The following is a 56,220-nucleotide window of genomic DNA, read 5'->3' on the forward strand; positions in this document are numbered from 1 at the left end:
ATTCAAAAGAGGGAGTTAATAGGCTTTTATAAAAAACTCCCACAAATACTTGACTCAATCGTCCATAGACTATGATTGGATTAAGCGCGTGATTTCTGTTAAAATATATCTCACGGAGCAAGAGGAGGACGCACGTATGCCAAAAGGTCAAGGCAAAACAATTGCCCAAAATAAAAAAGCAAATCATGATTATTTAATAGAAGAAACTTTTGAAGCGGGTCTCGTTTTACAAGGCACAGAAATCAAATCGATTCGTGCCGGAAGAGTAAACTTAAAAGATAGCTTTGCGCGAATTGATGGACGGGGAGAGGTCTGGTTATCAAATTTGCATATTTCACCATACGAGCAGGGTAACCGATTTAACCATGATCCAACCCGCTCAAGAAAGTTACTGCTTCACCGAAAACAAATCGATAAATTATTCGGTGAAACACAACAACAAGGTTATTCATTAGTACCATTAAAGATTTATATTAAAAATGGTGTAGCGAAAGTCTTAATTGGACTCGGTAAAGGGAAAAAGAAATACGATAAACGAGAAGATTTGAAACAAAAGCAAGCGAAGCGTGATATGGATCGTGCGATAAAAGATCGGATGAATAGCTAGAAAGTATTGAGTAGTCCTAGTTCAGCGCTAAATCGAAGCGAGCACTTGTGCTTTTCGTATCATTATGCTATAATGAAATTCGTCGCTCATCGCGACAACACAATTAAATAATAATGTGCTTGATATATACTCCCGTATTACCCAATGAATTTTTTATATCATGGGGACGTTACGGATTCGACAGGGGTAGGTCGAGCTCAGGTTGCGTGCCGAGGTTACGACTCGTTAAACGTTAACGCCAATATAACTGGCAAAACAAACAATTACTCTTTAGCAGCTGCGTAAGTAGCACTAAAGGATCCTTCCTACCATCACCCATGTGGTAGATAGAAGGGTCTCAACTTATAGTGGGTTACGCTGACGTTCTCCGCCTGGGGATGTTCAGAAGAGACTAATCAGGCTAGCTGTTAGGAAGCCTGTTGGTAGGCCGAATAATATGCGAATGATAATATACCGACTACGCATGTAGAAGCCTGAGTGCCGATATCCTTGGACGTGGGTTCGATTAGTAATTAGTCGCCTTGCTTGGTAACAAGTAAGTGATAATTCGGCTTTATCGGTGAAACCTAAGTCACTTCTAGTGATATGGCAATACCGAGCGGTGTGTGGAGAGATCCAACAGCCGTGTATCGACTTATAGGCTGCCCTTTGGGTAGTACTAGGATGCGAAATCTTACCTTAACGGTAAAAATCACATTTCGCATAAGACGCCGAAGAACCTAACGATTACTACAGGTTCAAGATATAGTCAGTGCCATGACGAAAGCATGGAACAGCACGTCCCACCGTCTCCACCAATACATAGTTGGTGGTTTTTTTGTGTTTAAAATCTGTGTCCTAAAAGATAAGCGCTTAGTTTGGCTCTGCTCTTTCGCTCCCTTGCCAGAGCAAGTACAAGCGAACGGTACACATGTTTCACTCTATCTTCTTACTATTCTCTTTAATAATAGCAACCAACTCTTTAAACGAATACCTATTATTTACAACATTAACAGTAAAGTCAGCTTGTTTTTTCTGGCTATTCATTTCAAAGTCGTACCCATTATAATACAAAAATTGTGTTAGAGATAAGAAAGCTGTACGTTTGTTTGCATTATGAAATGCGTGGTTTTGTGCAATAGACTCTAATAGTGCCGCAGATTTTTCAAAAACCGTCGAATATGCGTCACTTGCAGCTGCTGACTGTTGTGGCCGGTTGATTGCTGAATCTAATAGATCAGGAGATTTAATACCATTCTGCTCGCCTGGGCTAAATCGCTCAATTATATACTGATTAATAGCCGCAACTTCCACATATGTTAAGTAACGCATCTATCTGTCCACTAAATCTTTTATTGTTTTTTCGTGCTTCTTTGTGTTGCGTTCTAACACTTCAAAAAAATCAGGACTTAACCCTTTTGGTAACTTAACATCTTTCTTCTTCTGTATAACAATTTCTCCATCCTTTAATTCCATTTGAACATTATCTCCATAAGAAATTCCAGCTTCCTGAAGAAATTCTTTAGGAAAAGTAATCCCATAGCTGTTCCCAATTTTAGTCACTTTTCTTTCATATTTATTATTCATGTTATTGTCTCCTTATAAAAGTGTTATAACTATTATAACATGACTGAAGCGTTATAACAGTAAAACGGACAGTGACAGGTACTCCCTACTACACATAGGTTCTTACTGGAAAAAATCGTGAAAGTGAACTAAATTTAGGAAAGAATCTGAGTGGTGCTAATGTTGGTTTAGTTGTTGACTCACATAAATGGCTTTATTCATTCTTTAACCGCAATCACATTGCTTTGTGAATGATACGATTCCTCATTATTCTTCTAAGATGTCAATCGTCTTAGCACCTTGCTGCGGAGGATTTGACATCAATTTGTCTTGTTTTTCATCGTATGCTACTTTTACTTTTTGGCCGATCTCATATTTATCCACTTCGCTTTCATCAATAAAAAACCATGAACTGTCGTGAAGTTGTGCTATCTCTCCGATCTCTTGTTGTGTTTTTACTATCACCGCTTCTTTTGTAATGTTTGTGATTACAAGTGTGAAACGAGGTTCCTGACCCTCCGTTCCCCATTGGAAAATGAGTCTATTGATGATCTTGAATTTACACCTTTACCAGCAGAGTAATTAGCGTATCACAATGATACTAAGCGAGAATGCCTCCTTTTCATTGACAGATGCAAAATCTGGATAGTATAAAGGGGGGATTTTTTATGTTCAAAATACATTTCCACCTATATTAGTCAATTTCATAATACTGATTTTTAGCTATCTGCACCCACAGATAGTTGGATTTAACCGTCTCCGAAGTATATATGGATGCAGATAGCTGTGAAAGGTAATTATGAAATTGACTCACATAAATAGATTTCTTCTATCTTTAACCGCAATCTCATAGTTTTGGGAATAACACGATTCCTCATTATTCTTTTAAGATGTCAACCTTCTTAGAACCTTGCTGCGGAGGGTCTGACATCAATTTGTCTTGTTTTTCATCGTATGCTACTTTTACTTTTTGGCCGATCTCATATTTATCCACTTCGCTTTCATCAATAAAAAACCATGAACTGTCGTGAAGTTGTGCTATCTCTCCGATCTCTTGTTGTGTTTTTCCTATCACCGCTTCTTTTGTAATGTTTGGGATTACAAGTATTTTGGGAGGGTATCCAGCTTCACTAATAATTCCCCCTATATATCCAGTCATCTGATCAAATATATCTGATGTATCCACAGCTATTCCTGATGTATCAACTTTTACCACCTTCGTCGTATTCACGTTATTGCCAAAAATCCCTGATGATCTGTGAATATATACGAGATACATGTCCTCTGTTGGGTCAAAATCTTCACTTTTATTAAAATACATCCTTAGCTTGTATGTTCCTGCTTCTTCTGGAGTGAAAAATCCAATAAAGCCAGAATAGGGGTATTTTTCAACGTTTTTATCAAGTATGTTTATACGCTTTAATGCTTTTACAACTATTTGTTCATCTATACCACCTGTTCCAATACTAGTTGGAATATAATAACCATCATCTTCTTGATCGGTGAAAGTCATCCCAAATAAGCCTTTCATAACAGGATAAGTGATGTTATTTCCTTGCCCTTTTTTAACTGTAACCTCCAACATATAGTCTTTATAATCCAAATCGTCATTTGTATTCACTGTCAGGGCAGCATCAATCGAAACATTAGGCAAATTATCTAAATTTCCTGTAGTGGGATCTTGATCGATAAAGAACATTACTGAAAATAGAAGCGCCGCAACTATTGCTCCACTAGCAACAACTAGACGGGTGAACCATCGCTTACCCGGTGTATTATTTTCTTCAGTAGCAATCCGTTGCATAACTACTTGTTTGCTCTTTCGTTTTTGTTCGTCATTGAGTGTAGGTTTTTTCGTTTCTGCAAGTAATTTATCCATGTAATCACGATTCATTCGACTCACCTCCCAGCGCAGTTTTAAGTGCTTTTTTGGCCCGATGATAGGTTAGGCGCACCTTACTTTCCTTCCATCCAAGAATATACGCAGTCTCACTAACAGATAATTCTTTTAGCCCCTTTAAAATAAGGACATCCCGGTATCGAGGATTTAACGTATGGATAGCATGATATAACGAGTGGTTTAATTCCTGACTGACGAGAATGTGCTCGGGTCCTTCCTGATGATCTAGTTCCTTTTCATATTTATACGATGGAAAGAAAAGCTGCTTCCTGTTCCTTTGTCGAATTGTATCAATCGCAATATTTCTTGCAATACTTAATAACCAGCTTTTCGGTTTTGCATTTTCTTGGTAGGAATGTAGAGCACGATAAGCACGGATAAAAACCTCTTGCACTAAGTCCTCTGCTTCCAAATAGCCAATGCGATACACGAGAAAATGATATATATCCTCACTGTAAGCATCAAACCAATCTGCAATTATTTGCTTCTGCTCCATGGGGTAACTCCTCAACTTGGAATTTAGTTCCTCTACTATATAAAACGAATCATATCACGATTTATTGCAGTTATTTTTATTTTTTTTTTAAAAGTGGAACAAGGAACCTGACCCTCTGTGCCACGAGGTGTTCCACCGCTGTCGGAAAATTGTAGTTGACAGTTTTTGTGTATTAACCATATAATACACTTATACAAAGTGTATGAACTACTTAATACACACACTTTTAAAAATGAGGGGTTTCCATGAATGTAAAGCTGAATAACCGTGATCCGGTTTATTTGCAAATTGTTCGGTATTTTAAGGAACAAATCGCTATTGGTGAGTTGCAGCCTGGTGAGGAAATACCATCGAGACGAGAGTTGGCAAATAGGATGAAGATAAATCCTAATACTGCGCAACGAGCATATAAGGAAATGGAGGAACAGGGATTGATCTATACGGAGAAAAATCATCCAAGTACAATTACTACTGACAAAATCACGTTGGGTAAGGTGAGAGATGAGCTATTAGTTGAAGCAGTAAATTTGTTTGTGACATCTGTTCGTTCCATCAATGTACCAGTTGATGAACTACTTGAACTGGTTAGAGAAAAGTACACAGATAACCGTGACGGGGAGGCGTAAAATATGATTGAAGTAAAAGAGATTGAAAAGAAATATGGACGGAAAAAAATATTAAAAGGTGTGTCCTTTACTGCTAACAAAGGTGAAATCACTTGTTTAATTGGGATAAACGGTGTGGGGAAGACGACGATTTTAAACGCGATTATGGCGCTTACGCCAATAAATAAAGGACAGATTTTAATAGATGGAGAAGTCCTCAAGGAAAAAACATTTGAGAAAATCACGTTTATTCCTGATGCGATTACGATGCTTCCGCAAATGACAATAGCAGAGGCGATGGAGTTCATGAACGACTTTTATACGTGTTGGAATCAGGAACGTGCAACAGAATTGCTAGGTTTCTTTAAATTAAAGCAAGAGGAGCGAATTTCTTCTTTATCAAAAGGAAATACAGCGAAGGTTAATCTGTTACTCGGATTAGCACTTGATGTTGACTATGTGTTAATGGATGAACCATTTTCAGGAATTGATATGTTCAGTCGCGAGGAAATCGCCAATGTGTTCACTAGTCACTTAATCGAGAATCGTGGCGTGATTATTACAACACATGAAATCGGTGATATAGAACATTTAATTGATAAGGTTGTCCTACTAGATGATGGCATGGTGACGAAGGAATTCAATGCGGAAGAAGCGCGCGAGAATGAAGGCAAATCTGTCATTGATGTGATGAGAGAGGTGTATAAGAAATGAAAAATTACCTAAAGCTTGTAAACTTTGAAGTGAATCGGGTAGTGAAGCTATTTGTAGTTTTATTAGGAATAACGTTTGTCGTACAAATTGCAGGCGTGATCCTTCAGGCAAGAAAGTATTTAAACGCGGCGAACCAACAAATCTATCAAGAAATGGTAACACAAGCCGAGTTTATCGAAATGACTGGGCAGTTGAGTTTTTTGCACGTAGGAAGAAGTTTATGGTTTCTAGGGCCAATCGCGATATGTGTTGCTGGCGTAGGGTTTTATATCTTTTTGATTTGGTATCGTGATTGGGTTGGTAAAAATACCTTTATCTACCGATTATTAATGCTACCAACTACAAGATTGAATGTCTTTTATGCAAAAATGACTACGATCCTTGTCATGACATTTGGTTTAGTTGCCTTCCAACTTATTTTCTTGCCAATCGAAATGATGATTTTAAAAGGCATGGTACCGAGTGAATTTTTAAAAGAAATGGGTTTCATAGAGGTTGTGAATAGCGTGCCTCGATTGAGCATGATAATTCCAAATAATCTTCTGCAACTCATTTTATCTTACGGCGCAGGTTTGTTAGTTGTTAGTATTCTATTTACTGGAATTCTGCTGGAAAGAAGTTTTAAATGGAAAGGAATCTTCGCAGCAATTTTGTTTGGTAGCGCCGCGGTATTTGTATTTATCTCACCATTCCTTTTACAGGATTTTGTTTTGGATGGCTTTTTCTATCCGATTGAATTGTTTGTTATTGAAATTGTCTTGGCTTTGGTTTTACTAGCTGCATCTGTGTGGCTAAGTGGATTTTTATTGAAGAAAAAAATTACCGTGTAAGGAGTGTGTGATATGAAAAAGTATTGGAAATCAATTTCCATAAGTGTAATTATTGTACTAAGTATCGGAGCTTTTTATGTGAATACTGCATTGTCAGCTGAACAATATCCAGCGTTTGTCATCGAAACACAAAGCGGTGATTCCACAGAGATAAAGCCATTGGTGTTAGAGGGTTTTTATATAGATAACTATTCTAGGACGAATGTAAAAATCACCTCGGAAGGATCTACATTTAATAGTAATACTTTTTTAAATCTGATAATTGGACAGCCTGACGAAAGGATAAAGAAATTACAAGAGGAATATCGAGGCTTCATGCGTGGTAAAATTGGATCAATTAACCGATATTTTGAAGACAAACAGCAACTTGTTTATGCAGAAGTAGATTACAAAAGGGACTCAGGACGCATGAGTGATTTTACATATGACATCTCTCTTTTAAATAAAGAGGGTGGGGATAGTAATGACTTCACGGTTAAGGTTCCAAACAATGGAGAACTGGACTATGTAAATGTCGACGATGTCCGGTTGATTGAAAACGAACTATACCTTCTTACCAGAAACTCGATACGAAAGAATGATAATTACTACTATGAAAACCATATGTACACGATTGATATAGCCAATCAAACGATAACAAATCATGAATTGCTTATAGAGTATTCTGATGGACAAGGTAATCAGGGGGATACGTATAACAATGTCGAAGTGGTTGGAACAAGCCGAACCACAGCGAATGAGCATGTTATTCTCCTAAAAACGGGAGCTGAAATAAAACAAGAGATTACCGTCTACAATCTAGCAACGAAAGAAAAAGAAAAGATTGATGTGGCGGAATTGAATTTGGAGAATAACCAACTTAGCTACACTAATGATTCGATGCTTTATTTTACGAAATTAGACGGTCAGGAGGTCGTGATAACTTCTTATAATCTAGTAGACGATCAAATAGGTAACGAACTTACTCTTCAACTATCAGATGAGAATGGTAATGTTCCAACGCCAATGATCACGGTTCATAACGGTAAACTCTACGCTGCGACCCCACATATAAATGGAAACCTAGATGGAAGTGTAGTCGTTGCAGACGTGAACTCAGGTGAAACTCTTTTTCATGGTCAATTAGCTTTAGAAAATTCATCGCAAGAAATGCGCAGCTATGATTTATTCATTGATGAAATTATTTTCAGATAAAAGCTGAGGATGAACAGGGTGATTTTTCCGGCAGTTAAGGTTCATGGAAATGAAAACTTGCTAGAAATGAGGAGGGTTTATATGCAAACAAAAGTTAATAAATCCATGTTTCTAGGAAGTGTTGATCAGCAGATGTCTGAGCAAAAAATAAATGAGCTTTATCTCAAATATAAGAACAAGGCTTACAGGCTCGCACTATCATATGTGAAAGACTGTTATCTTGCGGAAGACCTTGCCCATGAAATCCTTGTTAAATGCTATTTAGCCAGACAAAATTTCAAAGGAGATTGCTCCTTTTACTCGTGGATGCATCGAATTGCGAGTAATCATTGTATTGATTTCTTGCGGAAAAGTTACCGTCACCGCGACTTACTTTATGAAGATGTAGAGGTGTTTACTAGTGGGGAAGTAAGTACGCCAGAAACGGAAACTTTAAGTCAATGTGATCGTGAAGAACTAAGCTCCAAGCTGAAACAATTACCTTTGATGTACGAGCAAGTTGTCGTTCTCTATTACTTTAAGGACCAATCGATGAAAGAAATAGCGGATCAATTAAATATAAAACAATCAACAGTAAAAACACGCTTGTTTCGAGCAAAAAGAAAGTTGAAGGAAATATATTGATGGGATGGTCACTAGCCTTTGATATGGACACTTGTCCGTTTAAGGTCTGTGACCTTTTTTCCTAGATCGTGTATAAGGGAGAGTACTTCGTAAGTCGGTATCTTCCTTCACGTTTGCCAGCAGACCGAATAAAAAGCCTGCTTCATTAATACGAACAGCGAGATGAACTGTTCAAAACCCTTAGTCCCCATGAATAGAGAACAATTTAAGTTTCTAAATCTAAAATCTTATTGTAGGTAGTGACAGATCCGCTGATAATATCCCCAACTTGAGTAAAGAGAGAACATTAGTTCGATTTATCAATTAAAACTATGCTATAATATAAAAGATAATGTTCTTTAGGAGAGGTCGGCTAAACCCCGGTGAAAGGGGGTGATGCCTATGAGTATATATCAAAGCCTAATGGTTGTGTGTTCGTTCGGGACATTTTTGATTGCATTGCTCGCATTGATCATTACCTTGATCAATAGAAAATAGACCTCCCTAGTTGCCCTGATAAGTAATTAGGTGAGGTCTATTGCACGAAGATAGCCGATCCTCTGGGGAGAACCGCTTATCTAAAGGCCACAGTTCCAGCTGTGGTCTTTATTAAATTATTCATAAGTTACTTTTATTATACCATAGAAGATGTAAGTAAAAAAGCCTGAGTGTAGAGGGGAATACAAAGCTGGTATACGTAAAATTGCTAAAGTTTGATGATTGAGCGAACAAAGGTCTATTTTGTGAAACGAGAAACCTGACCCTCCGTCCGTCCGCTACTGCATTAGCAGTAAACTTAAAGAGTATAGCAAAGATACTATCCTCTCAAAACACTAACAATTATTCTTTCTCAACTATAATTTTTGAAAATACGGAGACGATTTTACAAATCAGTTGAATGTTGCATGAAAAAAGGTGACTTTTTCAGTGGTCCCACCCTGTTCCTACGTCCCCCGCGTTGTATTTTTACCCCACTGAAATGTTGTTTGAATTATGAAGGTGCGGTAAAATATAGATGTAAGAGTTTAGAAGTCTGAGTTAATTATTGCTGAATATGTCCTTAGCCCTACTTTCGGCAGGTGGGTCTAGAAATCCGATCATGACAAGATTCGTCCTTTGAATTTGGTCATTACAAAGAAAGTAGGAAAGCATGAGTATTATTACTTCAAATATATGAATGAAAAAAAACAGGTACAGAATATGGAGGTAGTTACACGTAAAAATTGAAGAAGTGGGGAACCAGTTAATAAAGAGGAAGCATTTCGAGAGGATGTTATCCGAGTTAAAAAATGAAATGAGTTAATCCAGAGAAGTGAAAGGGGAAACCAATGATTGTATATCATGGGAGTGATGTAGCTGTTGAAAAGCCTCTATTAATTAAACCCAAACGCACTTTAGATTTTGGATCCGGTTTTTATACTACGACCAACAAGAATCAAGCAGTCAGTTTTGCACATAAAGTTATGATGAGAAATGACAGTAAAACTAAAGCGGTTAGTATGTATGAAATTGATTTTGACATGATGAAAAATAAGCTAGAAGTATTGATGTTCCATGCTCCTAATTCGGAGTGGTTAGATTTTGTTTTTGCTAATAGGCAGGGGATATATAAAGGCAAACAATATGATGCGGTAATTGGAGCGGTGGCTGACGATACAATATATCGGGTATTCAGCTTGTATGAAGCAGGTTTGCTCACGCGAGAGGAAACCTTAAAAAGATTAAAAATTCGTAAATTATACGATCAGATGACTTTCTGTACCGAGGAGTCGTTGTTCTATTTGAAATATATTGGACAGTTAGAACTTGAAAACGAGGAGGGAAACTTATGAGTGAAAAGAAAGAATTTCAAGCCATTTTACAAGTGATCGTTTCCCGTTTAGCACAAATGATTGCTGAAGAGATGGATATTGCCGATAAAGAGGCGTTAAATCGTCTCTATTCATCGAAGCTCTATGAAAAGTTGGAGCAAGAGGAAACAAAAGTTTGGCATCTAAGTGTACCGACACTTTATAGTCTATTTGTTGAAGAACAGATAACAGGAAAAATAACTTTTCCACAGGAGGCTTAACCGTGAATGATAAGTTAGATTTTATGGTGTATTGTATCGAAACTTATAAAAATGTTAAAGGTCTAAAAGGGAAGGATACTGTAGAGCTATTCAACAGATATCGAGTTTTTGATTATATTAAGGCCACTTATGAAGCGCTTCATACTACAGGCAATGAATATATAGTAGAGGACCTAGATATTTATATTAATGAAAGAAGCCAGATGAATACGGAGAGTAAAAATTTCAACTAAAATTGTAAACTATAATAATGAGCGGGAGTTCAAGGGTTAGAACCGTGCCATGGACAAAAGCTTTGATTTTGTTTGGGGTAAGAACATTTTGGCTGTTCTCTACCGTTAAAGTAAATTTCTATTTAATAATGCATTTTTGTAGCCGTTGCCTGCACTGTATAGATTAATTAGTTATTTAGATTTAGAATAGTTAACTATTTTTATAATTAAACCAATAATAAAAAGGACAATCGCATTAACTAATAATACTATACCTATAGATGCAGCTGCATACCCAGCACCTTCATGTGTAGAGGTAGGGTTGAAAGTTCTACTATAATGTAAAAACATGAAACGCGGGGTCAGGTTTCTTGTCCCATTGAATTGACTCTGGTGTTACCTCTTTGATATAACAGTAACTATGATAAGTTGACACAGTGACATGCCATCTTTTCTCAAAAGGCAGTTATTACTTTTAACAAGTTTAAACAACTTGTGAAACGAGAAACTTGGCCCTCCGTCCCAGCAGATCCCTGTGGTATAATAAAGTAATAAGTCCAGAAATGGAGGAGTTTTTCATGAGTCTACCTGAGGAGAACAAAGTAAGCGTTGAAACCTTTTATAAAATGCGTGAAGAGACAAATCACTTATTAGAATATGCTGATGGAATTGTTTTTATGGTACCATCACCCTCGACGCGGCATCAACAGGTTTCCGCCAGACTGCAGGCGAAATTGTTTAACTTTCTTGACGGTGGAAAATGCCAAGTGTTTAGTGCTCCTTATGATATTCATCTGCATAGAGATGATCTGGATGAATCGAAAATATACATCCCAGATTTATCAGTTATTTGTGGTGATGAAGGATTGGAAGAAAATAGGTTTGTTGGGGTGCCAGAAATGATAGTAGAAATACTTAGTCCATCCAAACAAAGTCATGATCTTATAACAAAAATGGAAGCATATATGATATACGGTGTGAAAGAGTACTGGGTGGTTAATCCGATGTTGAATGCAATTCAGATATATGCTTTAACTGATGAACAAGTGTATCAGCAAGTATATATTTTGAAAGATGAAGGTATGATAAAATCCTCAGTACTAAAAGGGTTTCAGGTCGATTTAGAAGAAATATTTTAATGATTTTGAAGTGAAACGAGGTTCCTGACCCTCCGACCCCTGTCCCTACAAATAATTCCCAATGAAAAATACCACATACAAATTGCTTCTTCAAATGATAATAAACATGATACTGTAGGAGGTAGATGTTATGGGAAAATCATTTCAGCCGAAAGATACAGGGAAATTAACGAATATGCATTATGGATCAAAGAAAGACAAGCGTGAGGAAGAGGCGTTAACGGATCAAGGTGTGAAAAACATGGATCAAATAATGAAGAATAAAAAATAATCTAAATTGACCAGTCGACTATAGAGTTGGCTGGCTTCTTTTTTTTTCAAATCTCCGTTCGTCAACTTTGAATGATGAGTATCCTTCTCGTATAATCAAAGGGTGAGGGAGGAATACATATGAGCAAAATATATATAGAAAAGCATAACCTACAAAATACGGAAGTTATAAAAGAAAAGCTGGAGAGTCTCGTGCAAACAGAATTTGAATCGGTTACCGATGTTGAAAACTGGTTAAAAGAGGTGTCCGTTTTTTTCGACGAGGTACAAGAAACGCTTGATGGTCATTACATTGATTTTCAAGCATACAATCAGGACGAAGAAGCGAAAAAGGCGTATGAGCATGACCAGGAGAAAATCGCTCCATTGATCAAAACGTATTCGGCAAAACTTGATGAAAAATTAATGAACTCGCCGTTTAAAGACGAACTGGATCAAGAAAAATATGGACGCTTGCTTCGCAGTAAAGAAAATGCTATCGAGCTATTCAGGAAAGAAAATGTCGATTTAGAAGTGGAAGAAGACCGGTTAGCAACCAAGTATTTTGAACTAACTGGCGGGTTAAGTGCAGATTGGCATGGTGAAGAAAAGACAATTCCGGAATTATCCGCGCTTCTAGAGGACTCCGATCGTAAAGTGAGAAAGCAAGCTTTTGAAAAAATCTACAGCGCCTTGAGCACGGTTGATCATGAGCTGCAGGACATTATGGATGAATTAATGAAAATTCGAAACCAAAAAGCAAAGAACAGCGGTCTTGCTAATTATCGAGACTATATGTTCAAAGAATATGAACGTTTTGATTATACACCGGAAGACTGTAAACAATTGTATAATTCAATTCGAGAACATGTTCTACCTGTTGCTAGAGAAATTGAGGAACAGAAAAAAGCGGAATTGGGTGTAGATTCCTTACGTCCTTATGATCGCAGGGCAGTAGCGGCGGACCGTAAGCCATTGCAACCATATGCTAATCGGACAGAGTTGATCGAGCGAGTATCAAAATCACTAGGCAATATTGACCCTAGATTTTCGGAACTAATTGACACGATGGATGAGCGTAAGATGCTTGATTTAGAAACGCGTAAAAATAAATCACCGGGTGGTTTTTGCACGGCATTACCGGTATCTGAGCTTTCTTTTATTTTTATGAATGCATCCAAAACGCATGACGATATTATGACACTGTTCCACGAAATGGGGCATTGCATCCATAATGATTTTAAGCGTCATTTGCCTTTGGGATATGACCGGGAAACACCGATGGAATCATCAGAACTCGCAAGTATGACAATGGAGCTTTTCTCGATGGATCAATGGGATAATTTTTACTCTAAAGAAGAACAAAAACAGGCGAAACTCGACGTGCTGCGTGACATTATCTCTTTTCTGCCAAAAGGTATACGAATTGATCAGTTTCAGCACTGGATGTACGAAAATCCCGAACACACGAAAGAAGAACGCCTGAAAAAATTCTCGGCACTATCGAAAGAGTTGTCTGCTGGTGTTGTTGACTGGAGTGGATATGAAGACGTCCTAGAAAAAGAATGGCTGTTCACGCTTCATATTTTCGAAGTGCCATTTTATTATGTCGAGTATGTTATCGCGCAGTTAGGTGCCGTTCAAATGTATAAACAGTATAAAGAAGATCCACAAGGAACACTGAAACGCTATAAAGAAGCTCTGGCATTAGGCAATACAAAATCACTGTTTGACGTTTATAAAGCAGCAGGAATTCGATTTGATTTTTCTGCAGAAATGATTAAGGAATTAATGCTGTTTTTAACAAGTGAAATAGTAGCGGTGCAGAGTGCGTGAAATTGAGTTGTTTTCTGATACTGTGGAGGAAATGTTAAATAGCAGCACAAATAGCATAAAAAACGCTTGGAAACCCAAGCGTTTTTTATATCCTTTTGTCAGCAAAAGCAATCCTGTTTAAGTGTATTTATTCAAATTGTATTGTAACAAAAAGAAATTCTAATAAGAAAAAAGAACAGGTAATCATTTCTAAAGGTGTAGATAATTTATTTGGATCTATAATTGTAAAACGAGTCAAAAATAAAAAGGTTTCAAACTCAACAAACCTGCCCGTTACAATAGGAGTTGCCGCAGCGATGATAGAAGAAACACAATTAGTGCATAACAGATAAAATTGTTGTTTCTAAACTCTCTTTAAAAAACTTGGCATCTTCAGAATTAAAAAAACAATTGAATTGACAACTAAAACTGAAGCAAGAAAATAACCTATATGAATTGAAACTGGTGACTCCAATGGAGAAGTCAATGACATTTCATGTGGAAATGGAGGATTATAATAGGATAAATTTTGTTTCAAGAAAGGAAATGGGAAACCAAATCCTGCATTTTCTAAATCCTCGAAATTTTCAACTCTTGTATGAAAAAACAAAGGTGATATTAACCAGAGTAAATTTGATATGGCGAATATAATGACAATTCTTTTCTTCACTTAATACCTTCCCCTTTATCAATAACACATTAATTTACCATAATCCCAACACTCTAATTCAAGATTACTGCTTAGTTTTCATCAACTTGTGATTCTGATTTCTGATAGTTCTGTAACACTCATTCATCTTTTTGCTATCATTGCATCAACTTTAACTATTATTGCATTCTAGCTCCTCAAACAGTTAAATCATTTTCTGATTTTATTATAATAGCACTTTTTAACAACTCTTGGAGAACAGCAGTAAAGACAGAAACAACAAGCGTTGCGAAAATAATAACAATACCAATAATAGCTATTCCGGGGTGTAAAGCATTTAGGAAAGCTAACGAGAACATACCGATAACGTATAGAACGATTATTGAAATTGCATTATTTTTAATTTGTTTTAACGAATTCACAGCTAACTCCGAAAAAACATTTTTACTTTTAATATGATTTATTAGTTTTAAGGCTTGGAACAGAGCAAGGAAAAATGGTATTGCAGTAATGTATATACCAATTAACACAGGAAGTTCCAGAAATGCGTACTCTGGATTCATATTTGCTGAGTAGTCTGCAAGTGACGGAAGAGCAAAAATGCACAAACAAAGCGTTATAATACCAATGATAAAAACAACCACTTTTAAAAAGTTTATTGTTCCAACTTTCATAACTATACCCCCTCATTACATCCATAATATAACATAATTTATTGATAATCAATATATTTTTACTGATATTCATTAATTATTACGATAAAAAAGAGAATTAATTTTAATGGAAACGTATGTTCTGTTCTGGTTTTTGTGGTATAATTAAGATGAAAAGGAGGGGTGGAAATGAGTGAGGAGTTGTTGATGAAAATGTTCAACGAAATCATGGATATGAAAAATAACATGGCGACAAAAGACGATATTGCAAATATGGCAACAAAAGACGATATTGCAAATATGGCAACAAAAGACGATATTACAAATATGGCGACAAAAGATGATATTGCAAACATGGCAACAAAAGACGATATTGCAAATATGGCGACAAAAGATGATATTGCAAACATGGCAACTAAAGACGATATTACAAATATGGCGACAAAAGATGATATTGCAAACATGGCAACAAAAGACGATATTGCAAATATGGCAACAAAAGATGATGTAGCTGATATTCCTTACATTAAATTGGCTGTTAAGGAATTATCGGACAAGGTTAATATAATGGAAAAAGAAATGGTTAAAAAGGGAGATATCGAATATCTGCATATAAAAGTTGCTGAACATGATCGTGAAATTTTCAAGATTAAAAGTAATATCAAATAAAAATATCTTCTTTCCGCCAGCCATTATAAAAGGCTGGTTTTTTATATTCGAATGGATAAGGGGCAAGTTTATCTTAGACGCTGGATACTTGGAGTGAGTTTCATATGGTAACATTTTGTTCTCACTTTTTAACACTACAGCTTCTTTAATTCAAAAAAAGAAAAGCGAATACCTTTGTACAACATTCGCTCTTCATTACTGGGATAACAGGCTGATAATTTTTACTTATCGATCAATCAAAATATGCTGGTTCTTGTGGATTATATAAATGTTTAAAAGCAAATTTAATTTGTGATTCTGTATTTCTAGCTATCGATAATGGAGGTAGTTCATTTTCAGCAAAAAATTCAACTGCACTCGTTTCAGTTCCTTTTTGGGGTTGCCCTCCTATTATTTCACATTGGATAAACATTTTATAAACGTGATATGGAGAAGGAGGATGAGGATGGCATTTCTTATCAAGTACACCTAGCAATTTAATTGCTTTGACGTCAAATCCCGATTCTTCCTTAACCTCTTTGACAGCAACTTCGCTTGGAGTTAATCCAATATCTCCCCAACTGCCTGGCAACGACCAATTTCCATCTGTGTTCTCTTTAACCATTAGAATTTTATTTTCTTTAAAGACAACAGACCTAATATCTACTTTGGGAGTTGCATAACCAGATTCGTTAGTAAACAAATCTCTTATTACTGTCTCACTCACATCCGTATGTATGGATAATATCTCAACGCTAATATCTCTAATCATTTCGAACCTTTCCAAGTCGTACACATCTATCGAATAAGTTAATCCTGCCTGTGCAATGGATTGCAGTTGTTTCGCCCAATCAAGCCATTTCGGTTCCATGTAGAATCACCCTAACAGATTATATTTATTTATAATATTCTTTGCAGATACTTAAGAAGCATTTTGTTCAACTAACTGCTTCTCATAGTCCTGAAGCTACAATGAAAAAAGTTTCAACAACCATAACGTTATTCTTATTTTCCTCATTACCGGAATTTACATTGATGGTCTCTTGTGCTTATGTGATACCATCACTTCCATCTGTGTTGTAACCAATGAGTGATCGTTCATCCCAAGTGCCCGTCCCAGTTGGTGCTATTCGGAATAGGATTTTTTCCGCATTTTTGATTTCTGCGGAAATAGTTAAAGTATTAACATCTCTTGGTACAGTCCAACCAGATTCCTCTTTTAAGTCGGGACCCCATTTGTTTAATAAAACTTAGACATAATGAGAGAATATAAGAATAATAATAAACATAATTAAATAAGGAAAGCTGAATGCTGCAACAACTAATCCAACATTTTTATCTTCACGTTCATCACTTGGATTTGAATTAACATTAAACTCTTTTCCTCCAATAAAGGTTCTCAAAAATAAGGCTGAAATAATTACAGCTCCAGTCGTAATAACAGCTGTTGCTTTCAGAAATAATTCAATACTGAATATTGAAATTATTGCTAACAAACCAAGTGAAATTATCCCGTAAAAAAATGAATGTTTCAAAATCTCACCCTTTCGTTATATTTTCCTCTTAATACCTTTTACGAATCTTTATCAAAAAAGTTTCAATTGCATTCCTGAGCATCAGGCTACTACAAAAATGAGTGACCAGCCTGACAACTCTTTGTTCAAATATTGTTCTCGTTGCTTCAACCTTCGTACAGTTTTTGAATCATTTAACTTCGAAACGTGGGGTCAGGATTCTTGTCCCATTGAATTGATTCTGGTGTTACCTCTTTGATATATCGGTAACTATGATAAGTTGACACAGTGACATGCCATCTTTTCTCAAAAGGCTGTTATTACGTTTCACAAGTTTAAACAACTTGTGAAACGAGAAACCTGACCCTCCGTCCCCCTCTTTGTAACTCTTGCTACCGGTAAGTGAAAAGGCAATGTTATTCTTGTGAGGCTATCTTCTTGTCATTTAGTGCCACAAAATAACCAGCAAAAGCACCGATTATCAAAGTGAATAGGTTATCAGAGTCAAAGTTTCTAGTAACAAGTGCAACTAGTAGCCATGCTGATCCAATTCCTAAAATTAGGAATAATAATGATTTAGGTTTCATTTTAAATTTCCCTCATCCCTTTTCTTTTACGTTCCTGCTCCGTTCGTTTAAGAAAATCTCTTCACAAACTCCACAATAATTTTAACCTAAAATTCCAATCATCTGCGTGGTTTATTAAAATCAACATAGCATGAGCATTTCAATTAACTTATCAATTAGTACTTCGATAATCACTGTCAGTAGGTTATTTCGGTTGCGATTTCGTATGATAATTTAAGTGTTAATATCACACAAACATTGATATAGAAAGTAAAATCAAATTTTGTAAGTGACGGTCACTGGCAATATGAAAAGAACCTGTGACTGGACAGCTGTCCAAGTTGCAGGTCCTTTCCTTAATTAATCAAAATGAATATTGTTTACCGACGAATGAATAATCTCCGTAGGTTACGGTATTTTCTGGTCGGTTGAGATCAACCGGCAGCTTGTTAATTCTATCGAAAAGGATGAAATCTAATGAATCAGCTTGACCAACAGTAATACTAAATTCAAAGTGATCTTCCGTTCCTGTATAGAAATCTAAGTTGAACCAATTATCCGGGTTTGGATGGTTCGTATTCGGTGTAAAGGCTTTTCCATTAATCTTGGTTTCATAAATCGTTGCCTCTGATGTTAGCTGCAGTACGAGCGAGTTGGCATCCCGATTGGTTTTTACGTCAAAGGTAAGGGTCTGATAGGGACATTGTAGATTGATAGATTTCACACTTCATTAGAAGAGTATGAAAGAGTAAAAAAAGTTTGAAAAAAGTAAATATTTTAATAATATGCATATACAAGAATATTCCTTGTGGAGTATATTGTAAATATGAAGACAATAAGTGTTTTAGCCGAACCTAACCGGCTGCTCATTGTTGAACTCTTACGTGATGGTCCTCTCTCAGTGGGTGAAATTACTGAACGACTAGGGTTCAATCAACCTCAAGCTTCAAAACACCTCAAAGTTCTAAGCAAGGCTGGGATCGTAGAGTTGAAGGCAGTTAATAATCGCAGAATTTACAAACTTCGACCAGAGCCTTTTCAAGCACTTAACACCTGGATTGAGTCGTATCTCAACATCTGGGATGAGAGGTATGACAGACTCGAAAACCATCTCCAAAAACTGCAAGGAAAGGAAGGGGAGTCTGACAAAAAGGAATCCAAATAGTTCCTAAAATTATTTGGATTGAGTTATAAACGTAATTGAGGAGAGTCAGCTAAGTTAATCAACAATAGAAAATACAATGAGCCATTTTTTCATCTAGAGGAATCCGCAGAATCACCTGGAAAATTATATTATGGAGGTATTTATGACAAAAATGATTTCAAAAGTAGAGGGTAACGTACTTGTTCTTGAGCGTGAGTTTGATGCACCTAAGGACCTTGTGTTTAGTGCATTCTCCCAGTCAGAACATCTTGAACAATGGTGGGGACCTCGTGGCTGGAACCTTACTGTGTGTAACATTGACTTTAGAGTAGATGGAATCTGGCATTACTGCATGAAGTGTGTTGATGAAAAACAAGGAGATTTTTTCGGATTCGAATCTTGGGGAAAAGGCGTTTATAAAGAAATCATTCAAGATGAAAAGATAGCTTTAATTGACTATTTTTCCGATTCTGCTGGAAATGAAGCAAATGGAATGCCTTCAACTTTCGTCACCTTATCTTTCGAAGAAAATGACGGAAAGACAAAGCTTATCAATCGTGCAGAATACACTTCTCAAGAAGCGCTACAAACTGTCTTGGATATGGGTATGGAACAAGGAACTAATGAAACATGGGATCGCTTAGAGGAACATCTTGCCTCTATTAAATAATAAATGAAAAGCAATCCATCAATGTGGGTTGCTTTTTCTGATCTCTTTTTAACTATTGGGTAATTTAAATTGGATTTGGCTAAAAAACTATTGGATAAAAGCAACATTTAAAGTAACGGTAAGCTTTAGCTTAACAAGCCCTCTCAATTATATCCTTACGCTCAAGAAACCTGTCCGTTTAGCAAGAGAACATAATTTATTTACTAATAAATCCTTTCCCCAAAAATGCTTTTATATTTAAATCAACAAATACGACAAGTTATACAGAATCAGTCTCGGCCCCGGTATTATTACTGATTAATCTCCTTGCTATCTATTACTCTTTCTCTTTGCTATCCACTAATGGTGGTTTAACTATTTCATGAAGTATGATTCCTTTTTCTTTAAAATAGCTAATAAATTCATGTTGGTTAGCAAACTGTGGTAATCCGTATATTTCCTGCTTGTTCATATCTGATGTAAACACCATTATTTCACCATTTTTAAGTGGCAGCTTATATGTATTAGCCATATATCACACCCCCTTTGAACACAAATAAATTATATATATATAAAAGATTATTTAGCGGTATGTTTTTATTATAGCCATCTGTTAGTTCAATAACTCTAACTCATTCAGTTTTTATATTGTTCTCTTTCAAACCTTTCTTCCAGCTCCCCTGTTATTCCGTTGAACAATAAGTAAATCATGGATTTCTTTGTTTCATTCCACCCAATTACCATTACAAGTGGAATATTTTTATCGGGGTCTTTCTTGATACCAAAATTGTATCCTTTAGCAAAAATGTCCCCTGGGTATATCTTGGTGATTTTCTTTCCGTTTTTGAGTAATTCAGGTGTATCATACTTGAATTCCTCAATATTAAAGATAAAGTAGTTTTTAGGCATACTGTCTAATTCATTAGGGAAATGCTTTGTTTTCCACACCTCTCCATCACGCATAGATATAAAATACAAATCTTTTTTACCTGGTGTACCAAATTGGAAATTCCAATGTTTTCTTCTACCATCCATTCCTGTTTGCTTTGCATCTCTATCAACACTAATTCCGAAATATAACCTTGCTTCTTTATTCCACTTTAAAGCCTCTTTTTGTGCGATTTCAATTGCTTCTAATAATGTTAAACTCAATTCTGTATTAAAAGTTTCTCTTGTTTCATTTTGAATTATTTCTTTTCCATTGGCTTCAAAAGTTAAAGTAATTATTGATAAAGATATAACTGAGATTACAGTAAAAAGTTTCATTTTATTCTCCTTTGATTGTTTATCAAAGGTTATTTTTCCCTACTATTTATTGGATATGTTGTTTGTTCCATCTTCAACTCTTCTGCCACGTTAGCATTTGCGAGTAAATAGAATCTAACTGAGGGAGTTTAAGTAAGATCTTTTACAAACTCCACTTCCATTTTAACATAAAATTCCATAAACCATTTACCCATTTAGTGATATATATGGGAAATTAACAGGCCGTATCATATGCGATTTAGCAAGTTAATTAGTATGCTATTTCGTATGTTTCTCCACCTAAACTTGAACCAAAATGCGATCGATTTTGGCAAATCCTCAGAACAAATTACAGCAATCTACCGGACCAATTACGGACCAATCTCGGAACGATCACCGGAACATACTTAAACTAAAACAAAAACTAAAAGAAAAGGGGGGAAGAGCGCACCCTGGATCTCTGAATGCTACTACTAAGAAACAAACCCCTTGGATGAACTTTGGATGAAGGGTGGAGCATGACACCAGATGAGGTAATGACTGTGTTAGAAACGATTGCGGAGTTCAATTATAAATTTATAATTCTACCAGAAAAGAGGCAACGTTGGTTATTTGCTAGACATATTCAGATCATTCGACTACATCGTTCACCAAGCAGTGCATTGGAATCAATAAAGGCTATTAATGACCAACTTTTAACAATCATCATCAATCTTTAGATATTAATCCCCCACGCAACCCATCAAAAAAACATGTAAATCTCTTTACCCGTCATAGACACCCACCATCCTCCCTAAGACGATTATAGAGTTGAACAAAATGGAGGAGGAAAAAATATGGAACGTTGTACGATTACGGCTAAGGAAGTAGCAAAGTATTTAGGCGTGCATGCGGATACGATTTATGATTTGGTCCGCGCGGGCAATTTCCCGCACATCCGGTTCGGCCGGAAGATTTTGTTCTCGAAGCAGGCGGTTGATCAGTGGATTTACGCCCAGGTGCAGCACACGGCATCTAGCGTGGAAGCAGGTGATGATAGTGCCTTATCATAGAGAAGCAGGAGCATTCTTCAATTGGTTGCTCACACACGAAATGTCGAGGATTGGATACTTATTGTGTCACGTGTTGTTCGCCGAAAAAATCATCACGCGAATAATACCTCACGCTAGAAGCTGCAATTTAAGGCACCGATGGAGCATGAGGGGAAGCGGTTGATGTCGAAAATAATCGATAAGGGGAGCACGCTTACGGTTCTTGCGGAGCAGGAAATCCCTGGATTGGATACAGCGACTGTAACTGGTGTAATTGATGGGGACACCATTCAGGTGAATGTAAATGGCAGCGAGGTCGATGTGCGACTATTATTAATTGACTCCCCAGAAATTGCCCATTACGACAATCCGACAGAACCGCACGGCAGTGATGCCATCGCTTTCGCCAGCAGAGTGTTAGCCGGAAAAACGGTGCAGTTGGAGTATGACGGTCCAAAGTATGATACCTACGGCAGGCTGCTCGCTTATGTCTGGGTCAGTGGCAAGATGTTTAACCAGATGTTGTTGGAAGAAGGATTGGCGCATGTGGCTTATGTGATAGATCCGCCTTATAAGTATTATGATAAGTACTTGTTGGCACAGACGCGAGGGAAGAATGCTGTGAAGGGGATTTGGGGGTAAGGTGCCGCGGAAGCCCCTGACTGCTGGTATATTTAGATGGTTTGTTTTGAAAATGATAAAGCACTTGCAGATGTTGATATAGTGATGAAAGCAGGGTTTCATAAAGAGGGTATTGCAATAGAAAATGTTATAATTAATGGGAAAATCATCAAATTCTTGCGATTGTAAATAATGAAAAGTATAAGATCTTCAACTATCGGGCGCATTTGTTGAATAAGTAAGATGGAAGAATAACAGTTCTATTTACTGCACAGTACTTTAATAAAGGAGTTGTATAAAATGGATGAAAAACAACGCTCTTCAAAAGCAGAAAATATTCTAGCCCAGATCGATAGTAAAACTAAGCTAGGCGACTTACGAAAAATCGCGAAATACATTAAAAAAGATCACGAACTAGCTATGGAACTTTGGTCAACCGAAGCGTTTTTGCCTAGACTATTAGCCATCTTAATTATGGACAAGAAACTTCTTTCACAAGATGTGCTAAATAAGCTTGATAAGGATATGCAGACGCACACTTTTGATCAGCGAAACAACTTAATGGATTGGTTAATGGCTAATCAGCTCACCAAAGACAAGAAAAAAATTGCATTGATGGAGTCATGGGAAAACAGTCCTTCTGCTCTTCAAAGGCGAGCTTTCTGGTATTATCAAGGACGATTGAGATGGACTGGACAAATACCGCCTGATAACACCACAGACTTGCTATCTGCATTAGAAGCTAATATTACGCAGGAAGAACCGGAAGTTCAATGGGCTATGAATTTCACCGCAGGATGGATAGGCGTTTATGACGAAAAGAATCGTGCACGTTGTATTAAACTTGGTGAGAGAACGGGTCTTTACAAAGATGAAAAAGTAGCAAAAGGATGTACTCCCAGCTATTTGCCGGAGTTCATTTCGATTGAAGTTAACAAACGACGCAATAAATAGTTACCTCTGAAAAGTTTTTATGCAAAAAAATAAAGAAATTCAAACCTCAATTTGAAAATTGTAATAGGCTTAAACTGAAAAATAAAGAAAACAACCCGTTATGGCAACTAACACTAGGGGTCTGTGATATTACCCCCATAAAGTAGACACAATTTCTTTTTGGGTGTTAAAGTGTCCGTAAGGGGAGGACAAATATTTATGGGCAGAAGGAAATACTCTAAAGGTTTTTTCTAATTTGTAAATTACCCAGTTTCCAACGTAAACAATCTTAAAATAATGAAAAATTGTCTTCATAATGAATCTCTTCCCAACTTCCATGACCAAGTTTATCGATATAAACTTGGTCCCCATAACCTATTGATGTCTGTGTATTCTTTTCTAATGTAAATTCGAACTTATCAACGTTAAAACATTGTTTTTAATATCCATGCTAACATTCGGCTGTTGTACACTATCTGCATCTGTTACATCATTGTTAACTGATTTTGAGAAAATAACTTCACCTGTATTAGAAAGACCATGTATTTCATACGTTCCTTCTATGTTCTCATCCAAGAAAGTGAACCAGATTTGTTTTTCTTCTCCTGAAATTGTTTCCGCTAAATATTCTTCATTTGTTTCTTCATTAATAACTTTAATTTGTGTTATTTCAGCATTGTTTATTTCTCCATACATCATGGGAAAAGGTGATTGACTATTAGATTTAGCAAGATATTGGCTTGAAATGTCTTCTTTAACACTTGAAGTATATCCGCCTCTGTCATTTGTTGCTTGCCATCCGAGTATAGATTTTTTTATGAAAATCGCACTTAAATCGGAAGATGCTGCGTCTTGATCTGATTTTATATCCGGGTCATAGATGACAACCACGCCATTTTCTACGTCTTTTTGATAGATTATTTGATCATAGCCAAATTCATTTAAAATTTGTTTAATGCTTTCATTTTTATCCATGTTACCGGTCGTGTTTAGAAGGATATTACTTAATAGAGGAATAACCAAAACCATTACTAACAAGGCAGCTGTTGATAAAGCGAGATAGTATTTCCACTTTGAATTCTTTCTCTGAATTTGATTATTCTTATCCATTTCATTATTTATGTGATATAAAACTTCTGTTTGATCTTTTTCAGCAATGTTAACTTTCTTATTCATCGAGCGAAAAACATCATCATATTCACTTTTCTCATCAAACTGTTTCATGGCTATACCCCTCCTTTTCTAGTGCTTGTAAAACATCCTTTGAGGCATCATAGTCACCAATCAGAAAAAAGGCATATTTATAAATATCATTGCTATATGCATGGTACCAATCATTTACTTTTTGTTTGATCATGTCTGAATCCAAACCTGCATCCCCTTTCCGATTACTTCTTTTTCTCATTATAACAACGGATCAACCATAAAAAAGTTACACCTTTGATTGCGAAAATATAATTTTAGGAGTTGGAGGACATAGGTCAAAAGGGAAATTACTAGGGAGAAATTCTTTTTAGTGAAACACACAAAAAAAGCTAGGCATTAACCTAGCTCTAAGAATAGTCCGGTGACTTCTGCGTTTTGCCACTTTCTATTAAATAACGATGTAGTGGTATTTAGGTGATTGCTAGTAAAAATCCGGGAATCAATGCGCCTAAGAAAGTTACGTCTGCATTAAAAAAGAACATAGAAACGAAGTAAACGATTAGAGTAGCTGCTCCAAAGTCCATAAATGTGCTACTACAGAATGTATTCTTTTTTAACAATAATACTTCCATCATGTGTCAACACGTAAATAAGTGAAGCTACACCTTCATTAGTGGAAGAATTGTTGAAATGTGAAACCTATTTGCATTAAGACTATTCTGAGTAAAAATATGGAAAAGGATGATACACATGTAAAAGTATCATACTCTTTTTATACATATTAATTGATTTGCTTGGAAACTTAGAAAGAGGATGCATGAGGAGGAGAGAATAGTGAATGGTGAAGGTTTAGCTTTTGAGGATATGACCGTAATCGTTATTGCGATTATGGTTGGAACGATTGCAAGATTAATCAATTTAAAAGAAGATTATCGCCAGTATCCCAGTTATCCAAACGGCTATTTAATACATGCCATTACTGGATTTGTGGCGGCATCGCTTGGTGCAGTGGCTATACCAGCTTTACTAAGTAAGAATTTTGTAGCAGTAACTTTTTTAACTTTAGCTTTACAACAATTTAGAGATGTTCGAAAAATGGAAAAAGAAAGTCTTAGCGACTTAGAGAACACAGAATATACTTATCGTGGTAATGCTTATATTGATGGAATAGCAAAAACGTTTGAAGCTAGAAATTATATTGCTTTTATAACGGCACTAGCTACTTCCTTGACGATTACCATCTTACCATTTACTGAGATTATAAATAGTTTCTCAGGGATTATTATGGGTTTTATTGTCTTATATATGTTAAATCGTTTTTCTAAAGGAAAAACAATAGGAGATATAGCGTTGGTAAAGGAAGGCAAGGTAGAAGTGAAAGACTCCAATTTATTTGTTGATGGAATCTATGTGAGTAATATTCTTGGTACAGATAACGCCGAAAAGCTATTTCAACAAGAAGGAATTGCAGTTGTCATCCATCCGAAAGAAGAACATTTTCGAATTAATTTAGATAATTTCGGACAAAGACAAGCGGCATTGTTTGAAGCTACTAGGACTCTAGGGAACAAACGATACCATTTCACACGAAAAGATTATGAACAAGGGCGTATTGTTATTGCTCTCGTTCCCATAAAAGACGACATTGATGCGTTAATAGAAGTTGTTAATAAATGTCCACTGTTAGAGAGCGCTAAAAAATCTCACAGTGTAATGAAAACGAAAATGAAAGGAGATTAGTAACATGGGTAGAGAGTCGTCTATGAAGCCTGATTATCAAATATTAGCATACGTAACGATGGATAAAGAACGTGTACTATCAAGTTCCTGTTTATCTCTTCTAGCTAATAGTGAGGAGGATTTAAAGGAAATGACTGTTGATATTGCCAAGGGATTAAAAGCTGATGTCGTTCGATTAACAAATGGTGATCAAATGGTAATTAGAGTTTAACTCCGTGTTAATCTTCTAAAGACTTGAGCAAAAAGTTCAAGTCTTTAAAAAGTCAAATCAAATGAGTTGACATATGAATATGTAGTAGTTCAAAATTTTCTATAGATTAAAGGAAATGTATTATGTAGGACGTCAAGTTCTTTTTGAGGATTTGTATGGAAAGAAAGCTTTCTTTAGAAAGAAGTGGTTCACGAAGAAGGATTTTTTGGTATTCAAATTATTAGTCTCTATTTCTTTACTAGTTAGGTTGGTGTAGATGCTTCATATAAAAAGATGAACTTAGTATAACCTGAGTTCATCTATCTCGTGGATTAATTTGTTTAGGTTTGAGTTACTTGGTGAGTTCTTAGCAGCATGTAACTCTTTATGAACAATTGTATTTTTGTTATTTTAGCTCTCTCTAATTTTAGATACATTTCGATTCATAACCTTTCTACCAATATACTGATAAAACCATTTTTTAATTGGGGACAGTTCTTGACTATGCTTATTCAAGAATTTATCCGGTGAATCAAAAATACCAAAATCGTGATTAATTCCTTCTTTTTGTATATAGGTATCATTTTTATTCCAGTAAATTTGTGGTTCTTTAAAATCATTGGTAGCTACACCATAACCACAAAAGCCTTCATCACATTCCGAAAACTTTTCTTGAAGTTTATTTAAATAAGGGACATCAAGGATGAACCCTTCGATATTTAACCACATTCCTTCAAAAAATATTTCCACCCAACTATGCACAATGTTTTTAGGGGATAACCTATAAATCAGGCCTGTCATTGCTCCCTTTTGTAGTTCCTTGTCAATCGTAAATCCGTGAATTCGACAAGGGATTTCTACTGCTCTTAACAAAGCCATAAACAATGTCCCTTTTGTATTGCACTGCCCATATCCGTCATTTAGCACTCTACTTGCAGGTATTTTATCGTCAACATTATAACCAAATTTTATTTCATCCCTAACAAAATTATATATATCTAGTATCTTATGAAACTCATCTTTATCTTTCCATTTTCTATTCTTCACTAATTGCTGTATCAAAGTACATTCATAATCCAACATATCTGTAGCCAGCAAATATTCTTTCATACATATGACCTCCTTGTATCTTGATAGTCATATTGTACAAACGTATTTATAAACTTACTTTCAAAAATCTGCTATCCTTTATAATATCTCTTGCTGACATACCTGTCATTTTTTTATTGGTAAAAGCAAAATGAGCAGATGAGTCAAATCCTGACGCTATGGCTGCATCCGTAATACTTTCACCATTAAAAATCTTCTGGTACACCTTTTGAAGATTGTGAAGAACAATGTAACTTTTCAGCGGAATTCCAGTCTCTTCTTTGAAGAGATGAGAGATCCTGCTCTCAGACAAATACATTGCTTTTGCAAGATATTTCACACGAAGAGGTGTCTTTTCAGAATCACAGGAATCTATCATTTTTATTATAGTCTTGATTTTAGGATCAAATGCAGTAAGTGTATCATTATCGAAATAACTTACAACACTTTTAATTAAATCTGCATAGTTGCTACTTTTCTTAATAAGAACAGTATTTAATAATAACAATTGTAATTCGACGGCTCTATCTTCGCTAAGAATATAATAAGGGTTATTTTTTAGAAAGTATGTACGCATAGATCTTCCTAATTGACTTGTTGGGTGTACTAACATTGTGAAATGAATCAAGTCTTCCGTATAAAACTCATGGATTATATTTGCATTAACAGCAATTGCTTTGCAACTAATTTCTTCTCCATCCACATTGATTACTAGTTTCCCATTAGCACTAACAAACAACTGTAACAACCAATGACTATGTAGGTCTGATTTTATGCTATTTGTTATAGCACCAAAATTTTGTCCAATCATAAATATATCATTCAACTGCCTCACAACCTTTTCTTTTGTACTTTGTTTCGTGCCTTGACTCTTATGGGGCAAGGCAAGGCTAGACTAGAGAGAGCAGAATCAGGCTTTAGACACGTTTTTATTTTCAGTTTCGAAAAATTCATATGTTATTGCTATTTTTTGTCCGTGTTTATTACATGCTATACAATCTTAATCCATAAATTCAAATGAGTTCACTAATTTGGATAAACTATTTGCTTGGTCTGATAGTTGGTTTATTTCAGTGATAGTGCTGGCTTTCACTCCACCAAGACCAACAGTTAATTCATAAAGACCTCCATCAATTTTTATTACTTTCACAAAGCCAGTAGGATTTTCACTAAGTTTTTTTATCAAGACAGGTTTCTTATCTTTTTTCTTTTCTTCTTCATATAGTTTTTCGCTGTTTGGTGTTATGAATGAGTCATAAAATACTGCAATAATGTTATCACCTTGCTCTAAGACAATATTGTTTTCAAGGTCATTTGCTACTGTCATCTCTGAAGGAAGAAAATAGGAGTATATCTCTGTCACTTGATTGGGCTTAGGTTTCACATTATTAAAATTTTCCTGAGTAACACTTTCAACTTCTAACATAGTTTCTTCGGCAGTAGGGGATGAACATCCAATAACTAGCATTGGAATCATTAAAAATATTATCTGTTTTACATGTTTAAGCATTTTTTGCACTCCTTATTTTGTTACTAACGATTTGAAAAGCGAAGGATGAGATTTTTATCGTTCTTGTTACTGGTTGCATTATTAATAGTATGTTGTTATTTTATATAAGTGGAATATGAGCATATACTCATGTTTATATATTAAATTGCATGATAACTTTTTGCAATAGTATATCTACATAGAACGATTCATTACATTACATTTCGTAAATAGGAGATGTATAAGAGAGTTAATAGACTCTAAGATAGGAGAAAAAAATGAGATTCCGATTTGCTAGATTTACTACCGTTTTAACTATATTGGCTCTTGTTCTAGGAAATTTAGTAGTTGCAACAAAAGCAGGAGATGCATGTGGTACCGATTGGCCTAAATGCAATGGGAACTTTATTCCGAGTTTCACAGATTATAAAGTGCTTATAGAATATTCTCATAGGTTATTCACGGGTTGTTTAGGATTTGTTATTTTAATTAACGCAATAGTGGCTTGGAGAAAAAGTGAAACAGGCCTTCTTACAGTTAAGATATTGTCAATAACTTCAGTAATGCTGTTACTTCTTCAAGGATCTATCGGTGGGATGAATGTATTATTGGGAACTCCTCCTGGTTTTACAACGTTTGACGTTACTGTAAGCTTAGTTTTATTAATTAGTATTATTTTGTTAGAGGTAGCACTTGATAGAAAAAGTGAATTTGATGGGCAAGAGAAGTGGAAGGTGACAAATCAATATGGAGTGATTTTTAAACCAGCACTGGTTGTATTTTCACTTTATTTTATTGAAGTGTTAATAGGTGCTTTCTTTAAGCATAGTGGAGCAAGTAAAATAGCAAGTAATATAGTAGTTCATGAATCATTAATTGAATCTTTTACTTTTTCACAATTTATATACTCTATTCACGGTATATATAATACTATTATCTTAATAACTGCAGGGCTTATCCTGTTTTTATCTACCAGGAATGGATTATTAGTTAAAGAGTCTGTTGTTTTTTTCCTGTTAGTAATTACTAATGGATTAACCGGATATATAACACAATTGGCATATATCAGCGACCTTTCTTCGTCTGTACATATGATCATTGTTATACTAACGGTTGCTCAAGGGGCGTATCTTGTTGGCAGATCATATTTTGGAACATTTTTAGCAACTAGTTAATGTTAGTGTTGTTGCCAACATTTTACGGAATATTTACAGTTGTGTAACATCAACCGCAAAATTTGTTGTTATATGTTAGTATATAACAGTCCTAGTAAATGAAATTGAAACATGGTATAGAGGTGTTAGAAATGAATATAGATTTTATAAGTAAATTACTTTTGGGATTTTCTTTGTTTATCATGATTTCTGTTTTTTCTAATTTAACTGTGCATGCTAAATCAGATTCTACAAAGCTATCAACTATATATCATGTTTCAATTAATAGCGAATACATTGGAACTGTTAGTGATAAAGGTATAGTAGAAAAGGCAATTAATAAATTAGTAAAAGAACAACAACAACAATATAAAGACGATATTTTAGTTCCTGCGCAGGATATTAATTTTATACAGGAAATGACTTTCAGACCTGTTACAAATGATAAGTATATTGAGGACTGGATTAAAAGTAATATTCAAATAGGAACAGAAGCAACTAAGCTTGCCTTTGGTAAATATGCGTTATACGTAAAAAATGATGATTATGCTGAGAAGGTTTTAGAAACAATTAAAAACAAGTATGTCAAAAATAAGCATGAAAATTCTGAGCTAATCGAGGTTTCTTTTTCAGAGAAACCGATCCTAAGTCAAGCAACGATACAACCGGATAAAGTGTTAGAAATCAAAGAAGCAATAAAATATATCACAAAAGGAACTGTGAAGGACAGGATTCATATTGTTGAAAAAGATGATGTTTTAAGTAGAATTGCTGTTAAATATGCACTAACAACAGAACAACTTCTAAAACTCAATCCAAATCTCAGTGAAGACACAGTTCTGCAAATCGGACAAGAAATAAATGTCACAGATTATAAGTCGTTGTTGGACGTGAATGTGAAACAAAAATTGACCAGCAATGAAGACATTCCTTATGAAACAGAAATAATAAAAAGTGATGCAATGTTTAAAGGCGAATCTACTATTAAGCAAAATGGAACTAAAGGGGAAAAAACTGTAACCTATTTAATAATACAAAAGAATGGTACCAATAGTAGTAAGGAAGTAATCAAAGAAGAAATTAGGAAGCAACCTGTTAAGGAAATTGTAATTGAAGGAACAAAGGTAGTGCCGTCAAGAGGTACTGGTGATTTCAGTTGGCCAACTGTAGGTGGGATTGTCACCAGCCCAATGGGACCTCGTTGGGGAACAATTCACAAAGGTACGGATATTGCGGGAGTCAGTGATCGATCGATATTGGCTGCCGATAATGGCACTGTTACTTTTACTGGTTGGGATGGCGGTTATGGTAATAAAATCGTAATTGATCATAACAATGGATATAAGACAATATATGCTCACCTACAATCCATCAATGTTAAACCAGGTCAAACAGTTGCAAAAGGAACAAAAATGGGTGTGATGGGAACAACTGGTAACTCTACAGGTGTACATCTGCATATTGAGCTTTATAAAAATGGACGTCTAAAAGATTTGCAGGATTATGCAAACTAACAAACAAATGTATTAATAGAATTTTATAAGAAAGTGATACTTAAAAGAGGGAATCAAATGTCTATCAAGCTTTTTAAATATTTTTGTGTACCAATCTATATTGCGTTATTTATTTTTGCCACCTATTTAACTAGCATTATTTCGGCAACTTCATTCGATGACATGTTAATTATGACTCTAACCGTTTTGTTTTACTGGTTTATCTCATTAGTCATGATCAAATTAATAAAAAACTTAGGTAATATAAAGGTTCTCCTAATAAATACAACCATTAGCATGGTTGTTATTGCAATTGTAACAAGTATCCAGCAATTGTTGTTTATTAATATCCCATTTAGTTCTAGTTTTCTATTTTTGGGGATTAGCCTTATATTATTATTGTTATTACATCTCGTGGCAAACAGGATTGTAATACAGAATTAAGAATTATTAGCAAGTCAAAGACAAAAGACCACTGTAAATTATCAGTGGTCTTTTAAAACCTCTCTTTCCCTAAATTCTGGGGATCCTATCATACACAAATCCTCGTCTAACAAATTATAAATCTCAATTAAAATGAATTTTTGAATTGTAACATATATTCAGATAAACAAATACAGTAGTTTTGGGTAAAAGTTTCCCAAGTGAAAAATAATTGTATGAAGTTATGTTTTAGGGACTCATGTTGCTATTAAGGAAAGAGTAAAGTAATGATGAAGGTATATCATTTTGAAAACTAACAAACTAAATAAAAAATACGCATTAACATGAAACAGTTATAAAACATGAAGCAGGTATTAGCCGTAGTATTTTTAAATGTACGTATTTTCGAATCTTATATAAAGTTATAAATTAAAACTGGAGGTAATCTTTATCATAAATTAATTAATTAATTAGGAGGGAAAACAACATGATAGATATGTTTAACACTTTAAATCCCGTTACACAAGCATTAGTTGGAACCTTGTTTACATGGGGGATGACTGCACTTGGAGCTGCACTGGTGTTTACACGAAAACAATGAATCAAAAGCTCTTAGATGGAATGCTTGGCTTTGCTGGTGGCGTTATGATTGCAGCAAGCTTTTGGTCTTTACTGTCACCAGCTATTGACAAGGCAGAGAGTGATGCACAGCCGGCTTGGTTTCCAGCAGCAATAGGCTTTATGCTAGGAGGAATATTTCTTTGGGGTATAGATAAGCTTATCCCACATTTACATCCAAACGCAGAACCGAACACTGCTGAAGGTATTCATCCGGATAGAAGGAGGAGAAGTACGCTACTAGTTCTTGCCATTACTTTGCATAATATTCCAGAGGGACTTGCGATTGGTGTAGCATTTGGAGCGGTTGCCGCTGGTTTTCCAGAAGCATCATTAGCTGCCGCAGTAACATTAGCTATTGGAATTGGTATTCAAAACTTTCCGGAAGGTACAGCAGTTTCCATGCCTTTGCGCAGAGAAGGAATGTCACGTAGAAAGAGCTTTATGTATGGGCAGTTTTCAGGTATGGTTGAGCCAATTGCCGCAGTAATAGGTGTCCTTGCAGTAACTTTAATGGAGCCACTTTTACCGTTTGCATTAAGCTTTGCTGCAGGAGCGATGATTTTTGTCGTAGCGGAGGAGGTTATTCCGGGTTCTCAGGAAAATGGCAATAAAGATCTTGCATCTATGTGTTTGATGGTAGGATTTACTGTAATGATGATTCTGGATGTTGCATTAGGGTGAAGAAATAGACAGTTCATTGTTACATGATTTAAAAAAAGGAAGACGTAAGGATCGTAACGGTTTCCGTTACCTATCGCAAACATTCAAAATGTGAGCTGAAATGACCACCAAATTGTAGGCTGATTTGGTGGTCATTTTTTGTTGGTTTAAAAGGATTTCTTATGGAAACTGCATTAAAATTGTATGGTAAATTGCAGGCTTAATTGTAAGGGTACAACGGCTATTGTGCCCCTACATTTTCAGTCGCATATTAGTAAGCAATTTGCTGTACATTTTGTCGGTGAAATTTAACAACTAACTAAATTCCTTTTTTTTTTTATTTTATATTCAAATTTACATTTGAATGAACAAAGAATATGTTGTAGGATAAAACTATATTCAAACGAATATTTGAATAAGGAGGGGTGACAATAATGCGAAAAGATACTTGTGAAATTTATTGTTATGATGAAGAAAAGGTCAATCGAGTTCAACAAAAAATGGAAAAAGAAGATATATCGGGAGTTGTGAAGATGTTTAAAGTTCTTGCAGATGAAAACCGTGCGAAAATTGTTTTGTCCTTATCTCAAGAAGGAGAACTTTGTGTTTGTGATGTAGCGAATATTATTGATTCATCGGTTGCTACGACTTCTCATCATTTAAGAATGCTAAGTAATATGGGGTTAGCCAAGTATCGAAAAGAAGGGAAATTAGTCTTTTATTCTTTAGATGACGAGCATGTAAAGCAATTATTACTTCTTGCTTCAACACATCAAAAGGAGTTGATTTCGAATGGCAAATGATAAAGACATGGAGAAGCAAGACGAAAAAGTTTATCGGGTTCAAGGTTTTACTTGTACAAGTTGCGCTTCACAATTTGAACAAAATGTTAAAAAAATATCTGGTGTTCTAGATGCAAAAGTAAATTTTGGTGCATCAAAAGTCTCTGTAAGCGGAGAAGCAACCATTGAGGAGTTAGAGAAAGCAGGTTCTTTTGAGAATTTAAAACTTAGACCAGAGAACGAACAGGTTCAAGAGGAAAAAACACCATTTTGGAAAGAAAAAGAAAACATTCGTGTCATGATTTCAACCGTGCTTATTATCGTTGCTTGGTTATTAGGTAAACAATTTGGTGAAGAAAGTACACAATCGATTTTGTTATATGGTGCCTCCATGTTACTTGCTGGATACACACTGTTTATTAAAGGGTTGAAAAATCTTTTCCAATTCCAGTTTGATATGAATGTTCTAATGACTGTTGCAGTTATTGGGGCGGCAGCTATTGGTGAATGGGGAGAAGGTGCAGTTGTTGTCATCTTGTTTGCAGTGAGTGAGGCACTAGAATCTTACTCAATGGATAAAGCGCGACAGTCAATTCGTTCTTTAATGGACATTGCACCAAAAGAAGCGCTTATTCGAAGAGGAAATGAAGAAATGATGGTTGCAGTTGAAGATATTCAAGTTGATGATATCATGATTGTAAAGCCAGGGCAAAAGCTTGCAATGGACGGGGTTGTTGTTAAAGGAGAATCAACGATAAACCAAGCAACCATTACAGGTGAATCTGTTCCTATTACGAAATCAATTGATGATGAAGTGTTTGCTGGAACATTAAATGATGAAGGACTTCTAGAAGTCAAAGTAACAAAGCGTGTTGAAGATACGACGATTGCAAAGATTATTCACCTTGTTGAAGAAGCACAAGCAGAAAGAGCACCTTCTCAAGCTTTTGTAGATAAATTTGCAAAAATTTATACACCAGCTATTATTTTATTTGCTTTAGGATTAGCAGTTGTCCCACCTTTATTGCTGGGGGCAGATTGGAGCGAATGGATTTATAGAGGGTTAGCTGTTCTTGTTGTTGGATGTCCGTGTGCCTTAGTTGTATCAACTCCTGTTTCCATCGTTACGGCGATTGGAAATGCCGCAAAAAATGGTGTTTTAATTAAAGGTGGTATTCATTTAGAAGAAGCAGGGGCTTTAACTGCATTTGCTTTTGATAAGACAGGTACATTAACTAAAGGTGTTCCAGAGGTTACAGATATAGTTCAAGTAGCTCAAAAAGACGAAAAAGAAATGTTAGGAATTGCCGCAGCTTTAGAAAAAGGGTCAGGTCATCCACTTGCTTCAGCGATTATGCGAAAAGCTGATAATGATAAGGTTGATTTTGATGCTTTAACTATTGAAAATTTTTCTTCAATTACAGGGAAAGGCGTAAAGGCAAGTGTTAATGGCACGTTTTATTATATTGGTAGTCCTCGCTTATTTGAAGAAGTTCTTGATTCAGGCGTTTCAAGTGAATTGAAAAATCAAATTAAAGACCTTCAAAAGCAAGGAAAAACCGTGATGGTATTAGGTGCCGAGAATGAAATTTTAACGCTTATTGCCGTAGCTGATGAGGTTCGAGAAACAAGTAAAGAAGCAATTCAAAAGCTTTATAACATGGGTATTAAGAAAACCGTGATGTTAACGGGTGACAACGAAGCAACGGCTCAAGCGATTGGTAAAAAGCTTGGTGTCAATGAAATAAAAGCAGAGCTTATGCCACAAGAAAAACTTGAATATATAAAAAAATTACGAAGTGAAGAAGAAAATGTTGCCATGATTGGTGATGGTGTAAACGATGCACCAGCTCTAGCAGCTTCAACCGTTGGTATTGCAATGGGGGGTGCTGGAACAGATACCGCACTTGAAACGGCTGATATTGTTTTAATGGCAGATGATTTAGAAAAGCTCCCATTTACGATTAAATTAAGTAAAAAAGCACTTCAAATCATTAAACAAAACATTTCATTTGCTCTAGGCATTAAATTATTAGCGTTAATATTAGTTATTCCAGGATGGTTAACACTATGGATGGCAATTTTCGCTGATATGGGAGCCACATTACTTGTTACATTAAATGGACTTCGATTATTAAGAGTTAAAGGATAGGGAATTGGTTTTTCAAGTTTCTTTTTAATAACAATTGAAATTCACTACTCTTAAAGGGAGCTTAGTTGAAGAAGCAATTGAAAATAAATAGAAGAAAAAATACGGTGAAATTCGCTATGCAATTTTAGGTACATTTGATGGCGTAATTTCAAGTTTTGCGATAGGTAACGGAACCCGTTATAATGATCGTCTTTCTTTTTTGAAAAATATAAGCAATACGCTATTTTATAGTCAAGTTAGTCAATTTCATAATACTGATTTTTAGCTATCTTCATCCATATAGTCGGATTAAACCGTCTCCTAACTATATATGGATGAAGATAGCTGTATAAGGTAATTATGAAATTTACTCAAGTACTTATCGCATTAATACAATCACAACTAATGATGTAAAGCGTGTTTAATCGTATGCTCTAGTTAAGTTTATTACATGTTCATCATCGTGTGCATAACAAAGGGTTGTTCCTTGTGGGTTCTCCTAATGCTTTAAATAATTGAAAGATTACAAATATTGTTTCTTCATCTAATACTCCATATTTATTTTCATTTTTGACATGATCAGCCATCTAATTACCTCTTATACTCATGGCAGTGGTATTAAAATGTCAATTAGTTAATATAAAATGTTGTAGCTAATGAACCTGAATAAACTCCATAAACAACAAAACAGTAATTATGCCAAGACTTAGGAACTGTGCGAAATGAGAAAATTTTAATTTGGAATACGGCTTAGCTATTAATTCAAAAACACTAACGTAACTTAAAGAACCAATGGAAATACCCATAAATATAGCTCTAAGACGATTATCTTGAAAAAAACTCTGCTCACCTAAAAGTAGGGCTAAAAAGAAACACGAAACGATAAGAAATGAGAATGTAATAAAAGAAAATATCGAGTAGAGAGCACTACTTGCACTCACTAGCGATAGAAATAAAGCAAGTCCTTCAGGTATTTGATGGATTATGAAGGATGCAGTGAGATCATTGGATAATTGATTATTGATCCAATTGGAACTGATTGCTATGCCAGCCGGGAAGTTGTGTATAGCAATCGCAATTACTAAAAAGAAGGCACCGAATGAAATAGCGTTATTTTTTTTCGATTCTATGTGAAAGGATTCGGTAAGTAGGTGTATTTCGTGCATGAATACGATCCCTAATAGAATGCTGATTAGTAACCCAAACTGATCATAAGTCCCGGTTGATTCAGGAATTACCTCAAATATGATAAGTCCTAAAACAAGGGATCCTGAATATACATAAAGTTTGTTCACTTGCTTGACAAATTTATTTATAATCCATCCTAAAACCCCTCCTAGTATTAATCCTACCAATGCAAAAATACTTAATTCTACCATCGTTTGTATATTCACTTTTTTATCATTCCTTATTTACCTGGATTTTAAAATATTCACTTATACAAGCCTATACATAGTTGTTTGATAATATGAAATGTAATTAGCGGAAGTTTACTGTTTATTTTTAAAATAATTTTTTTCTGCAAGGAAAAAATAACAATTAGATGGCGGATAAAAGGATTTCTTCAAGACAACGTGTTTAAAATTAAAATGTTGTTTATATTTAAAAAATTAGAAAATACTTTTAGTGAATCACATATATGATAATATATTCATATATAGATGTTAGGAGGATTTTTTTAGAATGGGACATGATCATTCACACGGTGCTAACAAAAAAGCGTTAATGATTAGTTTTATTATTACAACAGGATACATGATCGTAGAAGCACTCGGGGGCTTTATAACAAATAGTCTGGCCTTATTGTCAGATGCTGGACACATGTTAAGTGATTCAGTTTCTTTAGGGGTAGGATTAGTCGCATTTATCTTAGGAGAAAAAACAGCAAACTATAGTAAGACATACGGTTACAAAAGGTTTGAAATACTTGCGGCTCTTTTTAATGGAGTGACACTTGTTTTAATCGCTTTATATATTTTTTACGAAGCATATCAACGTTTTGTTGATCCGCCAAAGGTGGCGTCCACAGGTATGTTGATCATAGGCATTATTGGTCTATTGGTTAATATTTTTGTCGCTTGGATATTAATGCGTGGTGATACAGAAGAAAACTTAAATCTAAGAGCGGCCTTTCTTCATGTGATTGGTGACATGCTTGGCTCTGTAGGTGCAATTATTGCTGCATTATTAATCATGTTCTTTGGTTTGGGTTGGGCAGATCCGCTTGCAAGTGTGCTTGTGGCCATTCTTGTTTTGATTAGTGGATGGCGTGTAACAAAAGATGCTGTTCATGTATTAATGGAAGGTACTCCAAAAAATGTTGACATTGATGAATTGATTAATACATTGCAAAAAGTAGATGGAATTTCAAATATTCACGACCTACATGTATGGAGCATAACTAGCGGACAGAATGCACTTTCCTGTCATGTGGTAGTTAGGGAAAATATTACTATTCGAGAAACTCAAAAATTATTGAGAACAATTGAACATCAATTAGAACATCAAGGTATTGATCATGTAACTGTTCAAGTGGAGAACGAGGAACATCCTCACGATGATTCCATAATGTGTCAAATAGAAGAACAGGGGTCCCACAGTCATCATCATTAAAAAGTATTATTGCGATGGGAGAGTAAAGAGTAGTGAATTTTCAAAACTAAAATGGAGGGGGAGATACTTGTGGAAGCAGCAAAGAAAGTGAAACAAGAATATGTTCTCGACGGTCTTGACTGTGCAAATTGTGCAGTAAAGATTGAGAATGGTGTTTCAAAGGTGAAAGGTATTGAGAACTGTTCGGTTAATTTCGCAACTAAGACTATTTCATTTGAATTAGATGAACAGAAACAAGATGAGGTATCTAATGAAGCGAGGAAAGTGATCGGGAAATTAGAACCAGCGATCGATGTGAAAAATAAAAATCAAGGTAATTATTCAACATCGAATAAAGTGTTTGTTTTAGAAGGTTTGGATTGTGCTAGCTGTGCGGCCAAAATAGAAAAAGAAGTTGGTAAGATGGATGGCGTGTCAACCTCAACTGTTGATTTTGTATCTAAGAAGTTAACCGTTGATTTTAGTAATCCTTCCGAGACAGATTCTATTTCAGAAAAAATAAAACAAACGATTACACGGTTAGAACCGCATATTAAACCGATAGAATTTCAGAAAAATCAAAGTCATGACAATAATAATGCCCATGATCATGATCATGGCGACGGAGGAATAAAGCCACTCTTAACGAGATTAGTAGCTGGTGCTGTCATTACAGCAATCCCATTATTTGGACAATTCATACCAACAATTGAAATAGCACTTTTTCTAGTTGGCTATTTACTGATTGGTGGAGATATTGTATGGCGGGCTGTCAAAAACATCACGCGTGGGCAAGTGTTTGATGAACATTTCTTAATGAGCCTTGCTACTATAGGTGCTTTCTTGATTGGTGAGTATCCAGAGGGTATTGCGGTTATGCTTTTTTATCAGGTTGGCGAACTGTTCCAAAGTTTAGCGGTTAACCGATCTCGAAAGTCTATTAGTGATTTGATGGATATTCGGCCAGATTATGCAAATCTGAAAGTGAATGGGGAAGAAAAGAAAGTTAGTCCGGAAGAAGTGAATATTGGAGATATTATTATCGTTAAAGCTGGTGAAAAGGTTCCATTAGATGGAAAAGTACTAGAAGGAAGCTCAACTGTTGATACTTCTGCATTAACCGGGGAATCAGTTCCTGGAAGTGTAAAAGCTGGTAATGAAGTGCTATCAGGATTTATTAATAAAAATGGTTTGTTAACAGTAGAAGTAACAAAAGTCTTTGCGGAGTCTACAGTTAGTAAAATTCTTGATCTTGTGCAAAATGCAAGTGGTAGAAAAGCTCCAACAGAGAATTTTATAACGAAATTTGCACGATATTATACGCCGGTAGTAGTAATCATTGCTGCATTCGTTGCCTTTATTCCGCCATTAATACTAACAGGAGCAACATTTTCAGAATGGATTTATAGAGCATTAATTTTCTTAGTTATTTCTTGTCCGTGTGCCCTCGTTGTGTCTATACCATTAGGATTCTTCGGAGGAATTGGTGGTGCAGCAAAACAAGGGATATTAGTCAAAGGTGCAAATTATCTAGAAGGCCTTAATAGTGTGAAGTATGCTGTTTTTGATAAAACAGGTACGTTAACAAAAGGGGTATTTAAAGTTACCGATATACACTCTGAAGGTAATTTCACGAAGGAAAAGTTATTGGAGTATGCGGCTTTCGCTGAGGTCCATTCCAATCACCCAATTGCAACTTCAATATTAAATGCATATGACAAAGAAGTAAATCGTGAGGTTATTTCTAATTATAATGAAGTTTCAGGTCACGGCATAGAAGTGGATGTAGATGGTAGTCATATCCTTGCAGGTAACAAGAAACTAATGGATAAAGAAAACATTGAGTACGTTGAACCAACAAAAATTGGGACAGTTGTCCATGTAGCAGTGAACAAAAAATATGCTGGTTATATCATTATTTCAGACGAAATAAAAGAAGATGCATTAGAAGCAATGAAAGCATTAAAAGCTTTAGGTGTAAAAAAGACAATTATGCTTACAGGTGATTCAAAGGCAGTTGCCACTGAAGTTAGTAACGCGCTTCAACTTGATGAATTTTATGCAGAACTATTGCCGCATGAGAAAGTAGCAAAAATGGAAGCGTTAGATAGTGAAAAGCTTGAAGGTGAGAAATCTATATTCGTTGGTGATGGCATTAATGACACGCCAGTTCTTGCAAGAGCTGATATTGGTGTAGCCATGGGTGGCTTAGGATCAGATGCAGCTATTGAAGCCGCTGATGTGGTGATCATGACCGATGAACCATCTAAATTAGCGGTGGGAATCAAAAAAGCAAAATATACGAAAAAAATTGTTTGGCAAAATATTATTTTAGCCTTAGGAGTTAAAGCGATCGTTCTTTTATTAGGTGCATTTGGTTTAGCGACAATGTGGGAGGCAATCATATCAGATGTCGGGGTTACTTTATTAGCAGTTCTAAATTCGATGAGAGTTCTAAGAAATAATTAGTAAGACAGAGGAAAAGTGGTGTTAGTAATTTAAAACAAGTTGTATATGCCTCCAATTGTAAATCGTTGGAGGCAATATTTTTGTCTAAGATCTATACCTGATTTTGACACTTTTATGACACTTTTTTTATTAAATAAATGTATACTGCTTTTCATGGTATGATTAGCATTTAATACTTTTTACACTATAAAGGTGATGAACACAGTGAAAACAATCATTTCACTATTTTGCTTATTGTATGGTCTCAGGTTGTGGACTAAAAATAGATGGAAATATGTCTGAGCAAGTCCAACCTTTTTAAAAAGCAGAAATCTGAGTTTAGAAGATTTAAAAGGAAATTAATGGATATCCAATACTTGTCCACCAATGACAGGAAACATGTCTAGTCTTTAATGTAAAATGAAACAAAACAGTATAGAAGGTGTACAATTAGTTCGTTTAGAATCGATCCAAAAGTGGATAAACCATCGCGCCGAAAAGAATTTGGGGACAAGTTCCAAGCTGATTATAATATCTATGATTTCTTAACAGGATACACTTTTAAAGAAATAAAACGAATTTCTATTAAGTCATTTATTAAAGATCTAAACAACGTCCTCTAAGTTATTTATAGAAGCGTAAAATAATAAGAGAAAGGAAGATAGTATGACTAAAGGAAAGAAACGAGTTATCATGTTAATTGGGTTGTTAGTATTTAGTTTACTACAAATAAAAACAGTAAATGCTCATTCAGTATTAGAAATAGCGACACCAAAAGATGGAGCACAGTTGGAAAGTCCTATTACAAATATAGAGCTATCCTTCAACACAAAAGTTGAAAATGGAAGTACGCTTTATGTGGTTAAAAATAATGAAACAAAAATTCAACCAAACTCTGTTAAGATAAATGATAACACGATGGTTGGTGTTTTTAATGAGTTGGACGCAGGTATATATCAGGTGAAATGGAAAATTCTTGGTGCAGACGGACATATCATTGATGGGGAGTACTCATTTACTATAGCAGCCCAGGATGACGATGAGCAAACAGAAAATGCTGGAGATAAAAACAAAGAAGAGCAAACAGAGAACACGACTCCAACAGATCCTACTGAGACACAAGAAACAGTGGATGAAGGAAAACAAACAAATGAGGAAAGCTTGGACCAAAGCACACAGGAGGATGTGGACACTGCTAGTGATAACGCTGTGACTAAGGATACAAAAGATGAGGGGGAATCTTCATTTCTTGTATACGGAATAATAATCATATTTTCTATATTAGTAGTGGCACTCTTTTTATGGCTATTATTTGCTAAGAGTAAAAAATAAAAGGATGATTATATAATGATGATGTTTATAGTTTCTTTAACGGAATTAATACTATATATATGCTTCTCCGTGATTGTTGGAACGAGTATACTATTGCTTATTCCTGATAACAAAAAACCCCCATTAAAGATAAATAAGAAGTTACTTTATACCGCAGTAGGTTTGATTCCATTGACTGCATTATTACCAGTTATTAGTACCGCGGAAATTCTAAACGGTGATCAGAATTTTTTGTTTATATTTAAAAGTATATTACTAACATTTGAGGTAGGGAAATCTTGGCTATTTATTTTAGTTATTACAACTATACTTATACGTGTTTTAATTACTAAAAGCTTTGCATCAGATAAACGGCTTATTGGACTTGCTTTATTCCTTACATTGTTAATGTTACTAGGTTATACAAAATCAAGCCATGCAGCAACTATTACGGAATGGCAAGGTTTTCTTTTCCATTCTCTTCACTTTTTGGCTGTTACGGTGTGGATTGGAATACTATTTGTGGTGAGTTGGTTTGCGGTCAGTAAAGAAAATTGGATGCCATTTTTAAAGTGGTTTACACCGACATCAATAGTATGCTTAGTGGTAACAATTGTTGCAGGTTACTTTACTATGGGGATAGATATTAACTCTTATAATAATCCCGATGCGTCTATTCTCCAAGAGTATCAAAATAGTCTCGTTGTTAATTATGGACAAGCATTATTATTTAAACATATATTTATCATTTCACTTATTATATTTGCAGTGATCAATGGTATTCTTTTTAGAAAGAAGTATAATCAGGAATCCTTCAACCCGCTGAAATGGGCAAGACTAGAAAGTATTTATGCCTTTGTAGTATTTGGATTAACCGCATTTATGGGGCAGTCATGGCCACCTCATCAATTGTATAGCTTAATAAAAGCTTATGGTGCATCGCCAATTTTTACTACAATATATGATGGAGAATTTATAAGTACAATTCAAAACGCAGAGAAAACAGGTATTTATAATGTAATGATTTCTTTTGGTTTAGAGAGTTACTTACTATTTTTAATCGGTGTTCTATTTATGATTATTACAATTCTGGCAGCAGTAAAAAGACATTCTGTTTTTGTATCTTCCATCTCTTCTCTGTTAATGGTATTAACTGTATATTTTGGTATTATGTTAGGGATTCAATAGATTGATTATCATGGTTGGTTTAGAATGACAGTCTAGTATTATTGTTGGATGGGGGGCAAATGATGCATAATAATAACATAAAAAACAATCCACTGTTTGTTTTAGGATCGATATTATTTGGTATAAAGACATATATAATTTATAGATTTCTGTTTGATATTGAATTAGACAACTTCATGCAGGAACTAATACTACTGATAAATCCATTTGTATCTTCATTTTTGTTTTTTTCCTTGAGCGTTTGGTATAAAAAGCATTCACAACAAATGAAGTTCATAAGATATTCTTCATTAATTGGAACAATTATTTTATATATCAATCTTGTTTTTTATCGTTCGTTCACTGATTTTATTACAATCCCTCAGTTGTTTCAGCTCGATAATATGGGAGATTTAGGTTCTAGCATATTTTCGTTGATCCGATTGTACGATTTAATTCTAATTGTAGATGTTGTTGTTATCTGGTATTTAAGTGGTAAAAAACAACATACGATGTCAGTTGATTATTCTAAGCGTAAAAAAAGAATGACCTTAGCACTATCACTTTTATTATTAATAGGTAACTTCATTTTAGCTGAAATAGAGAGACCACAGCTTTTTACTAGAGCATTTGATCGTGAATACCTTGTCAAGAATATTGGTTTATTCAATTATCATATTTACGATCTTGCATTAAATACTAAAGTCAAAACACAGCGTGTGTTTGCGGATGATAATCAACTTACAGAAATAAAAGAATATGTGAATAATAAGCAAAGTGATGTACAGTCAGAACTATTTGGGTTAGCAAAAGGAAAGAACCTCATTTTTATTTCGGCGGAATCTCTGCAGAATTTTGTGATTAATAACAAGGTCAATGGTAAGGAGATAACGCCATTTTTAAATAGTTTAGTAGAAGATGAGGATACATTTTACTTTAATAACTTTTATCACCAAGCGATGCAGGGGAAAACATCAGATTCAGAATTCTTAGCAGAAAATTCACTATATCCTTTGCCAAGAGGTGCAGCATTTTTTACACATAGTCAAAACGAATATAATGCACTACCAGAAATTTTAAAAGAAAAAGCTAATTATTCTTCTGCTGTATTTCATGCGAACAACAAAAGTTTTTGGAACAGAGATGAAATGTATAAAAGCTTAGGTTACGACCGTTATTATGGTGAACAAGCATTTCAAATAACTGAAGAAAACTCTATAGGTTGGGGACTAAAAGATAAGCCGTTTTTTGAACAATCTATTAAATACTTGCAGTCAAAAAGTCAACCATTTTATACGAAATTCATAACTTTAACCAATCATTTTCCTTATGAATTGAATGAAGAAGATCGGTCAATAGAGCCTTATGATTCTAATTCACAAACGCTTAATAATTACTTTCCAACAGTAAGATACACTGATGAAGCAATTGAACAATTCTTTGCACAATTAAAAGATGCGGGTCTATATGAGAATTCTATCATTGTTATCATGGGTGATCATTATGGAATTAGTGAAAATCATAATAAAGCAATGAGTCAGTATCTAGGTAAAGATCAAATTACGCCGTATGATCATGTACAATTACAACGCGTTCCTTTGTTTATTCATGTTCCGGGAAGTGGAAAAGGTGAAGTCATCTCTAGAGTTGCGGGACAAATAGATATTAAACCAACTTTGCTGAGTCTAATGGGAATCAAAAATGAAAGAGATATTTATTTTGGAAACAACCTGTTCATCAATGACCGAAAAGGATTCGTTGCATTAAGAAATGGTGATTTCATAAGTGAGAATTATTTATATACAGAGGGTGTTTGTTACGATCGTCAATCTGGAGAAACAATAGTGGATAAAAATGATCTAGACAATGAAACAGAAAATCCATGTGGCCCTATACAAGAGAAAATACTAAAAGAACTTAGCTATTCTGATGAAATTGTCTATGGTGATTTGTTTAGGTATGCTAATTTCATGAAATAGAATGACAAATAGAATGAGGGAATTGTTTCCTCATTCTATTTTATTTGTTTTATTTTACTTGCATGAATTGGGATGCTATATTATAGCTATGTTTTTTTGCAACTTATGTTTTATAGTAAATGTATCTTCTTAGCTTCAAATCGCAAATGTTATGATTTTTTGGGTTTCATGATTAACATAATACTGATAAGAAGAGAAAAGGCAGTAAATGCTAAAAATGGTATAGTAATAAAACCAAGCCAATTAATATATTCAGCGCTACATGGGACACCATTTGCACATGGCTTTATCTCGGCAAAACCAGGAATTTTCTGTTCCATATAATGAAAAAGGGAAATAGTCCAACCAATTGAAGCGAGAGGTAACACATATTTTTTAACAGCCAAATCATTTTGAAACGTAGCTATTCCAAGGATTAATGATAAGGGATACATCAATATACGTTGATACCAACAAAGTTCACAAGGAACGAAACCACGTATTTCACTAAAATACAAACTACCTAAAGTAGCAATAACGGAAACAATCCATGCCAAATAGAGTAAAGACTGGTTTTTGTTATTAGTCATATTACTACTTACCTTCCAGTGCTTGATCTATAGCTTTTTTTATTGCTTCATAATCAAATGGTTTTTCAATTATTATGTTATTGACCATAATAGTTGGGGTTTGTTTGACATTAAACGCATTAACTAATGTTGTATCTTTGTTAACTTCTTCAAGTTCTGATTGGTTATTTAAAGCAGATTTCAATTGTTCTGAATCAATATTAGGAATAGTTTCTGCTACTTCAAGTAGCTTCTCATTTGTAATCCATGAACTATCATGATCTTCACTCGGCTGTTCTTTGAAAAGCGCTTTATGGAATTCCCAATAAGCATCTGGGTTTAGTTTATAAACAGATTCAGCTGCAAGAGAAGCAAGATTTGATTCTTGTCCGTGAAATAATACATTTATATAGGAAAATTTCACCTTGCCTGTATCCACATAATCACTTACGAGTTGAGGGAAAATACTTTCTCCCCAAGCTTTACATGCAGGACATTTAAAATCTCCGAACTCTACTACGGATACAGGTGCGTCTGCATCACCTAATGTTGGTTGCCCATCAATGGAGGGCTGTTCTTCAATTTCCTCGATTCCATTAGATTCTGATTTATTGTTATTTATTACAACCAATGTAATTATCAATGCAATAATGATTACAGTGAAAATAACAATAGATCTAAATGGCGAGCTTTTACTTTGCATTTCAACACCTCTTTATATTCTAATTTTAGTGTGTGAATCATCCAACTTATTATTAATAGATTTAAATGGGGAGGTAGTTTGACAGATATATTAGATATTGCTAATGTGATGATAACAAAACAACTTAGACATGTCTATGTTAAATCCACTTTAATGTTTGCGTCATATAATAGAGCTTATATGTTTTATAAAAACCTGAGTCTCTTTTCAAAGAGACTCAGGTTAAGTGATAATTAATAAAATCGATAATGAAGCTAACACAAAAATATCGCAATACCGAAGAAGCTAAACATGGGGATGTGGCATCATCGCCGTCCTCCTAGATGGTATGCGAATGGCGGCTACTTTTAATATAATTTTTGATAAAAAAACACCCCAATTGCTACTCATCCTAACAATTGGCGGTGTTTAATATACTCAATAATAATCTCATTTACAAATAGACTGCAAATGATACTTTAACGTGTGAATCATTTTCTCATAGGTAAACAACTTAGGGTGCAACAAATGATGTAAGGCCATTCCGTCGACTAAGGTATGTAATCGATCAATCTCCGTGTCAAAATCAAGACCATGCTTCGTAAGGTGGTAAGATTCTAAGGTACCGATGATATTAGCAAAACCATCATGCATCTCGCTGTATACTTTTTCACTTGTAGCTTTTAACTTCGAATCAACGAGGGTTTTTGCAGAAAATACAAACCACACCTCCATTTCTATCCTTCTATCTTCGTCTATTGGCAACAATTCAGATACTGCTAGTGTTACCATTTCTAATGGAGCACCTTGATAATTTGTGTTTTCTATACGCTGCTTCACGCGTTCGGAAACGAGATTCATCGAGTAAAGTAACAATTCGGATTGCGTGGAAAAGTAGTGGCGCAACGAACCGACTGACAATCCAGCAGTCTTTGCAATCTTACGTACACTGGCGTGCTCTAATCCTTCTTCAACAATTACTTTCCATGTAGCTTCTGCGATTTGAATTTTTCGTTTTTCTTGATCAATTAATTTTGGCATAAATATATTTTAACACACTTGTACTAAATAAATAAATTTGTTACTATTTAATACAGTTGTATTACATAAGGGGAGTGCTATTGTGATTGGTTGGTTGATTGTAGCGTGTGAGATTGGTTTTTGGATTTTTGTTATAGCAGGTTTGGTAGCTAGATATATTTTAAAAAGGAAAAAGCTCGGTGCTTTTTTACTTATTTGTACACCAATTGTGGATATTATCTTGCTAATTGCAACTGTGATTGACTTGAAAAATGGCGCTGTTGCATCCACTGTCCATGCAATAGCAGCCATTTATATCGGTGTAAGTGTAGCTTTTGGGCATCAAATGATTAAGTGGGCGGATAAGCGTTTTGCGTATAGATTTGCTAATGGCGAAAAGCCGGAAAAGAGGAAAAAGTATGGCAAGGAATACGCGAAACTGGAACGGCAGGGATGGTATCGTCATGTGTTGGCTTGGGTTATTGGTGGAGCTATATTAGTCGCAATCGTACTATATATCGATGATGCTTCACAGACAGAAGTATTGCTACGAACATTACAAACATGGACGGTTATCTTAGTAATAGATTGCATAATTAGTTTTAGTTATACTTTATTTCCTAGAAAAAGTGCTTCCTAATTCATTGCTTTTATCATTGTCTAGACCTCACTATTTATCCACCCAGTGACTAGGAGAGGTCTATCGCAATCACCTATCAACTATAAGTGTATAATAATCCCGCAAAAACAAATCGATCCTCATACTTTTGTACACCGATTCCTTTTCTATAACTATGTCATAAACACCGAAATCTACTTTATCTATATCAATTAATAAAGCTGCACCAGTACTATTTTCAGCTTCGAAGGATGGAATTTTTTCGTACGTGTATTCATCATCTTGTTGGACAATCATGGATGGTAAAATGTATCTATTGCCGTATTTATCTTTTGAAAATTCAGGTGTGATTTCTAGTCGCAGTACAATGTTATCTTCTAATTCTTCCATCGTCTTATAACTTACTAGTGTAGAATCAAGGTAAAAAGTGTGCTCCTCGGATAGATTAATTGTTTCCTTTTCTTCTAGGGTTTGAAGTTCCTCGCTTGTAATAGATTCAAATGGGACAAACGGCTGCTCATTCCACTCAGGTCCGATATAATTGTAATCCTCACTCTTCATAACTTCTGAGAGATCTGTCACCATATAATCATACCAAAATATAACTAATAGTGCGGAAATGATACCTACGGAGAAAAAGATTATGTGCTTTTTCCTCATGGATTTCTCTCCCATCTTTGTATACTCCATTAAGTGTAACAAATAGGTAAAAAAGTGGCTACAGAACTGGATTTTCTATAAATGAATATAAATTCAATAATTCAGGTGAAACTTTTCCAACACTCATCCGTCATTAGGGAAAGTAATTTTAGATAAATAGAATAAATTCAACAATGTCGTGCTTTAATGGAAGGAGAGGTGGTTTGATGGATGAAGACTATAAAAAGCAAATACTGGAGTGGTACGAAATATATAGTGCACCTATTTACAGATATATTTTATTGATGATTGGTGATCATGAGCAAGCGAAGGATTTAACCCATGATACGTTCCTAAAGGCATATAGCAGTAATAGCGATTTTCAAGGCATGACAAGTGATAAGAATTGGTTGTATCGAATTGCACGGAATGTAGCGATTGATTATATGCGAAAAAGAAAGCCGATCCGATTTTTGGTAGAATCAATTGGATCTTTACCGTCACCTGATGGTTGTCCGGAGAGTATTATCCAACTAGTAGAAGATCAAACACAACTGTTTCGTTCTTTAAGAAAATTAAAACGCTCTTATCAAGAGGTTATTATTCTACGAAAGATTCAAGAGTTATCGATCCAAGAAACTGCAGAGGTGCTCAATTGGAAGGAAAGTAAAGTAAAAACGACATTGTTCAGAGCTTTATCAGCTTTAAAAAAGCAAATGGTAAAGGAGGGATATGAGCATGGAACAATTCAATGACAAGAATGAATTTGATCAAACGTTTGAATCATTCAGAACAATTGATTTTAAGGACGCTGATAAAGAAGAAGTTTATACCAAGCTGAAGGCAGGTATGGAGCTTTCCGAGAAGAAAAGTAGCTTTTTCAAATTATATAACAACATCTTAACCACTGCAGTTATAGCTATGGTGCTTTGTATAGGTGGATACTTCATAGTGACTGAGGTTATTTTTGAAAGTACAGAATCCGCCCCCAATCCATATGAAGCATTATTAGCAAAAGGAGAAGCTACCATGAATGTAGTTGTTATTATTCCTGATGACACTAATTCTTTTGGAGTACCAGAGTTTATTGAAGGAAATGCAGATCATCCAATCGGTATTAAAATGATGACTCACGAAACCTTTCGTAATGATTATCCTGAAATAACTATTGAAGAAGAAGTTCCTTATTATCTGTTTGTAGACACAAATGAGATTGTTTATGAAACTAGTGATTATAGTCAAGCTGCACAATTTTATGCAGATACTTTTCCTGAAAGTAAAGATGACAACATCACTACAATTGAAACAGTCTTAATGCAACAATTTGAAAATGCTGATCAAGAATTGATTGATCTTTTAGATGCACCAGAAAATAACACAATTATTGGGAAAGATGAACAGAAAACACCAAAGTCTCCAACAGGGTTGGAACAATATCTAGAAGGAAAATATAGTTCGTATTTCACAGCAGATATGTATAGCGAATATATAGTCAACTATGCGTTAGCTTATCAATTAGCTGCATTCGATAACAACTATCATTTGCAAGTTGATTTTATTGAAATTACAGAGGAGGAAGGAATCTTAGGTTCATACGATTTCACAGCTTACGTAATTTACAATAAAGAGAGAGACGAACAACAACGTGTACAAATAACTGGAAGAGCGGGTGTGAATAGTGAAGGGAAAATAAATCATATAAATTTCACTAGTGACGGTGGTTTGTTAGAAGTATTAAGTTCTGGAAGTTAGAGCTATTGACTAGTGATCGTCTACAATAGAGATGATTCTGTGGAATAGACTTGGTTGATTGTTAGAAGCTTATGATTTTGAATTGATAACAATTCTGTTGCGTGATACAAAGTTATACTAAATCATTTCTTCAGGATGAAAAGCTCGGCAGGATGTTTAATTTCTGTTTACTTTCACTATTATTACGCATAATTTTAGTTTTGTCTAAACGTGAAAAAGAGAAAACAATTGTTAAAGTTACTTAGAAAGTTCGTTTTCCATCTGTGTAAATTTCAATTTTAATAGGTAAAAGTATGTAGAAAAATAAAAAATGTAAAAATTGATTATTTTTAGAGTTGCTCCGTTGTTGATTAATTTTTTGCACACAAAAATCTTTCAAACAAAAGCAAGGCTATTTCTGGCTCTTAACCTTAAAGATACTCAACATCAAAACTTCAAATTGTGAAAAATAATGACCTTGTTGTAGTATGAATTGTTTTGTTTAGTATTTCTTTAGTTTAATTAATGGGTCCGCATTGTGGTCCATACTGTGGTCCATACTATGGTCCATGTTGCAGTCCGTACTGTGGTCCAATATGGACCACAGTACGGACCTGAAAGCTTGCTTTTTACATGAAAACTTAACAATCAAAAATCAAAAAAATCCACCATACAAAATTGTTTGGTGGATTTGGCTACCTTTTACGAAGCCACTTAATGAGGAGGGAAGCACAAGAACCGTCCCCCTGCTTCCCCTGAGCAACTGATTTGCCAAGTCTCAACATGCATATGATAAAATACAAATAACTAACAAGTAGAGGTGTTTTATATGAAAATAGAAGTATGGTCAGATTTTGTTTGTCCATTTTGTTATATTGGAAAACGACGTTTAGAAATGGCACTTGATGCGTTTCCTCATAAAGAAGATGTAGAAGTTGAATTTAAAAGCTTTGAGCTTGATCCAAATGCTCCAGCTTATACTGAGGTAGGCATTTATGAATCGTTAGCGAAAAAATTCGGTTCGAGTGAAGCGCAAGTACGTGAAATGAATAAAGGGTTGATTGCACAGGCAGCTGAGATCGGGCTAGAGTACAACTACGATAATATGCGTCCAACGAACACATTTGATGCCCACCGTCTAGCCAAATACGCGAATACAGTTGGAAAAGAAAGCGAACTTACAGAAAAACTGTTGCACGGATATTTTACCGACTCTAAGAATGTTGGGGATATCGATACATTAGTGCAAATTGCAGAAGCATCTGGAATTGACCGTGAGAAAGCATTAGAAGTGTTGAACGAAAAATCGGCGTATGCGAATGACGTTCGCGCAGATGTACAGATGGCGCAACAAATTGGCGTTAGTGGTGTTCCATTTTTTGTAGTAAACAGCAAGTATGCGATCTCTGGTGCCCAGCCAATTGAAACGTTTACTAGTGCTTTAGAAAAAGTCTGGCAAGAAGAAAATCCAAAGCCGCAGTTTGAGGATCTTTCCAGTGGTGATGACGGTGTTTGTACGGATGACAGTTGTGCTGTTCCGTCTAAAGATGATAAATAATATGATGACTTGATTATAGACAGCTCTTTATGAAGTGGATATATTAGGTCGTAATCAAAAGAGTTCCTTAATTAATTTTGAAGAAGTTAAGTGTTCGTTTGTGAGAACATCTTTACTGATTAATTAGGGATCTTCTTTTTTGTTTAAAGGAACTTTCTAACGTTTGATCGTTTTCGCCATCTGTCTGCCATTTGCGCAGTCTATTTAGTTGATTCGCTAGTTTCGAATTACGAATACTAAAAAGTAAGCGAATATTCTGAAACATCTATCTGAAGAACCATTTCCTTGCTTCCACATCCAAAGCATAATAACAAATCCAACGGCCAAAATTTGATATAATGAAGAGTAAGTCGCAATATCAGCACAAGTTTTATAACAGTTTCTTAGGGAATATAAAAATAATCTGTAACAGAAAAGTGCTTATAAGTGCGGAGTTACGTTTCTAAATTATTTGCAACTGGATACACTAACTACTACATTGGAACTATTGAGAAAGGGTAGATCATTGCATGTCTGATAAATTGGATTTATCAAGCTTTGAAAAAAAGCTAGAAGTACGAAATATACAAATGGAAGACATTGACCAGATTTTAGAGATGCAAAAGGTCTGTTTTCCTAACATGGAGCCGTGGAAGCGGAAGCATTTGGAAAGTCACTTGACTATTTTTCCGGAAGGGCAATTTTGTGTGGAGTATGACGGCAAAATTATTGGTAGTTGCTCTGCCTTAATTGTTAACTTTGATGAATATGATGATAAGCATACATGGGATGATATTACCGATGAAGGATATATCACCAATCATAATCCAGAAGGCTATAATTTGTACGGCATCGAAGTCATGGTTAATCCCGAGTTTCGTGGAATGAAGATTGGGAAGCGTTTATACGAAGCGCGTAAGGATTTGGCAAGAGAGCTAAATTTAAAAAGTATTATCATTGGTGGACGAATTCCTAATTATCATAAATATGAAAGTGAACTAACGCCTCGGGAATACGTGGAAGAGGTTAGCAGTCAAAACATTCATGATCCAGTGTTAACGTTCCAAATTATGAATGGATTTACCGTGATGCGTATTAACCCTGGGTATTTGCCAGATGATCGGCAATCATTAAAATATGCGACGTTAATGGAATGGAATAACATTGATTATCGTGCGAAGTCTAAGCGTCATTTCAAAACAGCTTATCCAGTACGAATAACAGTTATTCAATATATGATGAAGAACATTGACTCGTTCGAGGAATTTGCTAAACAAGTAGAATATTATGTTGATGTTGCTTATGATTTCGGATCGGATTTTGCGGTGTTTCCAGAAATATTTACGACACAGCTAATGTCATTTTTGGAAGAAAAGGTGCCTTCAAAATCCATTCGTAAACTAGCGGAATATACGGAAGATTATATTGAACTATTTACGAAGCTAGCAGTTAGCTATAATGTGAATATCATTGGTGGTTCACACTTTGTCGAGGAAGATGACCATATTTATAATATTTCCTACTTATTCCGCCGAGACGGGACGATTGAAAAGCAATATAAAATCCATGTAACGCCGAATGAGCGGAAATGGTGGGGCATCCAGCCTGGAGATACGGTGAAAGTATTTGATACCGATTGTGGTAAAATTGCGATTCAAATTTGTTATGATATCCAGTTCCCTGAGCTTGCCAGATATGCGGTTGATCAAGGTGCTAATATCATATTTGTTCCGTTCTGTACCGATGATCGTCAAGGCTACTTACGTGTGCGCTACTGTGCACAAGCACGTGCGGTGGAAAATCAAGTATACACCGTTATCGCTGGAACAGTTGGTAACTTAACACAAGTGGAAAACATGGATATTCAATACGCACAATCAGGTATTTTCACGCCATCAGATTTCGAATTTGCTAGAGATGGAATCGTGGGCGAGTGTCACCCGAACATTGAAACCGTCGTTGTCGGTGATGTTGATCTTGAAATATTAAGACGTCAACGGAAATCTGGTACGGTCAGACAATTACGTGACAGACGTAGAGATCTATTCGAGGTAAAATATAATAACCTCGATACAGAAGTAAAGCCAATAAAGCATTAGGAAGATTATGAAAAGAACCTCAAGCATGGTGATATAACATGTTGAGGTCTTTCTTTTTGGCTTTTTTTAAAATTATTTTTTTTGCGTAAAATAGCTAGCATGCGAGGTAACATCGTGCTAAACAGACGCTGTAGAGAAGGCATGTACTGCGGTCGATGAGTCGATGACGGCCACCAGTGCGCTTATCTGTGACAAATGAGGCATTATTAGAATTGTGCGGCCACCAGCGCACTTATTTGGGTGAATTTGTTATTTCAACGAGTTGATATCGGTAAATAAGTGCTGTGGTGGCCGTCAAATCATCGAAATTGAAAATTCAAGCGAAATAAGCGCTTATATGGCCGCTCAATCCGGTTTGCTCCTCTGCTGTTGGTATAGCTAGAAGTGTGAGCAGAAACCAAGAGCAATACGTTACGACGGATCACTTCCAATATGTAATAAAAAGCACAAACTTTACGAAAAGATCTTTCTTTTAAAAAATGTGCATCTCAGCACTTCTTATTGCCATGATTAGCAATACGAGATTACGAACAGTTGCTGGCGTTGTCCTTAAAAAAATCCTTCAACCAAACGAAATTGGTTGAAGGATTTGGATATCTATTCTTCCTCGTCTTCATCTAAAATGGCGTTGAAGGCTTCTGATACTTTATCAAATTCCTCATCTGATTCGACTGCGGCTAATTCATTATTCTCGTCGATTTTAAGAAAAAAGACATCAATATCAGCGTCTTCATTTTCTTCACTTAAATCTTCCAAAAAACTTACAGCCACATAATCAGTTCCTTCTATTGTAAGCTTAGCTAGAACTTCAACAGGCTGTTCAGCTTCTGTGTCATCACTTATTGAAAACACTTCTCCAACCTCAATTTTATCTACTTCCATCTTCTTGCCCCTCCTCTTGTTTTAACATCCAAAATTTAGTTTTTGTTTAAAATAGCAAAATCATACAGATTGAGTGATTATTTTCGTTTCAATGCATGACACCACTAGTATAGCTGAGAATTAGTGCAAATTCGAACATTTAGAAGTCTCTGTAAGTAAAAAGAAATAACTTTGTAAAATCATTGACGGTTTCAAATTGCTAAATATGAACGCATGTATGGAACGTGTGTTCGTTTGTGTGTTATAATCTATTAAGGTAATGTTCTTTTAGGGTCAGGTTGGCTAACCTCGTTGAAAAGGGGGGATGCCTATGGGTATGTATGAGAGTTTGATGGTACTGATTGGTTTTGGTACTTTCTTGATTGCATTGCTCGCATTGATTGTAACTTTGATCAATAGAAAATAGACCTCCCTA

The 56,220-nt window shown here is 35.2% G+C and carries 65 protein-coding genes, 1 other RNA gene and 1 pseudogene; 41 read left to right on the forward strand and 26 right to left on the reverse strand.

Features of this window, described 5'->3' with window-relative positions; genetic code table 11:
• Nucleotides 1-136: 136 nt before the first annotated feature.
• Together smpB and ssrA are read left to right on the forward strand one after the other, a co-directional pair.
• The gene (smpB, locus tag ACI6MV_RS03115) at nt 137-607 is read left to right on the forward strand and encodes an SsrA-binding protein SmpB (protein WP_407268458.1); all 471 of its coding nucleotides are present in this window, start codon (nt 137-139) and stop codon (nt 605-607) included.
• A gap of 170 nt (nt 608-777) precedes the next feature.
• Nucleotides 778-1,115, forward strand: a transfer-messenger RNA (tmRNA) gene (gene ssrA, locus ACI6MV_RS03120).
• A 407-nt stretch (nt 1,116-1,522) separates the two neighbouring features.
• Here ssrA and ACI6MV_RS03125 read toward each other — a convergent pair.
• The 5 genes from ACI6MV_RS03125 to ACI6MV_RS03145 all read right to left on the reverse strand — a co-directional run bounded on the left by ACI6MV_RS03125 (nt 1,523) and on the right by ACI6MV_RS03145 (nt 4,548).
• Entirely contained in the window at nt 1,523-1,918 is a 396-nt protein-coding gene (locus ACI6MV_RS03125; RefSeq protein WP_407268459.1) for a type II toxin-antitoxin system death-on-curing family toxin, read from the reverse strand.
• Nucleotides 1,919-2,173 carry an AbrB/MazE/SpoVT family DNA-binding domain-containing protein gene (locus tag ACI6MV_RS03130; RefSeq protein WP_407268460.1) on the reverse strand — a complete coding sequence of 85 codons (255 nt, stop codon included), beginning with the start codon at nt 2,171-2,173 and terminating at the stop codon, nt 1,919-1,921. It abuts the gene before it with no gap.
• Nucleotides 2,174-2,419: 246 nt separating this feature from the next.
• Complete coding sequence (locus ACI6MV_RS03135) at nt 2,420-2,704, reverse strand: DUF3221 domain-containing protein (RefSeq protein ID WP_407268638.1); 285 nt, start codon at nt 2,702-2,704, stop codon at nt 2,420-2,422.
• 325 nt (nt 2,705-3,029) lie between these two features.
• Nucleotides 3,030-4,046 (reverse strand): DUF3221 domain-containing protein, encoded by a 1,017-nt coding sequence (locus ACI6MV_RS03140; protein ID WP_407268462.1) that lies wholly within the window; start codon nt 4,044-4,046, stop codon nt 3,030-3,032.
• Nucleotides 4,036-4,548 carry an RNA polymerase sigma factor gene (locus tag ACI6MV_RS03145; RefSeq protein ID WP_407268463.1) on the reverse strand — a complete coding sequence of 171 codons (513 nt, stop codon included), beginning with the start codon at nt 4,546-4,548 and terminating at the stop codon, nt 4,036-4,038. Before ACI6MV_RS03145 ends, ACI6MV_RS03140 begins: the two co-directional genes overlap by 11 nt.
• A 245-nt stretch (nt 4,549-4,793) precedes the next feature.
• Here ACI6MV_RS03145 and ACI6MV_RS03150 point away from each other — a divergent pair, with 245 nt between their 5' ends.
• The 13 genes from ACI6MV_RS03150 to ACI6MV_RS03210 all read left to right on the forward strand — a co-directional run bounded on the left by ACI6MV_RS03150 (nt 4,794) and on the right by ACI6MV_RS03210 (nt 14,333).
• Nucleotides 4,794-5,174, forward strand: a complete 381-nt coding sequence (locus tag ACI6MV_RS03150) for a GntR family transcriptional regulator (protein ID WP_407268464.1) — start codon at nt 4,794-4,796, stop codon at nt 5,172-5,174.
• Between the two features lie 3 nt (nt 5,175-5,177).
• The gene (locus ACI6MV_RS03155; RefSeq protein ID WP_407268465.1) at nt 5,178-5,867 is read left to right on the forward strand and encodes an ATP-binding cassette domain-containing protein; all 690 of its coding nucleotides are present in this window, start codon (nt 5,178-5,180) and stop codon (nt 5,865-5,867) included.
• A complete protein-coding gene (locus ACI6MV_RS03160) occupies nt 5,864-6,697 on the forward strand; it encodes a hypothetical protein (RefSeq protein WP_407268466.1) in 834 nt (277 codons plus the stop codon). The genes ACI6MV_RS03155 and ACI6MV_RS03160 overlap by 4 nt, the downstream gene beginning before the upstream one ends.
• A gap of 12 nt (nt 6,698-6,709) precedes the next feature.
• Nucleotides 6,710-7,891, forward strand: a complete 1,182-nt coding sequence (locus tag ACI6MV_RS03165; protein ID WP_407268467.1) for a hypothetical protein — start codon at nt 6,710-6,712, stop codon at nt 7,889-7,891.
• Nucleotides 7,892-7,972: 81 nt separating this feature from the next.
• A complete protein-coding gene (locus ACI6MV_RS03170) occupies nt 7,973-8,515 on the forward strand; it encodes a sigma-70 family RNA polymerase sigma factor (protein WP_407268468.1) in 543 nt (180 codons plus the stop codon).
• A 381-nt stretch (nt 8,516-8,896) separates the two neighbouring features.
• Nucleotides 8,897-8,992 carry a putative holin-like toxin gene (locus ACI6MV_RS03175; RefSeq protein WP_407268470.1) on the forward strand — a complete coding sequence of 32 codons (96 nt, stop codon included), beginning with the start codon at nt 8,897-8,899 and terminating at the stop codon, nt 8,990-8,992.
• An 830-nt stretch (nt 8,993-9,822) separates the two neighbouring features.
• Nucleotides 9,823-10,326 (forward strand): DUF3990 domain-containing protein, encoded by a 504-nt coding sequence (locus ACI6MV_RS03180; RefSeq protein WP_407268471.1) that lies wholly within the window; start codon nt 9,823-9,825, stop codon nt 10,324-10,326.
• Nucleotides 10,323-10,565: a hypothetical protein gene (locus ACI6MV_RS03185; RefSeq protein WP_407268473.1), complete on the forward strand. Its 243-nt coding sequence runs from the start codon at nt 10,323-10,325 to the stop codon at nt 10,563-10,565. The genes ACI6MV_RS03180 and ACI6MV_RS03185 overlap by 4 nt, the downstream gene beginning before the upstream one ends.
• Before the next feature lie 2 nt (nt 10,566-10,567).
• Entirely contained in the window at nt 10,568-10,798 is a 231-nt protein-coding gene (locus tag ACI6MV_RS03190) for a DUF3791 domain-containing protein (protein WP_407268475.1), read from the forward strand.
• 557 nt (nt 10,799-11,355) lie between these two features.
• Nucleotides 11,356-11,916, forward strand: coding sequence for a Uma2 family endonuclease (locus tag ACI6MV_RS03195; RefSeq protein ID WP_407268477.1), 561 nt, complete (start codon nt 11,356-11,358; stop codon nt 11,914-11,916).
• Between the two features lie 130 nt (nt 11,917-12,046).
• Nucleotides 12,047-12,187 (forward strand): hypothetical protein, encoded by a 141-nt coding sequence (locus tag ACI6MV_RS03200; RefSeq protein WP_407268478.1) that lies wholly within the window; start codon nt 12,047-12,049, stop codon nt 12,185-12,187.
• A gap of 119 nt (nt 12,188-12,306) precedes the next feature.
• Entirely contained in the window at nt 12,307-14,001 is a 1,695-nt protein-coding gene (locus ACI6MV_RS03205; RefSeq protein WP_407268479.1) for a M3 family oligoendopeptidase, read from the forward strand.
• A 95-nt stretch (nt 14,002-14,096) separates the two neighbouring features.
• Nucleotides 14,097-14,333, forward strand: a complete 237-nt coding sequence (locus ACI6MV_RS03210; protein ID WP_407268480.1) for a hypothetical protein — start codon at nt 14,097-14,099, stop codon at nt 14,331-14,333.
• A gap of 11 nt (nt 14,334-14,344) precedes the next feature.
• Here the strand turns inward: ACI6MV_RS03210 and ACI6MV_RS03215 are convergent, their stop codons facing one another.
• On the reverse strand, nt 14,345-14,650 hold the full coding sequence (locus ACI6MV_RS03215) for a hypothetical protein (RefSeq protein ID WP_407268481.1): 306 nt from the start codon (nt 14,648-14,650) through the stop codon (nt 14,345-14,347).
• Nucleotides 14,651-14,826: 176 nt separating this feature from the next.
• A complete protein-coding gene (locus ACI6MV_RS03220; RefSeq protein ID WP_407268482.1) occupies nt 14,827-15,303 on the reverse strand; it encodes a DUF2975 domain-containing protein in 477 nt (158 codons plus the stop codon).
• A 168-nt stretch (nt 15,304-15,471) separates the two neighbouring features.
• Between ACI6MV_RS03220 and ACI6MV_RS03225 the strand changes: the two genes are divergently transcribed.
• On the forward strand, nt 15,472-15,951 hold the full coding sequence (locus tag ACI6MV_RS03225) for a hypothetical protein (protein WP_407268483.1): 480 nt from the start codon (nt 15,472-15,474) through the stop codon (nt 15,949-15,951).
• A 232-nt stretch (nt 15,952-16,183) separates the two neighbouring features.
• Here the strand turns inward: ACI6MV_RS03225 and ACI6MV_RS03230 are convergent, their stop codons facing one another.
• The 4 genes from ACI6MV_RS03230 to ACI6MV_RS03245 all read right to left on the reverse strand — a co-directional run bounded on the left by ACI6MV_RS03230 (nt 16,184) and on the right by ACI6MV_RS03245 (nt 18,734).
• Nucleotides 16,184-16,801, reverse strand: coding sequence for an NUDIX hydrolase (locus ACI6MV_RS03230; protein ID WP_407268484.1), 618 nt, complete (start codon nt 16,799-16,801; stop codon nt 16,184-16,186).
• A 379-nt stretch (nt 16,802-17,180) separates the two neighbouring features.
• Nucleotides 17,181-17,465 (reverse strand): hypothetical protein, encoded by a 285-nt coding sequence (locus tag ACI6MV_RS03235; protein ID WP_407268485.1) that lies wholly within the window; start codon nt 17,463-17,465, stop codon nt 17,181-17,183.
• 395 nt (nt 17,466-17,860) lie between these two features.
• Nucleotides 17,861-18,031 (reverse strand): hypothetical protein, encoded by a 171-nt coding sequence (locus ACI6MV_RS03240; RefSeq protein WP_407268486.1) that lies wholly within the window; start codon nt 18,029-18,031, stop codon nt 17,861-17,863.
• A gap of 343 nt (nt 18,032-18,374) precedes the next feature.
• Nucleotides 18,375-18,734, reverse strand: coding sequence for a hypothetical protein (locus ACI6MV_RS03245; protein WP_407268487.1), 360 nt, complete (start codon nt 18,732-18,734; stop codon nt 18,375-18,377).
• A 102-nt stretch (nt 18,735-18,836) separates the two neighbouring features.
• Between ACI6MV_RS03245 and ACI6MV_RS03250 the strand changes: the two genes are divergently transcribed.
• Both ACI6MV_RS03250 and ACI6MV_RS03255 read left to right on the forward strand, forming a co-directional pair.
• Nucleotides 18,837-19,175, forward strand: a complete 339-nt coding sequence (locus tag ACI6MV_RS03250; protein ID WP_407268488.1) for an ArsR/SmtB family transcription factor — start codon at nt 18,837-18,839, stop codon at nt 19,173-19,175.
• Nucleotides 19,176-19,317: 142 nt separating this feature from the next.
• A complete protein-coding gene (locus ACI6MV_RS03255; protein ID WP_407268489.1) occupies nt 19,318-19,824 on the forward strand; it encodes an SRPBCC domain-containing protein in 507 nt (168 codons plus the stop codon).
• A 316-nt stretch (nt 19,825-20,140) separates the two neighbouring features.
• Here the strand turns inward: ACI6MV_RS03255 and ACI6MV_RS03260 are convergent, their stop codons facing one another.
• Nucleotides 20,141-20,335, reverse strand: coding sequence for a hypothetical protein (locus tag ACI6MV_RS03260; RefSeq protein ID WP_407268490.1), 195 nt, complete (start codon nt 20,333-20,335; stop codon nt 20,141-20,143).
• 104 nt (nt 20,336-20,439) lie between these two features.
• Entirely contained in the window at nt 20,440-21,069 is a 630-nt protein-coding gene (locus ACI6MV_RS03265; protein ID WP_407268491.1) for a hypothetical protein, read from the reverse strand.
• A gap of 497 nt (nt 21,070-21,566) precedes the next feature.
• Between ACI6MV_RS03265 and ACI6MV_RS03270 the strand changes: the two genes are divergently transcribed.
• The 4 genes from ACI6MV_RS03270 (at nt 21,567) to ACI6MV_RS03285 (ending at nt 23,654) form a co-directional block, all read left to right on the forward strand.
• Nucleotides 21,567-21,767: a hypothetical protein gene (locus ACI6MV_RS03270; protein WP_407268492.1), complete on the forward strand. Its 201-nt coding sequence runs from the start codon at nt 21,567-21,569 to the stop codon at nt 21,765-21,767.
• A gap of 117 nt (nt 21,768-21,884) precedes the next feature.
• Nucleotides 21,885-22,100, forward strand: a complete 216-nt coding sequence (locus ACI6MV_RS03275; protein ID WP_407268493.1) for a helix-turn-helix domain-containing protein — start codon at nt 21,885-21,887, stop codon at nt 22,098-22,100.
• Nucleotides 22,101-22,262: 162 nt separating this feature from the next.
• Nucleotides 22,263-22,721 carry a thermonuclease family protein gene (locus ACI6MV_RS03280; protein ID WP_407268494.1) on the forward strand — a complete coding sequence of 153 codons (459 nt, stop codon included), beginning with the start codon at nt 22,263-22,265 and terminating at the stop codon, nt 22,719-22,721.
• Nucleotides 22,722-23,000: 279 nt separating this feature from the next.
• Entirely contained in the window at nt 23,001-23,654 is a 654-nt protein-coding gene (locus tag ACI6MV_RS03285) for a DNA alkylation repair protein (RefSeq protein WP_407268495.1), read from the forward strand.
• 378 nt (nt 23,655-24,032) lie between these two features.
• Here the strand turns inward: ACI6MV_RS03285 and ACI6MV_RS03290 are convergent, their stop codons facing one another.
• The 3 genes from ACI6MV_RS03290 to ACI6MV_RS03300 form a co-directional block, all read right to left on the reverse strand.
• Nucleotides 24,033-24,857 carry a hypothetical protein gene (locus ACI6MV_RS03290; RefSeq protein ID WP_407268496.1) on the reverse strand — a complete coding sequence of 275 codons (825 nt, stop codon included), beginning with the start codon at nt 24,855-24,857 and terminating at the stop codon, nt 24,033-24,035.
• Nucleotides 24,844-25,038 carry a hypothetical protein gene (locus ACI6MV_RS03295; protein ID WP_407268498.1) on the reverse strand — a complete coding sequence of 65 codons (195 nt, stop codon included), beginning with the start codon at nt 25,036-25,038 and terminating at the stop codon, nt 24,844-24,846. The genes ACI6MV_RS03290 and ACI6MV_RS03295 overlap by 14 nt, the downstream gene beginning before the upstream one ends.
• 211 nt (nt 25,039-25,249) lie before the next feature.
• Nucleotides 25,250-25,411 (reverse strand): hypothetical protein, encoded by a 162-nt coding sequence (locus ACI6MV_RS03300; protein WP_407268499.1) that lies wholly within the window; start codon nt 25,409-25,411, stop codon nt 25,250-25,252.
• Between the two features lie 202 nt (nt 25,412-25,613).
• Between ACI6MV_RS03300 and ACI6MV_RS03305 the strand changes: the two genes are divergently transcribed.
• Together ACI6MV_RS03305 and ACI6MV_RS03310 are read left to right on the forward strand one after the other, a co-directional pair.
• Nucleotides 25,614-26,519 (forward strand): YIEGIA family protein, encoded by a 906-nt coding sequence (locus ACI6MV_RS03305; protein WP_407268500.1) that lies wholly within the window; start codon nt 25,614-25,616, stop codon nt 26,517-26,519.
• A 4-nt stretch (nt 26,520-26,523) separates the two neighbouring features.
• A complete protein-coding gene (locus ACI6MV_RS03310; RefSeq protein ID WP_407268501.1) occupies nt 26,524-26,730 on the forward strand; it encodes a capping complex subunit for YIEGIA in 207 nt (68 codons plus the stop codon).
• Nucleotides 26,731-27,120: 390 nt separating this feature from the next.
• On the opposite strand, the gene ACI6MV_RS03315 is transcribed toward ACI6MV_RS03310, so the two are convergent.
• The 3 genes from ACI6MV_RS03315 to ACI6MV_RS03325 all read right to left on the reverse strand — a co-directional run bounded on the left by ACI6MV_RS03315 (nt 27,121) and on the right by ACI6MV_RS03325 (nt 29,308).
• Nucleotides 27,121-27,819, reverse strand: coding sequence for a transglutaminase-like domain-containing protein (locus tag ACI6MV_RS03315; RefSeq protein ID WP_407268502.1), 699 nt, complete (start codon nt 27,817-27,819; stop codon nt 27,121-27,123).
• A 46-nt stretch (nt 27,820-27,865) separates the two neighbouring features.
• On the reverse strand, nt 27,866-28,624 hold the full coding sequence (locus ACI6MV_RS03320; protein ID WP_407268503.1) for a helix-turn-helix domain-containing protein: 759 nt from the start codon (nt 28,622-28,624) through the stop codon (nt 27,866-27,868).
• 174 nt (nt 28,625-28,798) lie between these two features.
• On the reverse strand, nt 28,799-29,308 hold the full coding sequence (locus tag ACI6MV_RS03325) for a hypothetical protein (protein ID WP_407268505.1): 510 nt from the start codon (nt 29,306-29,308) through the stop codon (nt 28,799-28,801).
• 257 nt (nt 29,309-29,565) lie between these two features.
• On the opposite strand from ACI6MV_RS03325, the gene ACI6MV_RS03330 reads away from it, so the two are divergent.
• From ACI6MV_RS03330 to ACI6MV_RS03355, 6 genes and pseudogenes are all read left to right on the forward strand, one after another.
• Nucleotides 29,566-30,462, forward strand: a complete 897-nt coding sequence (locus ACI6MV_RS03330; RefSeq protein WP_407268506.1) for a COX15/CtaA family protein — start codon at nt 29,566-29,568, stop codon at nt 30,460-30,462.
• A gap of 131 nt (nt 30,463-30,593) precedes the next feature.
• A complete protein-coding gene (locus tag ACI6MV_RS03335) occupies nt 30,594-31,955 on the forward strand; it encodes a peptidoglycan DD-metalloendopeptidase family protein (protein ID WP_407268507.1) in 1,362 nt (453 codons plus the stop codon).
• A 57-nt stretch (nt 31,956-32,012) separates the two neighbouring features.
• A complete protein-coding gene (locus ACI6MV_RS03340; RefSeq protein ID WP_407268509.1) occupies nt 32,013-32,378 on the forward strand; it encodes a hypothetical protein in 366 nt (121 codons plus the stop codon).
• A gap of 466 nt (nt 32,379-32,844) precedes the next feature.
• A pseudogene (locus ACI6MV_RS03345) lies at nt 32,845-33,659 on the forward strand (ZIP family metal transporter).
• A 410-nt stretch (nt 33,660-34,069) separates the two neighbouring features.
• On the forward strand, nt 34,070-34,441 hold the full coding sequence (locus ACI6MV_RS03350) for an ArsR/SmtB family transcription factor (RefSeq protein ID WP_407268639.1): 372 nt from the start codon (nt 34,070-34,072) through the stop codon (nt 34,439-34,441).
• Nucleotides 34,431-36,572, forward strand: coding sequence for a heavy metal translocating P-type ATPase (locus ACI6MV_RS03355; protein WP_407268510.1), 2,142 nt, complete (start codon nt 34,431-34,433; stop codon nt 36,570-36,572). Before ACI6MV_RS03350 ends, ACI6MV_RS03355 begins: the two co-directional genes overlap by 11 nt.
• Nucleotides 36,573-37,009: 437 nt before the next feature.
• Here the strand turns inward: ACI6MV_RS03355 and ACI6MV_RS03360 are convergent, their stop codons facing one another.
• A complete protein-coding gene (locus tag ACI6MV_RS03360; RefSeq protein WP_407268511.1) occupies nt 37,010-37,138 on the reverse strand; it encodes a hypothetical protein in 129 nt (42 codons plus the stop codon).
• Between the two features lie 66 nt (nt 37,139-37,204).
• Complete coding sequence (locus ACI6MV_RS03365) at nt 37,205-37,945, reverse strand: ZIP family metal transporter (RefSeq protein WP_407268512.1); 741 nt, start codon at nt 37,943-37,945, stop codon at nt 37,205-37,207.
• Between the two features lie 289 nt (nt 37,946-38,234).
• Between ACI6MV_RS03365 and ACI6MV_RS03370 the strand changes: the two genes are divergently transcribed.
• The 5 genes from ACI6MV_RS03370 (at nt 38,235) to ACI6MV_RS03390 (ending at nt 46,048) form a co-directional block, all read left to right on the forward strand.
• A complete protein-coding gene (locus tag ACI6MV_RS03370) occupies nt 38,235-39,164 on the forward strand; it encodes a cation diffusion facilitator family transporter (protein WP_407268513.1) in 930 nt (309 codons plus the stop codon).
• A gap of 69 nt (nt 39,165-39,233) precedes the next feature.
• Complete coding sequence (locus ACI6MV_RS03375; RefSeq protein ID WP_407268514.1) at nt 39,234-41,612, forward strand: heavy metal translocating P-type ATPase; 2,379 nt, start codon at nt 39,234-39,236, stop codon at nt 41,610-41,612.
• A 645-nt stretch (nt 41,613-42,257) separates the two neighbouring features.
• Nucleotides 42,258-42,923: a copper resistance CopC family protein gene (locus ACI6MV_RS03380; RefSeq protein ID WP_407268515.1), complete on the forward strand. Its 666-nt coding sequence runs from the start codon at nt 42,258-42,260 to the stop codon at nt 42,921-42,923.
• A gap of 15 nt (nt 42,924-42,938) precedes the next feature.
• Nucleotides 42,939-44,090 (forward strand): copper resistance D family protein, encoded by a 1,152-nt coding sequence (locus ACI6MV_RS03385; RefSeq protein ID WP_407268516.1) that lies wholly within the window; start codon nt 42,939-42,941, stop codon nt 44,088-44,090.
• 62 nt (nt 44,091-44,152) lie between these two features.
• A complete protein-coding gene (locus tag ACI6MV_RS03390) occupies nt 44,153-46,048 on the forward strand; it encodes an LTA synthase family protein (RefSeq protein WP_407268518.1) in 1,896 nt (631 codons plus the stop codon).
• A gap of 149 nt (nt 46,049-46,197) precedes the next feature.
• On the opposite strand, the gene ACI6MV_RS03395 is transcribed toward ACI6MV_RS03390, so the two are convergent.
• The 3 genes from ACI6MV_RS03395 to ACI6MV_RS03405 form a co-directional block, all read right to left on the reverse strand.
• Nucleotides 46,198-46,617 carry a disulfide oxidoreductase gene (locus ACI6MV_RS03395; protein WP_407268519.1) on the reverse strand — a complete coding sequence of 140 codons (420 nt, stop codon included), beginning with the start codon at nt 46,615-46,617 and terminating at the stop codon, nt 46,198-46,200.
• Nucleotides 46,618-46,621: 4 nt separating this feature from the next.
• Nucleotides 46,622-47,299 (reverse strand): DsbA family protein, encoded by a 678-nt coding sequence (locus ACI6MV_RS03400; protein ID WP_407268520.1) that lies wholly within the window; start codon nt 47,297-47,299, stop codon nt 46,622-46,624.
• Nucleotides 47,300-47,728: 429 nt separating this feature from the next.
• Nucleotides 47,729-48,319, reverse strand: coding sequence for a TetR/AcrR family transcriptional regulator (locus tag ACI6MV_RS03405; RefSeq protein ID WP_407268521.1), 591 nt, complete (start codon nt 48,317-48,319; stop codon nt 47,729-47,731).
• An 82-nt stretch (nt 48,320-48,401) separates the two neighbouring features.
• On the opposite strand from ACI6MV_RS03405, the gene ACI6MV_RS03410 reads away from it, so the two are divergent.
• Complete coding sequence (locus ACI6MV_RS03410) at nt 48,402-48,938, forward strand: hypothetical protein (RefSeq protein ID WP_407268522.1); 537 nt, start codon at nt 48,402-48,404, stop codon at nt 48,936-48,938.
• A gap of 69 nt (nt 48,939-49,007) precedes the next feature.
• Here the strand turns inward: ACI6MV_RS03410 and ACI6MV_RS03415 are convergent, their stop codons facing one another.
• On the reverse strand, nt 49,008-49,577 hold the full coding sequence (locus ACI6MV_RS03415) for a hypothetical protein (RefSeq protein WP_407268524.1): 570 nt from the start codon (nt 49,575-49,577) through the stop codon (nt 49,008-49,010).
• Nucleotides 49,578-49,783: 206 nt separating this feature from the next.
• Between ACI6MV_RS03415 and ACI6MV_RS03420 the strand changes: the two genes are divergently transcribed.
• From ACI6MV_RS03420 to ACI6MV_RS03435, 4 genes are all read left to right on the forward strand, one after another.
• Nucleotides 49,784-50,311 carry an RNA polymerase sigma factor gene (locus ACI6MV_RS03420; RefSeq protein WP_407268526.1) on the forward strand — a complete coding sequence of 176 codons (528 nt, stop codon included), beginning with the start codon at nt 49,784-49,786 and terminating at the stop codon, nt 50,309-50,311.
• Nucleotides 50,295-51,308, forward strand: a complete 1,014-nt coding sequence (locus ACI6MV_RS03425; RefSeq protein WP_407268528.1) for a hypothetical protein — start codon at nt 50,295-50,297, stop codon at nt 51,306-51,308. The genes ACI6MV_RS03420 and ACI6MV_RS03425 overlap by 17 nt, the downstream gene beginning before the upstream one ends.
• Before the next feature lie 808 nt (nt 51,309-52,116).
• Nucleotides 52,117-52,845: a DsbA family oxidoreductase gene (locus tag ACI6MV_RS03430; RefSeq protein ID WP_407268530.1), complete on the forward strand. Its 729-nt coding sequence runs from the start codon at nt 52,117-52,119 to the stop codon at nt 52,843-52,845.
• Between the two features lie 509 nt (nt 52,846-53,354).
• Entirely contained in the window at nt 53,355-54,923 is a 1,569-nt protein-coding gene (locus ACI6MV_RS03435) for a GNAT family N-acetyltransferase (RefSeq protein ID WP_407268532.1), read from the forward strand.
• 597 nt (nt 54,924-55,520) lie between these two features.
• On the opposite strand, the gene ACI6MV_RS03440 is transcribed toward ACI6MV_RS03435, so the two are convergent.
• Complete coding sequence (locus tag ACI6MV_RS03440) at nt 55,521-55,805, reverse strand: DUF1292 domain-containing protein (RefSeq protein ID WP_407268534.1); 285 nt, start codon at nt 55,803-55,805, stop codon at nt 55,521-55,523.
• 310 nt (nt 55,806-56,115) lie between these two features.
• Between ACI6MV_RS03440 and ACI6MV_RS03445 the strand changes: the two genes are divergently transcribed.
• Complete coding sequence (locus ACI6MV_RS03445) at nt 56,116-56,211, forward strand: putative holin-like toxin (protein ID WP_407268536.1); 96 nt, start codon at nt 56,116-56,118, stop codon at nt 56,209-56,211.
• Nucleotides 56,212-56,220 lie beyond the last annotated feature (9 nt).

The sequence above is a fragment of the Radiobacillus sp. PE A8.2 genome, from assembly GCF_045635475.1.
GTDB lineage: Bacteria > Bacillota > Bacilli > Bacillales > Amphibacillaceae > JBJGXI01.

Excerpts from the sequence above, each read along its gene's own strand:
- ACI6MV_RS03310 (WP_407268501.1), top strand. The coding sequence starts at position 26,524 with ATGGGTAGAGAGTCGTCTATGAAGCCTGATTATCAAATATTAGCATAC.
- ACI6MV_RS03230 (WP_407268484.1), bottom strand. The coding sequence starts at position 16,801 with ATGGAACCGAAATGGCTTGATTGGGCGAAACAACTGCAATCCATTGCA.
- ACI6MV_RS03340 (WP_407268509.1), top strand. The coding sequence starts at position 32,013 with ATGTCTATCAAGCTTTTTAAATATTTTTGTGTACCAATCTATATTGCG.
- ACI6MV_RS03330 (WP_407268506.1), top strand. The coding sequence starts at position 29,566 with ATGAGATTCCGATTTGCTAGATTTACTACCGTTTTAACTATATTGGCT.
- ACI6MV_RS03140 (WP_407268462.1), bottom strand. The coding sequence starts at position 4,046 with ATGAATCGTGATTACATGGATAAATTACTTGCAGAAACGAAAAAACCT.
- ACI6MV_RS03285 (WP_407268495.1), top strand. The coding sequence starts at position 23,001 with ATGGATGAAAAACAACGCTCTTCAAAAGCAGAAAATATTCTAGCCCAG.
- ACI6MV_RS03380 (WP_407268515.1), top strand. The coding sequence starts at position 42,258 with ATGACTAAAGGAAAGAAACGAGTTATCATGTTAATTGGGTTGTTAGTA.
- ACI6MV_RS03445 (WP_407268536.1), top strand. The coding sequence starts at position 56,116 with ATGGGTATGTATGAGAGTTTGATGGTACTGATTGGTTTTGGTACTTTC.
- ACI6MV_RS03145 (WP_407268463.1), bottom strand. The coding sequence starts at position 4,548 with ATGGAGCAGAAGCAAATAATTGCAGATTGGTTTGATGCTTACAGTGAG.
- ACI6MV_RS03185 (WP_407268473.1), top strand. The coding sequence starts at position 10,323 with ATGAGTGAAAAGAAAGAATTTCAAGCCATTTTACAAGTGATCGTTTCC.
- ACI6MV_RS03265 (WP_407268491.1), bottom strand. The coding sequence starts at position 21,069 with ATGAAACTTTTTACTGTAATCTCAGTTATATCTTTATCAATAATTACT.
- ACI6MV_RS03180 (WP_407268471.1), top strand. The coding sequence starts at position 9,823 with ATGATTGTATATCATGGGAGTGATGTAGCTGTTGAAAAGCCTCTATTA.
- ACI6MV_RS03255 (WP_407268489.1), top strand. The coding sequence starts at position 19,318 with ATGACAAAAATGATTTCAAAAGTAGAGGGTAACGTACTTGTTCTTGAG.
- ACI6MV_RS03430 (WP_407268530.1), top strand. The coding sequence starts at position 52,117 with ATGAAAATAGAAGTATGGTCAGATTTTGTTTGTCCATTTTGTTATATT.
- ACI6MV_RS03205 (WP_407268479.1), top strand. The coding sequence starts at position 12,307 with ATGAGCAAAATATATATAGAAAAGCATAACCTACAAAATACGGAAGTT.
- ACI6MV_RS03250 (WP_407268488.1), top strand. The coding sequence starts at position 18,837 with ATGAAGACAATAAGTGTTTTAGCCGAACCTAACCGGCTGCTCATTGTT.
- ACI6MV_RS03425 (WP_407268528.1), top strand. The coding sequence starts at position 50,295 with ATGGAACAATTCAATGACAAGAATGAATTTGATCAAACGTTTGAATCA.
- ACI6MV_RS03260 (WP_407268490.1), bottom strand. The coding sequence starts at position 20,335 with ATGGCTAATACATATAAGCTGCCACTTAAAAATGGTGAAATAATGGTG.
- ACI6MV_RS03240 (WP_407268486.1), bottom strand. The coding sequence starts at position 18,031 with ATGAAACCTAAATCATTATTATTCCTAATTTTAGGAATTGGATCAGCA.
- ACI6MV_RS03355 (WP_407268510.1), top strand. The coding sequence starts at position 34,431 with ATGGCAAATGATAAAGACATGGAGAAGCAAGACGAAAAAGTTTATCGG.
- ACI6MV_RS03175 (WP_407268470.1), top strand. The coding sequence starts at position 8,897 with ATGAGTATATATCAAAGCCTAATGGTTGTGTGTTCGTTCGGGACATTT.
- ACI6MV_RS03150 (WP_407268464.1), top strand. The coding sequence starts at position 4,794 with ATGAATGTAAAGCTGAATAACCGTGATCCGGTTTATTTGCAAATTGTT.
- ACI6MV_RS03315 (WP_407268502.1), bottom strand. The coding sequence starts at position 27,819 with ATGAAAGAATATTTGCTGGCTACAGATATGTTGGATTATGAATGTACT.
- ACI6MV_RS03270 (WP_407268492.1), top strand. The coding sequence starts at position 21,567 with ATGACACCAGATGAGGTAATGACTGTGTTAGAAACGATTGCGGAGTTC.
- ACI6MV_RS03195 (WP_407268477.1), top strand. The coding sequence starts at position 11,356 with ATGAGTCTACCTGAGGAGAACAAAGTAAGCGTTGAAACCTTTTATAAA.
- ACI6MV_RS03200 (WP_407268478.1), top strand. The coding sequence starts at position 12,047 with ATGGGAAAATCATTTCAGCCGAAAGATACAGGGAAATTAACGAATATG.
- ACI6MV_RS03165 (WP_407268467.1), top strand. The coding sequence starts at position 6,710 with ATGAAAAAGTATTGGAAATCAATTTCCATAAGTGTAATTATTGTACTA.
- ACI6MV_RS03325 (WP_407268505.1), bottom strand. The coding sequence starts at position 29,308 with ATGCTTAAACATGTAAAACAGATAATATTTTTAATGATTCCAATGCTA.
- ACI6MV_RS03390 (WP_407268518.1), top strand. The coding sequence starts at position 44,153 with ATGCATAATAATAACATAAAAAACAATCCACTGTTTGTTTTAGGATCG.
- ACI6MV_RS03435 (WP_407268532.1), top strand. The coding sequence starts at position 53,355 with ATGTCTGATAAATTGGATTTATCAAGCTTTGAAAAAAAGCTAGAAGTA.
- ACI6MV_RS03170 (WP_407268468.1), top strand. The coding sequence starts at position 7,973 with ATGCAAACAAAAGTTAATAAATCCATGTTTCTAGGAAGTGTTGATCAG.
- ACI6MV_RS03360 (WP_407268511.1), bottom strand. The coding sequence starts at position 37,138 with ATGGCTGATCATGTCAAAAATGAAAATAAATATGGAGTATTAGATGAA.
- ACI6MV_RS03275 (WP_407268493.1), top strand. The coding sequence starts at position 21,885 with ATGGAACGTTGTACGATTACGGCTAAGGAAGTAGCAAAGTATTTAGGC.
- ACI6MV_RS03335 (WP_407268507.1), top strand. The coding sequence starts at position 30,594 with ATGAATATAGATTTTATAAGTAAATTACTTTTGGGATTTTCTTTGTTT.
- ACI6MV_RS03440 (WP_407268534.1), bottom strand. The coding sequence starts at position 55,805 with ATGGAAGTAGATAAAATTGAGGTTGGAGAAGTGTTTTCAATAAGTGAT.
- ACI6MV_RS03130 (WP_407268460.1), bottom strand. The coding sequence starts at position 2,173 with ATGAATAATAAATATGAAAGAAAAGTGACTAAAATTGGGAACAGCTAT.
- ACI6MV_RS03160 (WP_407268466.1), top strand. The coding sequence starts at position 5,864 with ATGAAAAATTACCTAAAGCTTGTAAACTTTGAAGTGAATCGGGTAGTG.
- smpB (WP_407268458.1), top strand. The coding sequence starts at position 137 with ATGCCAAAAGGTCAAGGCAAAACAATTGCCCAAAATAAAAAAGCAAAT.
- ACI6MV_RS03295 (WP_407268498.1), bottom strand. The coding sequence starts at position 25,038 with ATGAGAAAAAGAAGTAATCGGAAAGGGGATGCAGGTTTGGATTCAGAC.
- ACI6MV_RS03385 (WP_407268516.1), top strand. The coding sequence starts at position 42,939 with ATGATGATGTTTATAGTTTCTTTAACGGAATTAATACTATATATATGC.
- ACI6MV_RS03220 (WP_407268482.1), bottom strand. The coding sequence starts at position 15,303 with ATGAAAGTTGGAACAATAAACTTTTTAAAAGTGGTTGTTTTTATCATT.
- ACI6MV_RS03370 (WP_407268513.1), top strand. The coding sequence starts at position 38,235 with ATGGGACATGATCATTCACACGGTGCTAACAAAAAAGCGTTAATGATT.
- ACI6MV_RS03155 (WP_407268465.1), top strand. The coding sequence starts at position 5,178 with ATGATTGAAGTAAAAGAGATTGAAAAGAAATATGGACGGAAAAAAATA.
- ACI6MV_RS03400 (WP_407268520.1), bottom strand. The coding sequence starts at position 47,299 with ATGCAAAGTAAAAGCTCGCCATTTAGATCTATTGTTATTTTCACTGTA.
- ACI6MV_RS03125 (WP_407268459.1), bottom strand. The coding sequence starts at position 1,918 with ATGCGTTACTTAACATATGTGGAAGTTGCGGCTATTAATCAGTATATA.
- ACI6MV_RS03420 (WP_407268526.1), top strand. The coding sequence starts at position 49,784 with ATGGATGAAGACTATAAAAAGCAAATACTGGAGTGGTACGAAATATAT.
- ACI6MV_RS03405 (WP_407268521.1), bottom strand. The coding sequence starts at position 48,319 with ATGCCAAAATTAATTGATCAAGAAAAACGAAAAATTCAAATCGCAGAA.
- ACI6MV_RS03300 (WP_407268499.1), bottom strand. The coding sequence starts at position 25,411 with ATGGAAGTATTATTGTTAAAAAAGAATACATTCTGTAGTAGCACATTT.
- ACI6MV_RS03280 (WP_407268494.1), top strand. The coding sequence starts at position 22,263 with ATGTCGAAAATAATCGATAAGGGGAGCACGCTTACGGTTCTTGCGGAG.
- ACI6MV_RS03415 (WP_407268524.1), bottom strand. The coding sequence starts at position 49,577 with ATGAGGAAAAAGCACATAATCTTTTTCTCCGTAGGTATCATTTCCGCA.
- ACI6MV_RS03290 (WP_407268496.1), bottom strand. The coding sequence starts at position 24,857 with ATGAAACAGTTTGATGAGAAAAGTGAATATGATGATGTTTTTCGCTCG.
- ACI6MV_RS03225 (WP_407268483.1), top strand. The coding sequence starts at position 15,472 with ATGAGTGAGGAGTTGTTGATGAAAATGTTCAACGAAATCATGGATATG.
- ACI6MV_RS03395 (WP_407268519.1), bottom strand. The coding sequence starts at position 46,617 with ATGACTAATAACAAAAACCAGTCTTTACTCTATTTGGCATGGATTGTT.